Origin of the sequence: Conexibacter stalactiti (assembly GCF_033542075.1) — a bacterium.
Taxonomy (GTDB): Bacteria; Actinomycetota; Thermoleophilia; order Solirubrobacterales; family Solirubrobacteraceae; genus Conexibacter; species Conexibacter stalactiti.
On the sequence record NZ_JAWSTH010000021.1, the window covers coordinates 1 to 57238 of the forward strand.

Consider the following 57238-nt stretch of genomic DNA (forward strand, 5'->3'; position numbering starts at 1 on the left):
CGCCGTCGGCGCCCGCGCGCGCGACGACGAGCGGCGCGCTGCCGGCGGCCGCCAGCACGACGGCCGCGACGACCCCGCCGGCGCCGAGGCCGGCGATCGCGACCCAGGCGCCGTTGCGACGCACGTGCCACTCCGCCGTCACGAGCGCGAGCGCGACGACGCCGACCAGCACCCAGTAGCCGGCACCGCCGTCGGCCAGCAGCGTCGGCCCGGCCTGGTCGCCGCCGCGCGCGACCGAGCCCTGCAGCGCGCAGACGCCGACGAGCACGACGAAGGCGCCGAAGCCGATCAGCCACAGCGCCGCCTCGACACGCCGGGAGGGCGCGGCCGTAATTTCCTGGTCATTCCGATCGATCCGATGAGGATACGGCGGTGGCGCGGGGCCTCGCGGCGCCTGTTGGCCCGTCGTGACGCAATGCCGCCGACGCGCCAGTTCCGCGCAATGCATCACACACCGATCCTGACTGATGGAAGGATGGCGGCCGATGCGCCGTCGCTCGCCCACGTCGCCGTTCGCCGTACTCGCGGTCGCGGCTGTGCTGGCGGCGATGCTGATCGCGCTGACCGACGGCGCCGACGCGGCGACGCCGAGCACCGCGCGCGTCAGCCTCAGCTCGACCGGCGCCCAGCCGTCCGAGAACAGCGAGTTCCCGGCCATCAGCGCCAACGGCCGCTGGGTCGCCTTCCAGTCGGTCTCGGCGAGACTCGTGACGGGCGACAGAAACAACGCCTACGACATCTTCCTGCGCGATCGCAGAACGGGCCAGACGCGCCGCATCAGCGTCGCCGCCGACGGCAGCGAGGGCGACGCGGCATCGGTCGCTCCGTCGATCAGCGCCGACGGCCGCTGGATCGCTTTCTACAGCGACGCGACCAATCTCGTCCCGGGCGCGACAGGCTTCTGGGGCCAGGTGCTGCTCTATGACCGCGTCGCCGGCACGCTGAGGCGGATCAGCAACAGAGCCGGCAGCGATGACGGCGGCAACGGCACGTCGTATGAGCCGCGGGTCAGCTCCGATGGCTCGGTCGTCGCCTTCACGAGCGCCGCGAACGACCTCGTTCCCGGCGACAGCGGCAGAGCGGACGTCTTCACCTACCGGATCGCGACCGGCGCGCTGACGCGCGTGAGCGTCAGAACGGGTGGTGGGACGGCTAACGGCAGCTCGTACGCGGGCGCCGCCGGCGCCGGCGGCCGCTTCGTCGCCTTCTCCAGCGACGCGAGTGATCTCGTCACCGGTGACGGCGCCAACTTCACCGACGTCTTCGTGCGCGACACGACGAACGGGACGACCACGCGCGTCAGCGTCACCTCCAACGGCGGCGAGGCCAACAACCACTCCTACTACCCGACGATCAGCGCCGACGGCTGCCAGATCGCCTTCCAGTCGACCGCCTCCAACCTCGTCGCCTCCGACGACAGAAGAGGCGGCGTCAAGGCGTTCGTGCGCGACCGCTGCAGCGGTGCGACCGAGCTCGTCAGCATCTCCAACGCGCTCGTGGCGGGCACGGTCCTTTTCGACGACACCACGCACACCGCGCCGTCGATCTCCGACGACGGCTGCCGCGTCGCCTTCGTCATATCCGGCGACAACAGAGTGATCCCAGCCGGCATATGGCGCGGTGTCGCGATGCGCGACCGCTGCCAGGGCTTCACCGAGCGCATCGACGTCGCGACCAGCGGCGAGAGCGGCAACGGGCACACCAACGGCGCGCTGATCAGCGGCGGCACCGGCCGCTACGTCGTCTTCCACTCCGGTGCGACCAACCTCGCCGGCAGCGACGCCAACGGCGCCGTCAGCGACGCCTACGTGCGCGACCGCGCGACCACGACCCCGCCGCTGGCGGCGTTGAGAGTGACCGTCGACGGTCGCACCGTCAGCGCCGACGCCTCCGGCTCCAGCGACCCGGACGGCGAGCTGGTCGGCGCGCTGATCGACTTCGGCGACGGCAGCCCTGTGGCGAGCGGCTTCACGGCCAGCCGCACCTACGCCGCCGCCGGCAGCTATGACGTGCGGACGACCGTGACCGACGCCGACGGGCTGACCGCGACAGCCGTCCAGCGCGTCACGGTCGCCGATCCGCCGCCGGGCGGCGGGCCGCCGACGCCGCCGCCCGTGATCCAGCCGCCACCCACGCCACTGACGCCCCCGAGGATCTCCGGCGCCTCGCTCTCGCGCAGCCGCTTCGCCGTCGTCAGACGGGGCGTGCGCAACGGCGGCGCGACGCTGTCGCTCACCGCGAACGTCAACGCAAGACTGACGCTGAGATTCGAGCGCGCGATCAGAGGCCGGCGCGTCAGAGGTCGCTGCAGAGCCGGTGCTCGCAGAGGCAGCGCCTGCACGCTCTACAGAGCGGCTGGGAGCACCACGACGACGGTCAGAGCCGGCGCCAACCGGATCGTGCTCGACGGCCGCGTCGGCGGCAGGGCGCTGGCGCGCGGCAGCTACCGGCTGACGCTGACCGCGACGGCGGCCAGCAGAACGTCGGCGCCGCTGCGCGTGACCTTCGCGATCGTCGCACCGGCGAGAAGAGCGCGACGATGAGGCGCGCGCTGCTGCTCGCCCTCGCCGCGCTCGCGCTCACCGCGGCCCCCGCGACCGCCGCCGACACCGTCATCACGTTCAACGAGCTGCCGGAGAGCACCAACATCGTCGACCAGTACGAGGGCCAGGGAGTCCAGTTCGGCCATCCCCACCGCTTCGGGATAGCCGACGACTTCGTCAACGCGTCGTGCACCGGCGGCCCCGGCAGCACCGGCAACCTGTACAGCGTGGTGAACGGGTTCAACGGCCCCTCGGCGGCGATCGGCTGCGGCAGCGCCGAGTTCTCCAACGGCTTCGACATCGCGATGGCGTTCGCCTACTGGCGGCGCGGCGTCAGCTTCAGCGTCCGCGCGCGGGCGTGGAGCGGCCCGTTCGGCGTCTCCGAGCCGGTGACGGTGCGGCTGCTCGACAAGAACGGCGCCGTGCTCGAACGCCACGACTACGACCTGCCGGTCAACCAGGTCGTGCCGCTCTCCTACAGACGCGGCCAGTCGGACATCGCCTACGTCGAGATACAGGGCAACGCGCGGCTGATGATCGACGACATCGTGGCGCCGATCGACGCCGTCCCGCCCGACCCCGAGTACCGGCTCGCGCTGACGACGCCGCTGCTGGAGCTGGTCGAGGGCGCGACCGCCTCGGTGCCGGTGCGGGTGATCCGCTTCAACGGCTCGACCGGTCCGGTCGGCGTCGACGTCGCCGCGCTGCCGGCCGGCATCAGCGCCGCCGCCGTCGAGCCCAACCCGCTCGGCGGCACGGCCGCAGGCGCGCTCAGACTGACCGCCGCCTCGCCCGCGACCGGCGACCGCCAGGTGAGCATCTCGGCCGCGCCCGGGGCGCCGCCCTCAGCCGGCAGAGCGACGACGACGCAGCCGGTCAACGTGACCGTGCGGCTGGCGCCGGCGCTGACGATGGAGCGCGCGACCGTCTCCGCGGTGCCGCGCTGCGGCGCGACCTCGACCGGCTTCTTCTTCGGCGTGCGGGGCGGCTACAGCGGCAACGTCGGCGTCGCGCTCAACCGCGTCAGCGGACCGGCCAGCGCCTTCGCGGGCAGCGCCAGCGCCGCCGGCGACGGCAGCGTGCGCGTACCGCTCTCGGTCTCGACCGAGAGCGCGACGCCGAGCCCGACGATCTTCGAGGTGACGCTGACACCGGCCGGGGCGACGCCGGTCAGAGGGGCGCTCGCCGTCTACGCCGACCCGGTCCGCGTCGACGGGCTCGACTACTCGCTGGTCGTCCCCAACCCGCTGACGCCCAACCACCAGCAGATCATCCGCGGCTCCTTCCCGGCCGGCTGCGCGCTCAGATTCGTCGACGACGGCGGCACCGAGCTGCCGCGGCAAGGGCTCGTCGGCGGCGGCCCCGGCGTCAGCGAGGGAGTGCGGCTCGGCCTCGGCGCCGACCCGGTCACGACCGCCGTCCACGTCGTGCGCGCCGACACCGGCGCCGAGCTGGCGGCGTCGGCGCGCTTCACGGTGCGGGACTTCCGCAACGGCCCGGCGCTCTCCGGCGTCAACGGCGGCGCCGGGGCGCAGATGGCGAGCTACTCGTGGGACGACTTCGTCGCGACCTTCGGGCGCGACGAGGCCGACTCGTGCTTCCTCGGCTACTGCTGGCGCGACGGCGTCGCGGACGCCTACTACAGACGCTTCCGCGACCGCGTGCAGGGCGGCGGCGGGCTCTGCTGGGGCTGGTCGAACGTCGCGGTCGGCTTCGCCAGCGGCGACGACCTGCCGCGCGTCTACACCCCCGGCGTGACGCGCGGCTGGGACATCACCCCGCTGACCGACGGGACCGCGATCAAGCGCCAGATCGGCATGTGGCAGGTGCGCTGGAACGACCGCGGCAACATCCTCGAGTACAACCGCCAGCGCAACAGCCCGCTGAACGCGGCCGGCATGCGCGCGCGGATCGAGCAGCTGCTGAACCGCGGGATCGAGCCGGTCGTGACGATCTGGAACACGGCCGGCAACGGCCACGCCGTCGTCGCCTACGACGTGCGCCCGACGCCGGCCGACGGCGGCTACGACATCGTCACGTACAACCCCAACACGCCGTACACGACCGCGGAGGAGACGAGCGCCGCGACGCGCACGGCGGCGCTGACCGCGAGTCGCATCCACGTCACGCCCGGCGGCACCTGGAGCGGCGGGATCACCGGCTGGACGAACGACATGGCCGACATCCAGGTCTACGAGCACCGCCCCGCGGTCGACGCGACGCTGCCGACTGACGTGACGATGGCGACACCGGGGGCCGGCGACCCCGTCGCGCTCCAACAGATCCTCGCCGACGGCAGAGCGGCGCTCGACGGCGACGGCTCGGTCCGTCCCGGCCGCGGCGTCAGCGACCTCTCGACGCCGACCGGCGGCGGCCCGCAGCCGGCCTACGGCCTCGCCGCCGGGCGCGGCTACGAGCTGGAGCTGCGCGGGACCAGAGGCGGCAGCTACGAGCAGGCGCTGCTCGGCGACGGCGTCATCGCGAGCATCGGCGGCGTCGCGACCAGACGCGGCCAACGCGACGCGCTTGCCTTCACGCCCGGCAGAGCGGCGCTCGGCTTCGAGGGCGGCGGCGCGCCGTCGACGGCGACGCTGGAGCTGATCGACCGCATCGGCGGCGGTTCGCGCGCCCGTCGCGCGGCAGCGAGAGCCGGTGGAGCAGAGCCGCAGCACAGCGCCCGCGTCGCGTTGACCGTCGGCGACGGGCGCGTCGACAGGATCTCGTTCGGCAGCGGCGCGCGCACGCTGGAGCTGCGTCACGGCGGCCCGGCGACGCGCGCCGCGATCACGCTCGGCAGCGCCGGCCAGGGCCCGCCGACGAGCGTCGAGCTGGCGCCGCTGCGGGTCGGCGACGGCCAGCGCCTGCAGCTGCGGCCGAGCTCGTGGGCCGACCCCGGCGCCGGCGTTGCGTGGACGCTGCGCAACGCCAGAGGCGCGCTCGTGCGCAGCGGCAGAGCGCGCATCAAGCCGAGCTCGCGCGTGCGGATCGCGCGCCGCCTGACCGTTGCCGCCAGACCTGCGAGACGGGGCGGCGGCGGGCGCGTCACGGTCGCCGGCAGCATCAGCCGCCCCGGCGGCGCGCCGCTGCTGGTCGCGAGCGTGAGAGTGGTCCGCGGCGGCCGCACGATCGCGACCGCCGCGGCCGCCAGACGCGGCCGCCGCCAGGTCCGCAACGGCCGCTTCTCGCTGCCGCTGACGGTCAGAAGACTTCCGCGCGGCGCGACCGTCGAGGTCGTCGCGACGCTCAGCGACGAGGCGGCCGGCTTCGCGACCGCGCGCGCCGCCGGGCGCACGCGGGTGCGCTGAGCTACAGCCCCGCCAGCTCCTTCACCTGCGTCAGGCGGAAGTTGTTGCCGGAGGGGTCGCGGAAGCCGCAGTCGATCCCGTACGGCCGCTCCTCAGGCTCCTCGTTGAACTCGACGCCGCGCGACTTCAGCTGCTCGTAGGAGGCGTAGAAGTCGTCGGTCGTGAGGAAGATGCCGCTGGAGACGCCCTTCGCCATCAGCGCCTCGATCTGGCCGCGCGTCTCGGCTGTGAACATCGGCTCGCCCGGGATCGCCATCAGCACGATCGAGATCTCGTCGGGCCCGGGCGGCGCGACCGCCAGCCAGCGGAAGTCGCCCATCTCCGGCATCGTGACGTCGGCACGCACCTCGAAGCCGAGCTTCTCGGTGTAGAAGGCGAGCGCCTCCTCCTGGTCGTGCACCCACACCTGCGTGTTCGTGATTCTGATCATCTCCGGCTCCTTGGGGCGTCGCTGAACGGGACGCCCGGGACGCTAGTCCGCCGCTGCCGCGCTGTCTTCTCGAAACGTGCGGTGTGCGGGGATGGCGTAGACGCGCATCATGCAGGTCGGCACCCGCGCCAGCCGCGCGGCCGGGGGAAACGACGCGCGGTAGACCGTCGGCGATCTGCCGAACATGCGCGTGAAGCTGGTCGTGAACGAGCCGACGCTGACGAGCCCGACCGACAGGCAGATGTCGGCGACGGAACGATCGGTCGTGCGCAGCAGCGCGGCCGCCCGCTCCAACCGGCGCGTCAGCAGGTATGCGTGCGGCGAGATGCCGAAGGTGCGGCGGAACTCGCGGCTGAAGTGGGCCTTCGAGAGCCCGGCGGCGCGCGCCAGCTGGTCGACGTCGAGCGGTTCGGCGTAGCGCGCGTCGGCGAGGTCCTTGGCGCGCAGCAGGTGACGGGCGGGTGGGACGAAGGCCACGTCCGGCACCGTACCGCGCCGGGCCGCCGCTGTCGCCGGGAGCCGGGAGGGAGGCGGGAGATCCACCCCATGTCGATCGGCCGCCCGCCGCCGACGATGGTGCGATGCACTCCTTTGCCCGCCGCGCGGGCCTTCCGCTGCTCGCGCTCGGCGCCGCCGCACTCCCCGCCGCCGCGCCCGCCTTCGCGACCGCCGCCACGACCGCGCCCGCCGCATCCACCGCCGCCACCACCGCGCCGTACGAGCTGTCGGTCGAGCTGGCCAGAGCCGACGCGCGCATGCGCGAGCTGCGCCTGACCGCGCGCTGCCCCTCCGGCTGCACGCTGAGGCTCAGAACGCTGTCGCTCTCGCCGTACAAGACCAGAGGCGGCGTCGAGCAGCTGCAGAGCCCGCTGCCGCAGACGCTCAGCGGCGGCAGAAGAGCGGCGCCGGGCAAGACGGTCGTGCTGCGCGTGCCGGTCTCGCCTTCGCTCAGCGGCGCGGCGAGCGGCGCGCTGCAAGCCGGGCAGGCGGTCGTCGCCGGCGTCGTCGTCGAGGTCGGGACCGCCGACGGCAACACCTACACCGTCGCGCCGCAGGCGGTCGTCCGCACCGCCTCGACGCCCGCGCCCTTCCCGGAAACCAGAACGACGAGATCGACCGTCGTGAGACTGCCGAAGGTCAAGCCCGGCGACCTGATCCCGTACTGGGTCACGATCAGAGGCACGCAGAGATCGAGCTGGAGATACGACCGCGGCGAGCAGCGCGGCTCGTGCACGGTGATCGCCAACGGCAGCGGCACGCAGCAGCTGAAGTTCAGAACGGTCAGACCATTCTCGATCGTGCAGGGGCAGTGGGAGGTCGGCCGCACCGACGATCCGTCGATCAGCGCCGGCAAGGAGCACGGCTACGGCGGCGCCTACATCCCGGTGAAGGTCGACGCCGTGCGCGACAGCGGCGCCAACACCGGCGTCAGCGGCGACTGCGACGGCACCTCAGGCGGCGAGGGCAGACCGGCGCCGGCCTGCGAGAGAAGCGGCTCGAAGATCTTCCACTTCCACCCGTTCATGGTCGACAGAGGCACGCTCTACGTCTCGACGACGTTTGGCGGCGCCGACGACGACGTGCCCGGCCAGAAGCCCGACTGCCCGGTCGAGCACTCCGACCAGGTCGCCCACCCGCTGCAGGTGCTCCCGCTGGAGCACGAGGGCGACGGCCACCCGAACTCGGACCTGACGAAGGGGATGAAGCCCGGCTCCGGCGACGCGCCCGGGCTCGTGATCGAGCGCTTCAAGAAGACGCGCAGCGAGAGAATCGACGGCGGCACGCTGACGACGACGACCCGCTTCGAGCTGACGTTCAGACGCAAGCGCTGAGCGCTTCGAGCTGCTGCCGCTGCTGGGCGGGCGCGAGCCCGTCGACCGTCGCCGAGGGCTCCCCGAGCACGCCGTCCACAGCGCCGGCGCCGACGGCGGCGGTCAGGACCGCGTCGTGGGCGGCGGGGGAGAGGACGGCGGCGACGGAAGCGGCAGCTCCCCGCAGCAGCCCGACCGCGAGCGCGAGCGCGAGCGCGCCCCAGTTCGAGATCCCGGCGACGATCAGGTGGTCGCACGCGACGGCGCAGCGGATCCGCTCGCCGTGCGCGACCGTCGCGGCGACCAGCCGCGGCGCCAGCGCGCCCATCCCGACCTCGTTGCCGCCGTCGCCGATCCCCGTCGTCACCCACGGGCCGGCGGCGGCGAGCGCGTGCAGCGGCGGCGTCACGGCGGTGACGTCGTCGCCGTGCATGTTGCGCACGACGCCGTCGGCGCCTGGCCCGAGCCGTTCGACGAAGACGACGTGGGTGACGCCGGCCGCGCTCAGCTCACGCGCCAGCGTGCCGGGCTCGTCGCCGACGTGGACGGGCGGCGCCGCCCCCGCGAAAGCCGCCGCCGCACCCGCTTCCTCCGCCGCCGCACCCGCTTCCTCCGCCGCCGCCCGCACCACCGCCGCGCAGCGCGAATCGGTCACCAGCCGCGCCGGCACGCCCGCGAGGCCAAGCGAGGCGGCCGCGAGCGCGGCGCCGACCGGGCCGTCGGTCTCGCAGGCCGGCGGCGTGGCGCGGGGGACGAAGCAGCCGGTCACGAACGCGACGTGGGATGCGGGATCTCCCGCGATCGCGGCAGCGGCGGCGAGCAGGCCGCCCCGCGCCGCCGCGGCGAGCGGCCCGATCGAACGCCCGGCCTCCCGCTGGACGACCAGCTCCAGCCGTGAGATCTGCTCCGCGACAGCGGGGGAGGACGGCACGTGGACGAGAATACGACGACGCGTCGATGGCGACCTGCTGCCAGCATCTCTGGGATGGCCCCGAAACGACAGGCGCGCGTCGTGGCGACCGGGATCGTCTTCGAGCAGCCCGCCGACCCTGCTGGCGCCTTCCTCGACGCGCTCGGCGTGTTGACGGAGGAGGCGCGCGCGGCGCTTGCGCAGGCGAGCCAGGGCCACGTCGTGCTGCTGATATCGGCCGCCTTCGCGGACGTCGATCCGGCGGATGGGACGGGCGTCAGACGCTGGCGTCTGGCGCCGCAGGGCCCGCACCAGATCTCGACCGCCGGGTCCGCGACGGCGGCGCTGCTGGGTCTCGTCGAGCACGACAGCGAGGATCTGCTGGCGGCGCTGCGGCTGCAGGGGATGTCGGTCTCGCGCTTCGACTTCTACGCCGCTCCGCACCGCTTCGAGGTCGACGAGCGCGTGCGCCGTCTGCTGACGCTCGACTGAACGCCGACGCGCCAGCGGTGTCCGCGCCGGCTTGCAATTGCGCGTGCAGCTTTGGGTACGCGATCGGTATCGATCGGCACATTGCCTCACAATGCCGGGATGCGGCTCGTCTCCTCCCGTCAGCTCACCCCCGGCACCGTCGTCGCGCGCGAGGTCCGCAACGGGCCTCCAGGAACGGCGCCGCTGGTGCTCGCGGGGACCCGGCTGACGGACTCGATGTGCCGCCGGCTGGCGACGCGCGGCGTCCAGGCCGTCTGGGTCGACGACGAGCTGGGCGAGGGGATCGAGCCGCTGGAGGCGCTCAGCCCGGACACGCGCGACGCCGCTGAGCGCGAGGTCACCGCGACGCTGGCGCAGGCGCGCGAGAGACTGGCGTCCGGCCAGCAGCTGCAGGCGCAGGACGTCGAGCGGCTGCGCGGGGTCGCGGCGTCGATCGCGACCGAGGTCGCCGCGCTGCCGGAGGCCGTCTACGCGCTGTCGGAGATGCGCACCGCCGACCACTACACGCACGAGCACTCGGTGCGGGTGACGACGCTCGGCCTGCTGATAGCGGCGCGCCACTGGCGCGACCACGGCTGGACCGACCACCGCGGCAGACAGCGTTTCGACCGCGTCCCGCAGCGGATGACGCAGCTCGGCTTCGGGCTGCTGGTGCACGACATCGGCAAGCTCGCGATCCCCCGCGACGTGCTCGACAAGCCCGGCAGACTGGACGCGCGCGAATGGGAGCTGATCCGCCGTCATCCCGACTACGGCGCGATGATGCTCAACCACACGACGACGTCGATGCTGGCGATCTCGGTCGTGCGCTTCCATCACGAGCGCTGGGACGGCGCCGGCTACCCGCGCGGCCTCGCCGGCCGCAGAATCTCCGAGCTGGCGCGGATCGCCGCGGTCGCCGACGTCTACGACGCGGTCCGCTCGGAGCGTCCGTACAAGCCGGCGAAGCCGCCGCACGTCGGCGTCGAAGTCGTCGAGGAGGGCTCCGGCACCGCCTTCGACCCGGCGATAGTGGCGACCTTCCGCCAGCTCGTGATGCCGTATCCGGAGGGTCATCAGCTCGTGCTGGAGGACGGCCGCGACGCCGTCGTCGTCAGCGTCGACCCGGAGCGGCCCTACCGCCCGCGGGTGCGCACGCAGGACGACGACGGGACCGTCAGAGAGTTCGACGCCGACTTCACGCGCACGCCGGTTCAGGCGTAGGCAGCAGCGCTCACAGCAGCTCCGTCAGCCACCCGCGCACGGCGGCGACGACGGCCGCTCTGTCGCCGCGCAGCGCGTGGTCTCCTCTGACCTCGACGACCGTGCGGCCGGGCGCCGCCGGCGGCATCCCGAAGCGATCTCTGGCGCCCTGGACGACCAGCACCGGCACGGTCACGGCCTCCAGCTCCGGCAAACGGCTCGGCGGCGGCTCGTCCTTGCCGGCGCGGGAGCCCGGCTGGAGCGGGAAGGCGAGGCAGAGGACGCCGGCCGCGTCGGTCGCGGCCGCGGTGCGGCAGGCGACGCGCGCGCCGGAGGAGCGTCCGCCCGCGATCAGCGGGAGGCCGGCGAAGGGAGCGTCGCCGCCGCCCGCGTCCGCGCGGCCGAAGAGCGCCCCCACGACCGCGATCCAGGCCGCGTCGAGCTGTCTCGCCGGCGCCGCCGAGCGCCGCCCGGCGACCCGATACGGCTGCTCCACCAGCGCCACCGAGATGCCGTCCTCGACCGCCGCGGCGGTGACGGCGACGAGGTCGGGCGCGGCGACGCCGCCGCCGGCGCCGTGACCGAGCACGAGCGCGGCACGCGGCCGCTCGGCGGAATGACGGTGGGCGCGCGCCGGCCCGTGCGGCGTCTCGATCAGCATCGCCCGATCGTCGCACGCGGCGAGAGCTCCGGTCGTTTGCTGTCGTCCATCGACAGCAGACGACCGGAGCTCGATGAGTTCCGCCCACCCGCGCCGTCTTCATCCGCATGACCTCCTATCGTGCGCGCGTGCCCCAAGACGTGGAGAAGCAGGCGCGGGAGCTCGCCGCGCAGATCGAACGCCATCGCGCGCTGTACGCGCGCGGCGTGCCGGAGCTGGTCGACGCCGACTACGACGCGCTGGAGGAGCGGCTGCGCGCCCTGCTGGCCGACAACCCCGAGCTGGCGCTCCCCGACAACCCGCTCGAGAGACCATGGTCGCCGGAGCTGGTCCCCGGCCAGACGATCCGCCACAGCCGCCCGATGCTCTCGTTGGAGAAGGCGACGACGGACGAGCAGCTCGACGCCTTCTGCGAGCGCTTCCCCGGCCAGCCGTTCCGCGTCACGCCGAAGCTCGACGGGATCAGCCTCGCGATCGCCTACCAGGACGGCGAGCTGGAGTACGTCGCGACGCGCGGCGACGGCCGCGACGGCGAACGCGTGACCGAGAAGGTCCGCCACGTCGTGCTCGGGCTGCCGCTGAGCATCGACGCGCCCGGGCGCGTCGAGGTGCGCGGCGAGGCGGTGATGCTGCGCTCGGTCTTCGACGCCTACAACGACACGCATCCGGACAGACCGCTCGTCAACCCGCGCAACGCGGCGGCGGGTACGCTCGTCCACAAATCGCCCGAAGGGTGCGTGAGAGAGGGCCGCACGCTCCGCTTTCGCGCCTTCGACCTGTTCGAGGACGCCGCCGCCGAGGCGGCCGACCCCGACGCCGCCGACGTCTTCGCGCGGATGGGCGCGCTCGGCTTCGAGCTGCCCGACGTGCTGGAGGCCGCCGACGGCGCCGGCGTGCGCGGCGCGATCGGCGTGATCGCCGGCCGCCGCGGCAAGTACGACTTCGACATCGACGGCGCCGTCGTGCGGCTCGCCTCGCGGCGCGCCTTCGAGGCAGCCGGAGCGACCGGCGCCGCGCCGCGCGGCGCGCTCGCGTGGAAGTACCCGGCGGAGGAGCGCGAGACGGTCCTGCGCGCCGTCACCTGGCCGGTCGGAAAGATCGGCCGCGTCGTCCCGCGCGCCGAGGTCGATCCCGTCTTCGTCGGCGGCACGACCGTCACGTTCGCCTCGCTGCACAACCCGCGGCTCGTCAGAGAGCGCGACATCCGCGTCGGCGACACCGTCCGCATCATGCGCCGCGGCGACGTGATCCCGTTCATCGCCGGCTCGGTGGCGGAGAAGCGGACCGGCGCCGAGCAGCCGGTCGAGTACCCGACCCACTGCCCCTCGTGCGGCACCGAGCTGGTCGTGAAGGGGACCGGCGAGGAGCTGTGGTGCGAGAACCTCCAGTGCCCGGCGCAGTCGGTGCGGCGGCTGATCCACTGGTCCTCGCGCCACGCCGCCGACATGGAGGGCGTCGGCACGACGTGGATCGAGAAGCTGGCCGAGGACGGCGTGCTGAGACGGCCGTCGGACTTCTACGCGCTCACGACCGAGACGCTGATCGCCTACGAGCGGATGGGCGAGACGAGCGCCGGCGCGATGGTCGCCTCGATCGAGCGCTCGCGCGCGGTCGGCCTGCGCCGCGCGCTGATCGGGCTGGCGATCCCGATGGCCTCCGAGGGCGTCGCCAAGCGGCTCTGCCTGGCCGGCTTCGAGCGGATCGAGCAGCTGGCCGAGGCGACCGTCGAGCAGCTGGAGGGGATCCGCGACATCGGCCCGAAGGTCGCCGCCTCGCTCGTCGCCTACTTCGCGCGGCCGGAGGTGCGCGAGGAGCTGGTCGCGCTGCGCGCCGCCGGGGTCGACCTCGACGTGCGCGAGGAGGACAGACCGCTCGACGTCGCCGAGGCGGCCGAGACGCCGTTGAAGGGCGCGACGGTCGTCGTCAGCGGCGGCTTCTCCGACCCCGACAGCGGCCAGAAGGTCCCGCGGCCAGCGGTCGTGCGGCTGCTGGAGTTGGCCGGCGCGACCTCGGCGACCTCGGTCAGCAGAGCGACGACCTACCTGATCACCGGCGCCGACGTCGGCGCGGCGAAGACCGACAAGGCGGCGAGACTGGGCGTCGCGGTCGTCGACCAGGCGCAGGCGTGGCAGTGGCTCGCCGAGGCCGGCGTGCGCTGAGCGCCTACTCGAGCAGGCTGCTCGCGTCCGACGGCACGTCGACGGCATGCTCGCGCAGGGCGATCAGCGGGACGATCTCCAGCGCCCGCTCGTGCGTCGAGGCGAGCACGACGTAGGCGGCGGCGCCGTCGGCGTGGGCGCGCAGCCAGTTGGCGGCGGTCACGCACCAGCGGTCGCCCGGTCTGAGGCCGGGGAAGCGGAAGGCGGGGACCGGCGTCATCAGGTCATTGCCGATCGCGAGCTGGTGGTCGAGGAAGGCGGCCGTCACGACGGCGCAGATCGTGTGGCTGCCGAGATCCTCCGGGCCGGTGCTGCAGCAGCCGTCACGGTAGAAGCCGGTGACGGGGTCGCTGCCGCACGGCTCGAGGTCGCCGCCGAGGACGTTGCGCTCGCTCACGTCGGGGAGTATCCCCGCACGGGCGGCGGCAGCGACATGCGCGGCGCGCCAAGACGCGTGCGCCGCTCACGCGAGGCGGTGGAGTGGCGCGCGGCCGCGTTTGCCGGCCGGCTCGATCAGCTCCATCAGCCGCAGGCAGTAGACGGCGCGCTGGGCGAGCACGGTCGGGCAGCTCAGCAGCGCGCCCAGCTCGCGCGTCGTGAACGGCTCGTCGGGCAGCGGCGGCAGCGCGCCGAGCAGATCGGCGGGCGTGCGCAGCTCGACGCGGTCGATCACCTCGACCAGGCGCCGTTCGCCGGGATCGCGCGTGCGGCGGCGGACGCGCACCGGCTCGCTGCCGCGGATGTGGTCCTCGCGCCCGAGCAGCACCTCCAGCGTCAGGTTCGGATGCGCCAGCAGCGACGGGAACGTGACGAGCTTGTCGAACAGCTCGACGATCGTCGCCCGCCGCGGCGAGCGGCGCGCCGACAGCACCTCGCCGCCATCGCCGACGCGCACGATCCGGCGCTCGGCGGCGACCGGATGGACGATCCGCACGCGGTGGTCGTCGAGCAGCGCGTCGAGCTTGGGGCCGAGCGGGCCGAAGCCGCCGGTCTGCACCTCGACCAGCTCGCCGTCGGCGCGCACGAGGTCGATCACGAAGCGGTCGACCTTGACCTCCAGGCGGTCGCCCGGCTGCGCCAGCGCCAGCTTCACCGCCGCATGCAGCGGTCCCTCGCGCAGCACTCCGATCCCACTCATGCGTGGCGCAGCGTAGCCGACGCGCCGGCTGGCCCCGGCTTCGTGAGGGGGTATAACTCCCGGATGACCCTCACCCGTCGTGAGCGCGTGCGCCAGCAGACGCTCGCGGAGATCAAGCAGCACGCGATCGAGCAGGTCGCCGGCGGCGGCGCCGCTGGTCTCTCGCTCAACGCGATCGCGAGAGCGATGGGGATGTCCGGCCCCGCGATCTACCGCTACTACGCCTCGCGCGACGAGCTGCTCGCCGAGCTGGTGACCGACGCCTACGCCGAGCTGACGGCGACGCTCGAGCGGGTCGCGGCCGAGACGGCGCGCCGTGCCCCGGCGAGACGGCTGGCAGTCGTCGCCGAGGCCTACCGCGCCTGGGCGCTGGAGCAGCCGCGCCGCTACGGGATGCTGTTCGGCGAGCGGCCGGAGCAGTTCGCCGACCCGCAGGAGGGGATCGCGGCGATCCACGGCGCGATGCTCGTGCTGCTCGGATTGCTGAGCGAGCTGGCGGGCTCCGCGGGCGACAACGCCCGTGCGACCAGACTCGACACCCAGCTGACGAGATGGGCGCAGCGCCGCGGCGGCGAGGCGAGCCCGCGGGTGCTGCGGCTCGGCGTGCTGACGTGGACGCGCCTGCACGGGATCGTCAGCCTCGAGCTGGCCGGCGTGTTCGACGCGATGGGACTTGACGCCGGGCTGCTGCTCGACGCCGAGCTGGCGCAGGTCGTCACGGCGGCGACGGCATGAGCGTCGCGGTCGTGAACATCGGTCGTTCGCACAGTGGCGACCTGGTGGGCACGCCGTTGCCGGGTGATGCGCTGATCTGTGAGGGTGGCGTGATCGCGTGGATCGGCTCGTCGGCGGACGTCGCGCGTGGCGAGCACGAGACGGTGCTCGACGCCAATGGTGCCGGTGTGATCCCCGGCCTGATCGACTCGCACGTGCACGTCACGTTCGGTGATTACACGCCGCGGCAGCAGACGGTGGGGTATCTGGAGTCGTATCTGCATGGTGGGATGACGCGTGCGATCACCGCGAGCGAGGTTCACACGCCGGGTCGTCCGTCGGATCCGGCGGGTGTGAAGGCGTTGGCGGTCGCGGCGCAGCGCTGTTTCGCTGACTTCCGTCCGGGTGGTGTGACGGTGCATGCCGGTTCGGTGATCTTGGAGCCGGGCTTGACGCGTGTGGATTTCGAGGAGTTGTGGGAGCAGGGTGTGTGGTTGGCGAAGGCGGGGTTCGGGGCCTTCGACGGTCCGCTGGACTATGTGCCGGTGGCGCTGGCGGCGCGGGCTGCTGGGCTGTTGGTGACCTGTCATACCGGTGGCGGTTCGATTCCGGGCTCGTTGGATCGGATCGATGCGGGTGCGGTGATCGCGATGGGCGCGCATGTCTCGTTTCATGTCAACGGCGGCCCGACGGCGATGACACCGGAGGACAACGAGAAGATCGTGGTGGAGGGCGGGGAGGTCGCGCTGCAGTTGGCGATGGCGGGCAATCTCCGTTCGGCGCTGGACATCTGCCGTCTCGCTCGCGAGCACCAGAGAACCGATCGGCTGCTGATCTCGACCGACACGCCGACGGGGACGGGCGTCGTGCCGCTTGGGATGTTTCACCTGATCGCCGAGCTGGTGTCGTTGGAGGGGCTGCCGGTCGAGCTGGCGATCGCCGCGGCGACCGGTTCCGTCGGGCGTGTCTACGGCCTCGACGCGGGGATCCTCGCTCCGGGCCGCCCGGCCGATCTGCTGATCCTCGACGCCCCGCTCGGCTCCGCCGGCGAGGACTGGGCCGGTGCGCTGCAGGCCGGTGACCTCCCCGGCATCGCCGCGGCGCTCACCGCCGGGATCGTCCGCTACACGAAGTCCCGCAACACACCCGCGCCGAAACGGCCGGCACGAATCGCTTGACTTCAAGCGCACTTGAAGGTTGATGATGGTTCGACCAACGAGTGCTGAGGAGCGACCGATGACGAGCACGACGACAGCGAGCGCGAGAGCGCAGATCACCGACGAGGTCACGACCTGGCCGGGCGTGACGACGGCCGGGCCGGGCGAGCGGGGCGAGTTCTCGTACATGCTCGGCCGTCGAGAGATCGGCCACCTGCACGGCAGCCGCGTCGCGCACTTCTCCTTCCAGCGCCAGCTCGGCGCGGAGCTGCGCGCGGCGGGGCGCGTGGTCCCGCATCCGATCACCGACTCGCCGAGCCTCGGCGCCAAGCCGATCGAGGGCCCCGACGACGTCGCCGAGGTGATCGCGCTGCTGCGGATCAACTACGAGCGGCTGCTCGCCCGCTACGGATTGCCGCCGGAGGCGTCCGAGTCACCCGGCGCATCCGACCGGCCCGGCGCGACCAGACCGGTCTCGTAGGCGAAGATCACCGCCTGCACGCGGCTGTTGAGGTCGAGCTTCGCGAGCATCCGGCCGACGTGGCTCTTGACCGTGCTCTCCTCGAGCTGCAGGTTGGCGGCGATCTCGGCGTTGCTGCGGCCGGCGGCGATCCCCAGCAGCACGTCGCGCTCGCGCGGGGTCAGCGCGGCGAGCGCGGGGTCGCCGGCGCGCGCCGGGGCGGAGGAGGCGAACTGGTCGAGCAGGCGGCGCGTCACCTCCGGGGAGATCAGCGCATCGCCGCGCGCGACCGAGCGGACGGCGTCGATGATCCGCTCCGGCGCCGAGTCCTTCACGAGGAAGCCGACGGCGCCGGCGCGCAGCGCCTCGAAGACGTACTCGTCGAGGTCGAAGGTCGTCACGACGACGACCGCGACGCCCTCGACGCCGCGCAGCCGCCGCGTCGCCTCCAGCCCGTCCATCCGCGGCATGCGGATGTCCATCAGCACGACGTCGGGAGCGCGCCGCTCGACCTGGCCGAGCGCGTCGAGCCCGTCGACCGCCTCGCCGACGACCTCGATGTCGTGCTCGCTCTCGAGGATCATGCGCAGTCCCTGACGGGAGATCGCCTGGTCGTCGGCGACGATCACGCGGATGCTCATGTCGCGGCCTCCAGCGGCAGCGTCGCGCGCACCGACCAGCCGCGGCGGCCGACCGGGCCGGCCTCGAAGCTGCCGTGCACGAGCGCGACCCGCTCGCGCATCCCGTCGAGCCCGCCGCCGTGGCGGCGCGGCGGCCCGCCGACGCCGTCGTCGTCGACGGCGACGAACAGCTCCCGCTCGCCGTACTCGACGCGCACGAGCACCTCGCCGGCGTTGGCATGGCGCACGACGTTCGTCAGCGACTCCTGCACGACGCGGTAGGCGCAGACCTCGATCTCGTCCGGCAACGGCCGCTGGCGCCCCTTCAGCTTCAGCTCGACGGCGAGCCCGGCGTCGCGCGCCGGCGCCAGCAGCGCGTCGAGCTGCCCCAGCCGCGGCGACGGCGCCAGCGCCGCCGGCGCGCTGCCGCGCAGCACGCCGAGCGCTCGTCTCGTCTGCCCGAGCGCCTCGGTCGTGAGGCCGTGGATCCGCTCCAGCGCCGCCTTCGCGACCGGGTCGGGCGTCACGCGGCCGGCGCCGGCCGCCTGCAGTGAGATCGCGCTGAGGTGGTGGCCGGTGATGTCGTGCACGTCGCGCGCGATCCGCAGCCGCTCCTCGGCGACGGCGCGTTGCACGTCGCGGTCGCGCAGCTCCTCGATCCGCCGCGCCAGCTCGCGCGCCTCGCGCGTCTGCGCCCGCTCGCTGCGGATCGCGTCGCCGATCAGGACCGGCAGCAGCCCGAGCGCGAAGGCGCCGAGCGCGCGCCCGACGACCGCTTCGTCGGAGCCGTAGGTGGCGGCGATCGCGACGACCGTGCCGGAGAACCAGCCGAGCAGGATCGTCATTCCGCGCGGGCTGTGGAGCGCCGCGTAGCCGGCGAGCAGCAGCGCCACAATCAGCGGCAGCGTCATCGAATAGCCGGCGATCGAGCCGACGCCGGAGGCGAGCAGCGCGACGAGCGCCGCCGGGACCGGCGCCGGCCGCCGCAGCGCAACCGCGGCGCAGGCGACGACGGCCAGCGCGACGCCGAAGCCGTCGGGGTCGTGGTGGACGGTGCGCGTCGCTCTGTCGAGGTCGATGAGCACGAACGCGGTCGAGGCGCCGGCAAGCACCACGGCCGCGAAGGCGTCGCTCCAGCGCGCCGGGTCGCGCGGCAGCGGCGCCTCGTAGCCGCGGCGGATCCACCAGCGCACGAAGCGCGAACGGGGGACGGAGCGCGGCGCGGGCGGCGCCGTCGGCGCGGTCGCGCTCACCGCGCCGGGCGCGCCGTTCACTGTCGGTGCGTCGGCCACGCTCACAGCCTAGTGCCGTTCACGCCGCCGCCCCCGTCGCGGGCGCGGCGGCGGCGGGAGCGGCGGCCCGCTCGGCGCCGGCGAGCGCGCCGCCGTCGAGCACGACGTCGGTGCCGGTCACATACGAGGCGGCCGGCGAGGCGAGCCAGTCGACGGCGGCGGCGATCTCGCGCGGCGTGCCGAGCCGCTTCAGCGCCGAGCCGGTGACGATCTCGCGCACCTGCGGCTCGGCCGACAGCTCGGCGCGGCCCATCGGCGTGTCGATCAGCCCGGGGGAGACCGACAGCAGCCGCGCGCCGGCCGCGCCCCAGGTCGCGGCCTCGCGGCGGCAGAGGCGGATCACGGCCAGCTTCGACAGCGCGTAGGCGACCTGCGGATGGACGATCGCGCCGTTGGTCGCCGCCAGCAGCGCGTCGAAGAGGGCGGGGCGGTCGGGGTCGTCGAGCAGCCTCAGCACCCGCGTCGTCGGCTCCGGCACGGCGTGGCCGGCGGTCGAGGCGACGCAGATCGCGACCGAGCCGCCGACGGCGTGGGGGAGGAAGGCGCGCAGCAGCGCGTCGGTCGCGACGAGGTTGACGTCGAAGACGGTGCGGCCGTCGGCGAGCGAGGGCGAGAGGCCGGCGGCGTGGACGAGCGCGCCGAGCGGGCGGTCGTCGAGCGCGGCGGCGAGCGCCAGCGCCTCGCCGGGGTCGGCGAGGTCGCCGACGACGGTCGCCTCGATCAGGTAGCCGTCGGCGGCCAGCTTCGCGGCGATCGCGTCGAGCGGCTCGCGTTCGCGGTCGGCCAGCACGAGCGCTCCGCGGTGACCGAGCCGGCGCGCACATTCGAAGCCGATGCCGCCGGCGGCTCCGGTCACGACGTGGATGGGTTCGCTGGAGGTCATCGCGCTGCTCCTGACGATTCGAGGGGTGCATTCACCGTCGCGCGCCGCGGCGGTGAGCGCCTCCTCCGAAAGGAGCAACCGACCGCGCACGTTGGGCGGCAGCAGGTCGGTGCGTTCGGCGGTCGCCGCGCGAGCGCTCGACCCGCACAGTGGGATGACCACCTCTCTCCGCTCCAAGACCCCGACGCGAAGGAACCCCTCCCAATGGCAACCACCCTCTACCGCCTCGGTCGCGCGGCCTTCCGCCGCCGGCGGATGGTGCTCGCGATCTGGCTCGTGCTGTTCGGCCTGCTGGCCGTCGGCGCCGGCACGCTCAGCGGCGAGACGAACGACAGATTCTCGATCCCCGGCACCGAGTCGCAGCAGGCGATCGACCTGCTCTCCGAGCGGCTGCCGGCCGCCAACGGCGCGTCGGGGCGGATCGTCTTCGCCGCTCCCGCGGGGGAGAGATTGACCGACGCGGAGGGCAGAGCTGCGATCACGAGCGCGCTGGAGGCGGTCGGCAGAGCGCCCCACGTGATCGCGGCCAGCGATCCCTTCACGACCAGTCTCGTCTCCAGAGACGGCCGCGTCGCGCTCGCGCAGGTGACGTGGGACGAGATGCCGGACACGCTGGAGGACAGCTCGCGCGAGGCGGTCCAGGAGGCGGCCAGAGGCGCGACGAGCGCCGGCCTCCAGGTCGAGTTCGGCGGTGACGCGGTCGTGCCGCACGGCGGTGCCGGCGGCGTCGGCGAGATCCTCGGCTTCGCGGTCGCGGCGCTCGTGCTCGCGATCACCTTCGGTTCGCTGGTCGCGGCCGGCCTGCCGCTGCTGACGGCGGTGATCGGCGTCGGCATCGGCATGACGGGCATCACGCTGACGACCGGCTTCATCGACCTCTCCTCGACCGTCCCGACGCTCGCGCTGATGATCGGCCTCGCGGTCGGGATCGACTACGCGCTCTTCATCATCTCCCGTCATCGAACGCAGCTGTTCGAGGGGATGGATCCGGAGGAGTCGGCCGGGCGCGCCGTCGGGACCGCCGGCAGCGCCGTCGTCTTCGCCGGCGCGACCGTCGTGATCGCGCTCGCCGCGCTGATCGTCGTCGGGATCCCGTTCCTGACCGCGATGGGCCTCGCGGCCGCCGCGACCGTCGTGATCGCCGTCCTGATCGCGATCACGCTCGTGCCCGCGATGCTCGGCTTCGCCGGTAACAAGCTGATGAAGGGGAAGAACTTCGAGACCGGGCCGCGCGCCGCGAAGCCGACGATGGGCGCGCGCTGGGCCGGCCTCGTCACGCGCAACCGCGTCGTCGCGATGCTGCTGCCGATCGTCGTGCTCGGCGCGCTCGCGATCCCGGTGCTCGACATGCGCCTCGGCCTGCCGGACGACTCGACCGCCGCGCCGGAGGAGACCAACCGCAAGGCGTACGACCTGCTCAGCGACGGCTTCGGGCCCGGCTTCAACGGCCCGCTGACGATCGTCGTCGACGCCGAGGGCGGCGCGAACGTGACGAGAGCGGCTGAGGTCGTCGCGACTGAGTTCAGCGACCATCCCGACGTCGCGAGCGTCGGCAGAGCGACGGTCAACAGAGAGGGCAACACCGCGGTCATCTCGGTGACGCCGAGCAGCGGCCCCTCGACCGAGGCGACGAAGGACCTCGTCGCCGACATCCGCGATCGTGCCGACACGCTCGGCGGCGAGATCGGGGCCGAGGTGCTCGTGACGGGCGCGACCGCCTCCGCGATCGACGTCTCCGACCAGATGGGCAAAGCGCTGATCCCGTACCTCGGCGTGATCGTCCTGCTCGCCTTCCTGCTGCTGACGATCGCCTTCCGCTCGCTGCTGGTGCCGCTGACCGCCGTCGCCGGCTTCCTGCTGACGATCGGGGCGGCCTTCGGCGCCACGGTCGCGGTCTTCCAGCAGGGCTTCGCAGCCGAGCTGCTGGGGGTCTCGCAGACGGCGCCGATCATCTCGCTGCTGCCGATCCTGATCATCGGGATCCTGTTCGGGCTGGCGATGGACTACCAGGTCTTCCTCGTCTCGCGGATGCGCGAGGAGCACGTCCACGGGGCGGGGCCGACGGAGTCGGTGACCGAGGGCTTCCGCCACAGCGGCCGGGTGGTGACGGCGGCGGCGCTGATCATGGGCGCGGTCTTCTCCGGCTTCATCCTGGAGGACGACGCGATCATCAAGTCGATCGGCTTCGCGCTCGCGTTCGGCATCCTGATCGACGCCTTCGTCGTGCGAATGACGCTGATCCCCGCGCTGATGGCGCTGCTGGGCGAGCGGGCCTGGTGGCTGCCGCGCTGGCTCGACCGGATCCTGCCGCGCGTCGACGTCGAAGGCGCGGCCCTGGAGCGCCACGATCCGGTGCCGGCGGCGCGGGCGGAGGAGCGCATCCCCGTCTGATTCCGCGGGAGTGCGGGTTTGGGTCCCTCCGCGGGACCCGAACCCGCACTGCTCCCGGTTTTCGCTAGGTTCCCGCGCATGGCCGAACCGCTCTTCCACATGGTCTGCGTCCCCGCGGCGCTCGCCGACGCCGAGGCGTGGGCCTCCGAGCTGCTGCAGGACGGCGACCTCGCGCTGCTGCCCGACGCCAGCGGACTCGATGGGATCGACGCGATCGCCCACGCGCTCGGGCAGCGCACGATCGCGGTCGTGCGCACCGAGCCCGACGACGAGCGCCAGGACGAGACGGTGATCACCCACGCCGGAGCGCTGCCGCTCGTCTGGCTCGGCCCGGACTTCAGCCCGCGCGTGCGCGCCTGGGCGCGCGACCGCGGCCCGATGACGCTGCTGGTCGAGGTCGACGGCGCGCTGCCCGACGCCGAGCGCCGCCGCATCGACCGCTTCGTCGGCCTGCTCGGCCGCCAAGCGGAGTAGCCGGCCCGCGGGTCAGCGGCCGGCGCGCCGCCCCCGCGCGAGTCCGCCCAAAAGTTGGCCCCGCGGACGAAGTGACGCGTCCCGGGGCCCGGCGCCGCAGGTAGAGGCCAAACGGCGCGCCTTCATTGTCGCGCACTGCGCGGCGAGGTGCGTTGCGGCTGACGGACACCAACCGATCCGTCGGTCTGGAAAGTGCTGCATCGCTGGGTTGACGCGGTTAGAGTGGCGCGCGTGAAGACCACGGACGCGTTGTCATCGCGGGACGGTTGGCGTCCCGCCCGCCTCCTCCCGACAGTGGGGATCAGAGGCCAGGAGGAGCAGGAGCGCCGAGCGACCTCCGCCTTGCTCGCGGTCATGCGCGCGGTGCCAGAGTTCGGGCACGCGCTGCTGAAGGAGCTGGGCGCGCCGAAGTCGCTGATCCAGACGTTCGCCGAGGTGCGGTTCAGAACCGCCGACGGCAAGACGGTGATCCCGGACGGGGCGATCGTCTGCGAGCGTGGCAAGAGATCGTGGACCTGCCTGGTCGAGGTCAAGACCGGATCGGCGCAGCTGCGTGACGATCAGGTCTCCAGCTACCTCGACGTCGCGCGCGACAACGGCTTCGACGCGGTCCTCACGATCTCCAACCAGATCACGTCCAGCTCGGCGGAGTCGCCCGTGAGCGTCGACGGCCGCAAGCTGAAGAAGGTCGCCCTGTGGCACTTCTCGTGGTGGCGCGTGATCACCGATGCGATCGTGCAGAGCCGCTATCGGGGTGTCTCTGACCCTGACCAGGCGTGGATCCTCGACGAGCTGATCGCTTACCTCGATCACGAAGCTTCGGGTGCCGGCGGCTTCACCGACATGGGGGAGAACTGGGTGGCCGTCCGCAAGGCGGCGCACGACGGCACGTTGCGGCCGTCGCCCGAGGCGCGGGATGTCGCCGAGCGCTGGGAGCAGTTCACCAACTACCTCTGCCTCGGCCTCTCCCAGGATCTTGGAGAGAACGTGACCGTCCTTCGACCGCGCAGACAGACGACGAGTATGCGCTTGGACGAGATCGTCCGCATGCTCACCGGAGAAGGGCGCCTTGAAGCGACGCTTCGGGTCCCCGGCGCGATCGGGGACATCGATCTGCGCGCCGATCTCCGAACCCGCCAGACGCTGACGCGCGTCAGCTTCGCCGCTCCCGGCGAGATGCGCGCGACGCCGCGCATCAACTGGCTGCTGCGGCAGCTGAAGGAGGCGCCGGGCGATCTGCGCGTCGACGTCGCGTACCCCAACGCGCGTCAGACGACGGCGGGACTCCTGTTGGTCGTCGCGGAGGAGCCGGAGCGGCTGCTCTACGAGCCGGACATCAGACGCGAGCCGCGTTCCTTCTCGCTCACCCTCCTGCGCAAGATGGGACAGAAGCGCGGGAAGGAAGAGGGCTCCTTCGTGCGCGAGACGCGCAACCAGATCGTCGACTTCTACGGCGATCTGGTGCAGAATCTCAAGCCGTGGCAGGCGAGAGCGCCGCGTCTGCGCGAGGTCGACTTGGACGAGCCTGCCGAGGTGGCTCAGCCGGACCCACCGGCATTCAGTCAGGATGAGACGCGTGATGCCGGCGATGCGCTGGAACCTGCTGTGAGCTGAGGCGTACCGCGCCCACATCTGTGCGAGGGATCTCACATAAGGCACCTTAATCTCCTGCGAAATTGAGGTCGAACCTGTTCGATCTCAACCCGTCGCTGAGGAGACGCACATGGGTGACAAGGCCCTCAACCCATCCCGCCGCCACCGCGTCGTCATCGTCGGCGGCGGCTTCGGCGGCGTGCGCGCCGCGAAGGCGCTGAAGCGCCTGCCGGTCGACGTCACGCTGATCGACCGCAACAACCACCACCTCTTCCAGCCGCTGCTCTACCAGGTCGCGACCGGCGTCCTGTCGCCGGGTCAGATCGCGCCGGCGCTGCGGACGCTCTTCCGCGGCCAGGACAACGTCCGCGTGCTGATGGGTGAAGTGGAGCGCTTCGACCTCGAGCGAAGAGTCGTGCACGCCGTCGCGCAGCACGAGATGGAGATCGAGTACGACACGCTGATCGTCGCCGCCGGCGCCACGCACTCGTACTTCGGCAACGACGACTGGGCGCCCGACGCGCCCGGGATGAAGACGCTCGACGACGCCAACCGCGTCCGCAGCCGCATCCTCTGGGCCTTCGAGCTGGCCGAGCAGGCGCAGACGCAGGAGGAGCGCGACGCGCTGCTGACCTTCGTCGTCGTCGGCGCCGGCCCGACCGGCGTCGAGCTGGCCGGCCAGATCGCGATCCTCGCGCGCCGTGTGCTCAAGAAGGAGCACCGCGCGATCGACACGCGCGCCGCCAGAGTCGTCCTGCTCGACGCCGCGCCGAGCGTCCTGCCGCCGTTCCCCGAGAAGCTGCGCGACCACGCCGAGCACGACCTGCGCAAGCTCGGCGTCGACGTCGAGCTGGGCGCGATGGCCGTCGACATCGACGAGGACGGGATCGACGTGCGCCCGACCGAGGGCGGCGAGACGCGCCGGATCCCCGCGCGCACCGTCCTGTGGGCCGCCGGCGTGCAGGCCTCGCCGCTGGCGACGATGCTGGCCGAGGAGTCGGGCACGACGACCGACCGCGCCGGTCGCCTGCTGGTCCGTCACGACCTGACGCTGCCGGTCCACCCCGAGGTCTTCGCGATCGGCGACATGGTCTCGCGCCCCGGCGTCCCCGGCGTCGCGCAGGCCGCGATCCAGGAGGGCAAGTACGTCGCGAAGGTGATCTCGGCGCGCATCAACCAGTACCCGGAGCCGCCGACGTTCGCCTACAAGGACAAGGGCACGATGGCGACGATCGGGCGCACGCGCGCGGTCGCGAAGGTCAGAGGCGTCAAGCTGACCGGCCAGCTCGCGTACTACATCTGGGCCTTCGTCCACGTCGCGTACCTGGTCGGCTGGGGCAACCGCTTCGAGGCCGTCGCGCGCTGGATGTGGACGATCGTCGCCCGCAACCGCCGCGAGCGGCTGATCAGCCCGACCTCGCTGTTGACCGAGCAGCAGGTGGCGGAGGAGATCGAAGCCTCTCGCGAACGCTCGCGGGTCACCGTCTGACGGACGCGAGCGCGATCTCGGCGAGCGCCTCCGCCGCCGGCGACCGCGGACCGTCGTCGGGGAGTGCCAGCGAGGTCGTGAACTGCGGTGCGCCGCGGGCGATCGGGACGAACGCGACCCCCGGCGCGCGGCGCGCCAGCGACGGCGGCAGCAGCGCGACCGCCAGCGCGTGGCGCGTGAAGTCGATGATGCTCTCCGAGTCGTTCAGCTCGTAGACGATCCGCCGCTCGACGCCGGCAGCGGCGGCCGCGCGATCGGCCGCCATCCGCGTGCCCCAGCCGGGCAGCAGGTCGACGAACGGCTCATCGGCGAGCTGCGCCCACGTGACGCGCGCACACCCGGCGAACGGATGGTCCGACGCACAGGCGAGCTGCATCTCCTCGCTGTCGAGCTGGTGCAGCACGACGCCCGCGGGCGGGCGGCCGGTGAAGGCGGCGAAGGCCAGCTCCAGCCGGCCCTCGGCGACCATCCGCACGCTGTCGGCGGAGGCGCCGGTGTGGCGGACGCGCACCTCGACGGCGGGGTGGTCGCGGCGGAACCGCGCGACGATCGCCGCGACGCTGACCGCGCGCATCGCCTGCGCCTGCATCGTGCCGACCTCGACGCGCCCGCGCAGGCCGCCGCGGACCTGCTCGACGGCTTGTCGCCCGCCGTCGAGCGCGGCCAGCGCGCGGCGCGCCTCCGGCAGCAGCGCGCGGCCGGCGTCGGTCAGGTCGACGCGCTGCGTCGTGCGCGTGAAGACCGCGATCCCCAGCTCCTGCTCCAGCCCGCGCACCGAGGCCGAGACGGCGCTCTGAACCACCTGCAGCTCCGCGGCCGCGCGCGTGAAGCTGCGCTGGTCGGCGACGGCGACGAACGCACGCAGGTGGCGCAGCTCCATCGCCCCACTGTACCGCGCTTGATCGATTGAGGTGATGAATCCAGCTCGCATCTGCGTTGTGAGCGATCAAGCGCGGTGGAACCCTGAACACACCTCTTCCTGCACCACCGAGAGATCGACTCCCATGACACCGACCCTCCTCGCACCCGCTCCCGCCCGCGCCGCCCGGCCGGCTGCCCCGGCCGCACCCGCACCCGACAGCGCGCGCGCCCGCCGCCACGGCTTCGGCTTCTGGGCGGTCGCCTACGCCTTCCTCGTCGTGATGGCCTTCTGCGCCGTGCCGACGCCGCTGTATGCGATCTACCAGGCGCGCGACGGCTTCTCCTCGTTCGTCGTCACGATCGTCTTCGCCGCCTACGCCGCCGGCGTCGTCGTCAGCCTCTTCACCGTCGGTCATCTGTCCGACTGGCACGGCCGTCGCCGCGTGCTGATCCCCGCGCTGCTGCTGAGCATCGTCAGCGCCGTCGTCTTCCTGCTGTGGCACGGCCTCGCCGCGCTGCTCGTCGCGCGCGTGCTGAGCGGCCTCGCCGTCGGCGCCGTGACGGCGACCGCGACCGCCTGGATCGCGGAGCTGCACAGCGCGCGCCGGCCGGGCGCCTCGCCGAAGCGGGCGCAGCTGGTCGGCACCGCGGCCAACCTCGGCGGGATCGGCCTCGGCCCGCTCGTCGCGGGGATGCTGGCGCAGTGGGTCGGCGATCCGCTCGTCATCCCGTACGCGGTCTCTATCGCGGCGCTGCTGATCGCGCTCGTCGTCGTCGCGCTGAGTCCGGACGAGCGCGCGCTGCCGTCGCCGCGGCCGCGCTACCGGCCGCAGCGGGTCTCGGTTCCGGCCGCCGCGCGCGGACGCTACTTCGCCGCCGGCGCGGCCGCCGCGATCGCGTTCGCGACCTTCGGCCTCTTCACTTCGCTGGCGCCGAGCTTCATCGCCGGCACGCTCGGCCACACCTCGCACGCGCTGGCCGGCGCGGCCGCCTTCGTCGTCTTCGCCGGCGGCGTCGTCGCGCAGGCAGCGATCGCGGCGCGCAGCGCCCGTCAGGCGGTCGCGGCCGGGATCGCGACGCTGCTGGCCGGGCTCGTCGTGGTCGTCGCGGCCGTCTGGTTGCCGCAGCCGAGCCTCGCGCTGTTCCTCGGCGGCGGCGTCGTCGCGGGCGCGGGGGCGGGGATGCTGTTCAAGGGCGCGATCGCGACGGTCGCCGCGTTGGCCGCGCCCGAGCGCCGCGCGGAGGCGCTGGCGGGGATCTTCCTCGCCGGCTACATCGGCATCTCGCTGCCGGTGATCGGCCTCGGCGTGCTGCTGCAGGAGGTCGCCCCGCGGGTCGGCCTGCTGAGCTTCGCCGTGCTGCTGGCGCTCGTGATCGCGGCGGCCGCGCCGAAGCTGCTCGGGCGCAGTTGATTGCGCACACAACTACCTGCTAGGCTGATCAGCATGGAACTTGGACTCGCCACCTTCGCCGATCTGGGCGCCGGCATCAGCCCGCAGGAGCGCATGCGCGATCTGCTGGAGGAGGCGCGGCTGGCCGACCAGGCCGGTCTCGACCTCTTCGCGATCGGCGAGCACCACCGCCCCGACTACCTCGTCTCCTCGCCGTCGGTCGCGCTTGCCGCGGTCGCCGCGCAGACCGAGCGGATCCGCCTCTCCAGCGCCGTCACGGTGCTCAGCTCCGACGATCCCGTGCGCGTCTTCCAGCAGTTCGCCGAGGTCGACCTGATCTCCGGCGGCCGCGCCGAGATCATGGCCGGACGCGGCTCCTTCATCGAGTCGTTCCCGCTCTTCGGCTACGACCTCGACGACTACGACGAGCTGTACGACGAGAAGCTGCGGCTGCTGCTCGCGCTCACGCGCGACCCGTCGAACGTGACCTGGTCGGGCCGCCACCGCGCGCCGCTGAACGGCGTCGCGGTCTGGCCGCGCCCCGTGCAGGACCCGCTGCCGGTGTGGGTCGCCGTCGGCGGCTCGCCGGAGTCGGTCGTGCGCGCCGGCACGCTCGGGCTGCCGCTGACGATCGCGATCATCGGCGGCATGCCGGCCCGCTTCAGACCGCTCGTCGACCTCTACCGCGAGGCGTGGGCGGCCGCCGGCCACGCGCCGGGCGAGGAGCGGCTGGCGATCAACACGCACGCCTTCGTCGGCGAGACGCTGGCGCAGGCCGACTCCGCCTTCGCCCACTCCTACCTCGAGGTGATGAACCGCGTCGGGCGCGAGCGCGGCTGGCCGCCCTCCGGCCGGCGCGAGTACGAGGCGCTGCGCGGGTCGCAGGCGGCGCTCGCCGTCGGCACGCCGGAGCAGGTCGCGGAGAAGATCCTCTACGAGCACGAGCTGTTCGGGATGGATCGCTACGTCGGCCAGATGAGCCTCGGCGCCGTCGACCACAGGGACGTGCTGCGCTCGATCGAGCTGTTCGCGACCGAGGTCGCGCCGCTGGTGCGCGAGGAGCTGGCGCGCCGCGAGACGCCGGCCGCCGCCTGAGTCGCGCGGCACCCGCCACACCCACCGCGACGCCGCGCCCGACCGGCGCGGCGCGCGGTGGGCGGCGTCATGATCGCGCGATGTCCTCGGATCTGGAGCATCTGACGCTGGAGCGCTGCCTCCCGCACGTCGGCGAGCCGTTCGTCGTCCCGGCGACGACGCCCGCCGGCGAGACGGTCGCGCTCTCCTTCCGCCTCGACGCCGCGACGGCGCTCGGTGACGGCGCCCCTGCCGCCGACGGGCGCGCGCCGTTCGCGCTCCACTTCGTCGGTCCGGCCGACGCGCCGCTGGCGCAGGGGATCGTCCCGCTCGAGCACGACGCGCTCGGGCGGCTGGAGATCTTCCTCGTCCCGGTCGCGCGCGAGGGCGACACGCTGCGCTACGAGGCGGTCTTCACGTAGCGCCGGGCGGGCCGCCCGCTCGGCGCCCGCTCCCACAGCTGTCGGATCCCCTGCTCCTCGGCGGCGACGGGCGCGAAGCCGAGCCGCTGGTAGAGCCGCTGCGCGGGGTTGAAGCGCTCGACGTGGAGCGAGACCTTCGCGCCGCGCCCGTCGGCCTCCGCCAGCACGGGCGCGAGCAGGCGGGTGCCGATCCCCGCGCCGCGGAAGCGCGGCAGCAACGCGACGTCGACGATCCGCAGCTCCTGTGGCCAGCGGGCGACGATCAGCCGCCCGGCCGGCGCGCCGCCGACCTCGACGACGTCATACGAGGTGTCGCTGTAGTGGCGCTCGTAGTGAGCGCTCTGCGCCGTGAACTGCTGCTCGAGGAACGCGGCCTTCTGCTCCGGCGTGAAGGGCGTCCGCGCCAGCTCTTGCTCGCGCGTGCTGGCGTAGATGCGCAGCAGCAGCGGTCGGTCGGCCGGCGTCGCGGGCCGCAATGCGATCGCGGAGGTTCCGGAAAGCGGCGCATCGGTCACGGTCCGGCAGCGTACAGATCGTGCTCGGCGGCGGGCGCAGGCGCGCCCGGCGCCACCGCCCGCTCGCCGCGCAGCAGCGCCACCGCCAGCGCCGCGGCCGCCAGCGCCAGCCCGGCGGCGACCGCGAAGGCGAGCCGGTAACCGCCGGCGAGCGCCACGACCGCACCCTCGCCGCCGGCCCGCAGCGTCTCGCTGCGCGACGCCGCCAGCGTCGCCAGCAGCGACAGCCCGATCGCCGCGCCGATCTGCTGCGTCGTGTTCAGCAGCCCGGAGGCGAGGCCGGCGTCGGCGGGCGTCGAGCGTGCCATCGCGAGCGTCGGCAGCGCCGGCATCGCGAGGCCGGCGCCGGCGCCCATCACCAGCAGCGCCGGCAGCACGTCGCGCCAGTAGAGGCCGTCGACCGGCGCCCGCTGGATCGCCATCAACCCAGCGGCGATCAGCAGCAGGCCGCCGACGAGCACCCCCTTCGCGCCGGCGCGCGCGATCGCGCGGGTGGAGAGGCCGAGCGAGAAGAGCCCGATCGCGAGCGCGATCGGCAGCATCCCGAGGCCGACCTCGGTCGCGTCGAAGCCGAGCACGAGCTGGAGGTAGAGCGCGACGAAGAACTGCTGGCCGAACATGCCGGCGATCATCACCGTCTGCACGAGGTTGGCGGCGGCGACGTTGGGGACGGTGAAGAGGCGCAGCGGCGTCAGCGGCTGCGCGGCGCTGCGCTCGCGCGCGGCGAAGGCGGCCAGCAGCGCCAGTGCGACGGCGCCGAGGCCGAGCGTCTGCGCCGAGCCCCAGCCGGCGCCGCCGGCCTCGACGAGCGTGTAGACCCCGAGCATCAGCGCCGCGACGATCAGCAGCGCGCCGGGCACGTCGGCGCCGCCGCGCAGCCCGAGGCCGGGCTCGTCGGCGAGCACGCGGCGGGCGGCGAGCAGCGTCGCGAGGCCGATCGGGACGTTGACGAAGAAGATCCAGTGCCAGCTGAGCGCGTCGGTCAGGAGGCCGCCGAGCACCAGGCCGAGCGAGGCGCCGGCCGAGCCGACGAAGGCGTAGACGGCGATCGCGCGGGTCCGCTCGCCGGGCTCGTCGTACATCGCGACGATCATCCCGAGCACGACCGCGGAGGTCAGCGCGCCGCCTGCGCCCTGCAGGAACCGCGCGGCGATCAGCAGCTCCTGGCTGGTCGCCAGGCCGCACAGCAGCGACGCGAGCGTGAAGAGCGCGAGGCCGGCTTGAAAGACGCGCGCGCGGCCGAGCAGGTCGCCGAGCCGGCCAGCCAGCAGCAGCAGGCCGCCGAACGCGATCAGGTAGGCGTTCACGACCCACGCGAGGCCGGCGGCGGAGAAGCCGAGATCGGCCTGGATCGACGGCTGCGCGACGGAGACGATCGTCGTGTCGAGGATGATCATCAGCATCCCGGCGCAGAGGGTGAGGAGCGCGAGCTGGCGGTTGAGCATTGCCCGACCGTACCAGATCGTCTGCTACAAAACTATTTTCTCCGGAACTATCTCTGTGCCGGTGGGTATGCGTCAGGCGGGTGCGCGCGGCACCCGGCGGCGGACCGGCTGCGCGGTCGCGACCGGCTCGGCGAGACGGCCGCTGACGAGCGTGATCAGCGAGCGCATGAAGGCCTCGCGATCGTCGGCGGGGAGGACCGCGAGCACGTCCTCGTGGACGGCGTGGATGATCGCGTCCGCTTCCTTGAGCTTGCGTCTGCCGGCCTGCGTGACCGCGACGACGCGCGCGCGGCGATCGCTTCTCGACGGCACGCGCTCGGCGAGGCCGGCGGCCTCCAGCTCGTCGACCGTGACGACCATCGTCGTCTTGTCGAGCCCGACCGTTCTCAGCAGCTCGGTCTGCGTGTGCTCGCCGGTGTCGGCCGCGATCAGCACCTGGTGCGTGCGAGGGGAGAGACCCAGTCTCGCCAGCTCGGCCGTCAGCTCGGTCGTCAGCGTGTAGGCGCCGCGCGCCAGCAGCCAGCAGAGGTTCTCGTTGAAGACCTGGTCGTCGTTCATCACGTTCGAGCGTAGCCGATCATCGGCGCGTCGCCGTGACCCCGGGGAGTAGCGTGATGGTCATGAACGTGACGCTGCATGGGGCGCCGGCGCGGTTCGAGGGCGGGTTGCGCGAGGTCGGCAGAGGGGTCTTCGTCTGGCTGCAGCCCGACGGCGGCTGGGGCGAGGTCAACGCCGGGCTGGTCGTCGGCGAGGGCGCCTCGACGTTGATCGACACGTTGTGGGACCAGCCGCGCGCCCGCGAGATGCTCTCCGCGATGGCGCCGCACACCGTCGTCGCGCCGATCGAGCTGGTGATCAACACCCACTCCGACGGCGACCACTGGTGGGGCAACGCCGAGGTCCCGGACGATGCCGCGATCCTCACCTCGGCCGCGAGCCTTGAGACGATGCACGAGGAGGCGCCGCCGGCCGGGCTCGCGCGGCTGCGCAAGCTCGCCGGCACGGTCAGACACGCGCCCGGGGCGGCCGGCGCGATGGGCCGTTACGTCAGCGACATGCTCGCGCCGTTCGACTTCGACGGCGTGCGCCTGCGCCACCCCGACCGCACCTTCAAGGGCGAGCGCACCGAGCAGGTCGGCGGCCGCGAGCTGCGGCTGACCGAGGTCGGCCCCGCGCACACGGCCGGCGACCTCGTCATCCACGTCCCCGACGCCGGCGTCGTCTTCGGCGCCGACATCCTCTTCTTCGGCGTCACGCCCGCGATGTGGGCCGGGCCGCTGGCGAACTGGCTGCGCGCGCTCGACCTGCTGCTCAGCCTCGACGCCGACGTCTACGTGCCCGGCCACGGCGACGTCGGCGGCCGCGCCGAGGTCGAGGCGCTGCGCGACTACTGGCGCTGGCTCGACGCTGGCGTGCGCACCCACCACGCCGCCGGCCGCAGCGCGATGGAGACCGCGCGGACGCTGATCCGCGAGCCGCAGTTCGCGCGGTACCGCGACTGGATCTGCCCGGAGCGGATCGTGATGAGCGTGACCGCCGTTCACCGCGAGCTGTCGGGCAAGGGCCCGATCCCGTCGTCGCCGCCGGCGCGGGCGCGCCTGTTCGCGCAGATCGCGGCGATCAAGAGAGAGATCGAGCGGTGAGCGCGCCCCGGGACGCAGCGCCGCGCGGGCGGGACATGCGATGAGGCTGCGGCGCGTCGCGCTGACCGGCGGCGGGCGCTCGGTCGCCGTCTGGGACGAGCCGCACGAGCGCTGGCTGCCGCTCGTGCCGGCGGTGGCGCTCGCGCCGGAGTTCGCCGCGCTCGGCGCCGTCGCCGAGGACGTCGTCAGCTTCCTCGCGGGCGGCGAGAGCATCCGCGCCCAGGTCCGCGCCCTCGCCACGCGGCTCACCGCCACCGACCTCTCCGCGACCTTCGCGCTCGAACCGGCGCTGCTGCCGTTCGCGCCGCGCTCGCTGCGCGGCTTCGCGACCTCGCAGAGACATTGGGAGCAGTCGGCGCGCGGGCTCGTGCGCCGCTACCTGCCGCGCGCGCGGCCGGCGGTCGCCGCCTTCGAGCGCGTGACGGGGCGGACCTTCCCGCCGCTGCGGCCGGGGCGGCTCTTCTTCGAGCAGCCGTCGTTCTACTTCGGCAACCACCTCACCTGCTACCCGGACGGCGCGACGCTGCCGTGGCCGGCCTTCTGCCGCGACCTCGACTTCGAGCTGGAGCTGGGCGCGGTGCTGGCGCACCCGCTGCGCGACGCCGCGAACGAGGCGGAGGCGGAGGCCGCGATCGGCGGCTTCGTCGTGCTCGACGACCTCAGCGCCCGCGACGTCCAATGGCGCGAGCACCGCGACGGCGTGCTCGGTCCGCTCGGCAAGACGAAGACGTTCGCGACCGCCCTCGCCGCCGAGGTCGTGACCGCCGACGAGATCCTGCCGCGCGTGCGCTCGCTGACCGGCAGTGTGCGCGTCAACGGCGAGCTGTGGTCGCGCACCTCGACCGCCGAGCAGCTGCACTCCTTCGGCGCGATGGTCGCCCACGCGAGCGCCGGCGAGCAGCTCTTCGGAGGCGAGCTGCTGTCGGCCGGCACGCTGCCGGGCGGCTGCGGCCTGGAGCTGAACCGCTGGCTGTCGCCCGGCGACGCGCTGGAGCTGGAGATCGACGGCGTCGGCCTGCTGCGCAACACGATCGGCGCGCGCGGCGACTCCGGTCCGCCGCCGCCGGGCGAGTGACCTACTTCGTCGGCTGCAGGTTGCGCTCCAGCCAGTCGTAGACGCGCTCGTTGCGCAGCTGCGGCGCCATCGGCTCGCAGTGGAACTGCGCGCCCTCGGCGGCGGTGAATCTGATCAGCGCCTTTCGCTTCACCGTCAGCCGCTTGTACGCCTCCTCCGGCTGGCCGGGGAAGAACTGCTCCTGCGCGGGCGAGAGGATCGCGGTCGGCGACGTGATGCGGCGCGACTCGGCCGGCGTCAGTCTGAATTGGCTCGCCAGCTTCATGCGGTCGTAGAAGGAGCCGGAGCCGTAGATCTCCGAGCGCTTGGCGAGCTGGAATCTCATCTGCGGCGAGAACTCCTTCTGCGCCTCGGCCCAGTAGCCGTCGAACTCGGCCTTTCTGCCGGCGGCGAGCAGCTCCAGCATCGCTCTCGGCAGCGAGCTGCTCCAGCTGACGAAGCAGTCGATCGCGCCGGGGTCGGCGACGACGCCGGCGAGGCGGTGCTCGTAGGCGGCGGCGCGCTGCACGAGGTAGCCGCCGAAGCTCTGGCCGGCGAGCGCGATGCGGCGGCGGTCGACCTCGGGGCGGGCGCGCAGGAAGTCGACGACCGGCGTGATCACCTGCTCCCAGTCGGGCCGGAAGACGATGTTGCGCAGGAACAGGTTGGCGCCCTGCCCGGGGCCTTCGAAGATCAGCGCGTTCCAGCCGCGCTCCAGCGCCGCGGCCCCGCCGTAGACCCACATGTCGATGTTCTGCGCGTCGGAGCCGTTGTTGAGGATGATCGTCGGGCGGCGCGATCTGCGGCCGGCGCCGTCGGCGGTCAGCAGCCAGCCGGGCAGCGTCGTGCTGCCGTACGGGATCTTCACCTGCTTCCAGCTGGGCCCCGCCTGCGACGCCGCCAGCGCCCACGAGCGCTCCATCTCGCGGTAGAGCGCGCCCTCGTGGGCGCGCGTCGGTCTGCTCGTCGCGAGCGCGTAGAAGAGCGGCTGGTCGAGGTACATCGCCGAGCGCAGGTAGGCGCTCTTGGCGCTGGCCCGCTGCCCGCGGGCGCGCCAGCGATCGCCCAGCTCGCGCAGCCGCCGTCCCTCGCGCAGGAACTCCTCGTAGAAGGCGACGTAGCTGTCGCCGCGCTCGTGCACGCGGTCGAACGTGGTCAGCACCTCGCCGGCCTCGGCCGCCCCGTAGCCGGACGCCCCGACCATGAACAGCGCCTGGAAGTTGAGGTCGGGGTCGCTGAAGAAGGTGAAGGCGTTCGGCGTCGCGGGCGTCGGTCTCGGCGGATCGGCCGCGCCGGCGATGGCGGGCGCGACGAGCGGCGCGGCGGCAGCGGCGGCGCCGCCCGCGAGCAAACCGGTGAGGAGGCCGCGGCGGCTGACGCCGGAGGTGGGACGATCGGTCATGAGCGGGAAAATCGACCCGCCTGCCGGCGCGCTTGAGCCGTGGCGCCCGGCTGGCGCGCGTCCGTGGTTCCCCGCGTCGTTCCGTGGTCTGCACGGTTGCGCCCCCGGTGGCGGCACGTGAGAGTGGAGGCGATGGTCGACCTCTGGTGGCTTCCGCTCGGCGCCGGCGGGCGGTTCGTGCGCTTCAACGGCCGCGCCTACGAGGCGCTCGTCGCGCGGATGCAGCGGCGCCCGCCGCGCGACCTCTACCACGCCGCGCTGGAGCTGCGCGCGGACGGGCAGCGGTGGGTGATCGAGATGGCGCCGGCGTGGGATGGCGCCGGTGGCGGGTCCGGCGGACGCGGCGTCGTCGCCGAGGGACCGGTCGGCACGCGCCGCGCCGGTCGGCTGCGGCTCTTCCGCTACGAGATCCGCCGCTGGCGCGGCGGCGAGATCCCGGATCTCGCCGAGGCGGTCGGCAGCCCGCGCCGGATCAGCGGCGATGAGGACGCCGCTCGTCGCCTGCTCGCGCTCGTGCCGCAGGTCCCGACCCATGTCTGGGGTCGTGACGAGCTGGGCGCCGGCGACATGTGGAACTCCAACTCGGTCGTCGCGTGGCTGCTCGTGCGCGGCGGGCTCGACGCCGCCGCGGTGCGACCCCCGGTTGGCGGCCGCGCGCCCGGCTGGCGCGCGGGGCTCGTCGCCGCCGCGGGCGGCGCTACGCGGCCCGCACGTCGAACTCGATCAGCGTGACCGGGCCGAACGAGGTCATCAGCGCGACGTCGACGGCGTCACGGCCACGCCCGACGACGACCCGCCCGACGCGGCGGCGGTTGTTGCGCGCGTCGAAGGTGTGCCAGGCGCCGTCGAGCCAGACCTCGAACCAGGCGGCGAAGTCCATCGGCTCGGCCGGCAGTGGCACGTCGATCTCCGGGATGTAGCCGAAGACGTACCGCGCTGGGATGTTGAGCGCGCGGCAGAACGTGATCGCGAGGTGGGCGAAGTCGCGACAGACGCCCTGCCCGGCGCGGTGCGCGTCGGCGGCGGTCGTCCACGGGTTCGACGCACCGGCGACCCACTCGAGGTCGTGATGGACGAAGTCGACGATCGCCTGCACCCGCTCCCAGCCGGGTGCGAGATGACCGAACCGCTGCCATGCCTCGTGGCCCAGTTCGTCGGGCAGGCAGAAGCGGCTCGGCATCAGGAAGGCGATCTGCTCGTCCGGGAGCGTCATGATCGGCGTCTCCGGCGTGCGGGGGAGGATCCGGTCCTGCGGCGACTCCAGCGCGACGTCGGCCTCGTAGACGATCCGCGAGGCGCCGGCGGGGATCGTGAAGCGCTCGCAGCGGTTGCCGTAGAGGTCGACGTAGCCGTGGTGGTCGGCGTCCGTCTGCCAGCGTTCGGCGCGCACTTCGGTGCCGGTCTGGAGCAACGGCGCGACCTGCAGCACGGCGGAGACCGCCTGCGGCGTCTCGATGCCGAAGGTGCAGCCGACGGTGAGGGCCAGCGGCGGCGGCCTGGTGACGTCGTGAGGAACGCCCGCCAGGCTACCGCGCGCCGTCGCGCCACGCGAGCGATCTCTCAGCGCACCACGCGATAGCGGACGTGGGTGGTGGCGGGGGAGTGGATCGTCTCGATCACTTCCAGTCTCGGGTCGGCGACGTCCTCGAACAGCCGCGTGCCGCCGCCGAGGAAGATCGGGGTGGTGTGGAGGAACAGCTCGTCGAGCTGGCCGGCGCGCAGCGCCTGCTGGACCGCCGAGGCGCCGCCGCAGACGTGGACGTCGCGGTCGCCGGCCGCCGCGCGCGCCTGCGCGAGCGCCGCGTCGAAGCCCTCGGTGACGAAGTGGAAGGTCGTCCCGCCCTGCATCGGCAGCGACTCGCGCGGGTGGTGCGTGAGGACGAAGACGGGCACGTGGTAGGGCGGGTCCTCGCCCCACCAGCCGTGCCACGACTCGTCCAGCGGGCCCTCGCCGCCGTCGAACATCTTGCGGCCCATCACGTAGGCGCCGACGCCGGCGCTGATCTCCGCGCGCAGCCGCTGGTCCTCGGCGCGCCCCTCTCTCGCGGCCTCGAACATCCAGGTGTGCAGATCCTCGCCGCGGATGCCGAGCGGGTCCTCGAGGCTCGGGTCCGGCCCGGCGACGTAGCCGTCGAGCGACATCGATATCTGGCTGGTGACTTTGCTCATGTCAGCTTCGACGGCGGCGCCTTCGGGAAATCATCGGCCGCCGATGATTCTCGTGCGCGCGCCCCGTCCAAGCTTCCGAGACCACGATTCGAGGAGGACCCGCGATGCAGCAGCTCGACCCGACCCCGGAGTTCGACGGCCGCTTCAGCGACCCCGCGGCCGGCCCGACGCCGTGGGCCGAGACCGCCCGCGCGCTCGAGCAGGCCGAGCTGTACTGGCTCTCGACGGTGCGCGCTGACGGCCGCCCGCACGTGACGCCGCTGATCGGCGTCGTCGCCGACGGCGCGCCGCACTTCTGCACGGGGCTCGAGGAGCAGAAGGCGCGCAACCTGGAGCGGCAGGCGCAGGTCGCGCTGACGACCGGCGCGAACAGCTGGGCCGCCGGCCTCGACGTCGTCGTGGAGGGGCGAGCGGTGCGCGTGGAGGACACGACGACGCTCCAGCGCCTCGCCGCCATGTACCTGGAGAAGTACGGCGACGACTGGCGCTTTGGCGTCGGCGACGGCGGCTTCGAGACCGACGGCCACTTCGCCGCCGTCTTCCGGATCGAGCCGGCGAAGGTGCTCGCCTTCGCCAAGCAGCCGCACGGGCAGACGAGATACCGGCTGGGGTGAGTCCGGGGCGCCGCGGCGTGCTGCGCCGCGCGCCGTGTCGCGCCGGAGGCAGCCGCTCAGCGGCGCTGCGTCAGTCTCGCTCTCGTCGTTCTCGCCTCGGGTCCGCTGCGTACGGTGATCTGCGGCGTGCGGGTGATTCTTCTCGCTCTTCTGAGCGCGCTCGCGAGCGCTCGTCTCAGCGCCGCCGGCGCCGCGAGCGAGACGGTGACCGAGCCGCCCGCCGGGACGGTGCGCGTCACGGTTCTGTAGAGGTGCGCGCCTCTGCCGCCGAACCGCTCGCGCGCGCTCAGCTCGACCCGCTGCGCGATTCTCGCGGGGTTGCTCAGCACGACCGCCAGGCCGCCGCGGGTTGGGGTGACGCGACCGGGGGCGACGGCGGCGGCCACGATCACTCTCTCCGGCCCCGGCTCCGCGACCGGCGGCCCGGGCACCGGCGGGCCGGGGACGGGCACCGTCACGGTCTCGCCGGGGATCGTCACCGGCGGCGCGAGGTCGGGCTGCCACACGCGCGGAGCACGCGCGGGCGGCGCCGGCAGCGCGCTCGTCTCGCAGGTGCCGATGTCCATCGCGTAGTCGGGCAGGCAGGCGTCGATGCCTTCGCCACCGGAGAGCCAGTCGTTGCCGAGACCGCCGTCGAGCCCGTCGTCACCAGGGCCACCGTGCAGTATGTCGTCGCCGTCACCGCCGAGCAGCAGGTCACCGCCCGCGCCGCCGTCGATCGTGTCGGCGTCGGCGCCGCCATCGATCGTGTCGTCGCCGTCGCCGCCGGTCGCGGTGTCGACACCAGCGCCGAGGTCGGCGACCAGCACGAGCGCGTCGCCAATGCCGGCCCCGCTCACGGTGAGCACGTCACCGCCGCCGCGACTCTCCAGCACGACGCGCTCGATGCTGCCGAGATCCTGCGTGACGTTGCCGACGTTGCGGAACAGCAGCGCGCGCGACCCGTTCTTCGACAGCGTCAACTGCTCGCTCGCGTCGTTGGCGTCGAAGTCGAGCTCGTCGAGCCCGGTGCCGCCGTCGAGCAGGTCGCTGCCCTCGCCAGGTCTCCAGGTGAAGAGGTCAGTGCCCGGTCCGCCGTCGACACGGTCGCTGTTCTGCTTGGGCTCGATCACGTCGTCACCCGGCCCGCCGGAGATCTCGTCGGCGGCCGTGCCGCCGCTCAGCAGGTCGTTCCCCGCGCCGCCGTCGATCGTGACCGGCTCGCCGCCGGCACCGCCGAGGCTGATCGCGATGCGGTCGCGCCCGTCGCCGCCGCGCGCCTCGATCCGCAGCACCGTCGAGCGCAGGAAGTCCTGCTCGATCGTGCCGTCGGCGCCGAGGTCGACCTGCACACGGGTCAGGTCGCCCGCCGGCCGGATCGCGACGACGTCGTCGGCAGCGTCGCCGGTCAGCGCGAGGGTGCCGCCGGAGAGGGCCACGTTCACGGCGGCGGAAGCGGGCGCGGCGCCCAGCAGAACGACCAGCGCCGGCAGGGTGAGGAGAGGCGGGAGCGAACGCACCGCGCGAGCGTAGACCAACGCACCACGGAATGGAACGGCTGCGCGCCAGTCCCGCGGTGGTGGGCCCGCGCCTACGCCCCCGCGCCGCTCGGCCGGCCCAGCTCGCGCGTGAGCTGGGCGGCCAGCTCGTAGGCGCCGGTCAGCATGTTGCGCAGGAGCGCGGCATGGAGCGCGGGGTTGCCGTCGGCGAGCGCGTGGAAGTCGTCGGCGGCGAGCAGGAGCAGGTCGCCGTCGGTGTCGGCGCGGGTGTCGGCGGTGCGGGCGCCCTCGCCGAGCACGGCCATCTCGCCGACCGTCCAGCCGGGGGTCACGGTCGACAGGCGCCGCCGGCCGCCGTCCGGCAGCGGCACTGACGTGCTCAGCTCGCCGCGCATCAGCAGGAAGACCTCGGTGGCCTGCTCGCCGACGCCGGCGATCAGCTCCCCGGCCGCGAACGGCCGCGGTTGCAGCAGCGCCGCCAGCTGAGCGAGCTGCTCGCCGGAGAGCTCGCGCATCAGGCGGTGCTCGTCGAGCGAGCAGGCGGCACGGCCCAGTCCGCCGCCGCCGTGCCGCGCCAGCAGCCGATCCTCGATCCACTCGCTCGCCGAGTCGCGGTCGGGGAAGACGAGCGGCTCTGAAGCATCAGCCACCCCCAGCGCATCCCGCCCCGCCCGCTCGACGAAGGCCAGCTCGCGGCCCTGCTCGCGCAGGCGCGCTGCCGTCGCGTGCAGCAAGCGCACCGACGGCGGGTCGACGTACTCGGCGTCGCGCAGGTCGATCGCCGCGACGTCGACCGGCTCGGAGGAGACCGCGCGGATGATCCGCTCGGCGCTGGCGACGAGCACGTCACCCTGCAGCTCGAAGACGATCCCGCGCCGTCCGACGCGCTCCAGCAGCTCGCGCTCCGCCGCCGGCCGGCGGCGCCGCGACGGCTCGCGGTCGACCGGGTGCCGCGCTGCGATCGCGACGTGGGCGGGGCGCGAGGCGCGCAGGAAGTGGAGATCGAGGTCGCGCGACAGCTCGCCGCAGGCGAACACGCCGCGCACGCTGTTGCCCCACGCGTCGAGCCGCGGGGAGAAGACCGCCAGGCCGAGCTGGCCGGGCAGCAGCGCGAGGATCCCGCCGCCGACGCCGCTCTTGGCGGGCAGCCCGACGCGCACCATCCAGTTGCCGGCGGCGTCGTACATGCCGCACGTCGTCATCACGCTCAGCACCTGCTGCACGTGCTCGCGCGCGAGCGCCCGCTCGCCCGTCAGCGGGTGCACGCCGCCGTTGGCGAGCGTCGCCGCCATCAGGCTCAGGTCGCGGCAGTCGACGCCGACCGCGCACTGGCGGAAGTAGACCTCCAGCGTCGCGTCGGGGTCGCCGTCGAGGATCCCGCGCGAGCGCAGCATCCAGCCGATCGCGCGGTTGCGATGGCCGGTCGCCGACTCCGACGCCGCCACGTCCTCGTCGACCGCCAGCGGACGCCCGGCGAAGCGCGACAGCCCCGCGACGATCCGGCCGAGGCGCTCCTCACCGGAGACGCCCGCGCCGGCCCCGCCGCTCACCAGCGACGTCGACGTGATCGCCCCCGCGTTGATCATCGGGTTGAGCGGCCGCCCGCTCGCCGGGTCGAGGCTGATCGAGTTGAAGGCGTCGCCGGAGGGCTCGACGTCGATCCTCGCCTCGACCGCCGCCACGCCCGCGTCCTCCAGCGCCATCGCGTACGCGAACGGCTTCGAGATCGACTGGATCGTGAACGGCACGTGCGTGTCGCCGGCCTCGTAGACGTGGCCGTCGATCGTCGCCAGGCAGATCCCCGTCAGCTCCGGATCGACCCGCGCCAGCTCCGGGATGTAGTCGGCGACGGCGCCGCCGTCCTGCGCGCGGCAGCGCTCCAGCAGGCCGTGGAGGTAGTCGTCGATCGGCGAGCGCATCAGCGCCACGCTACCGAAGTCGCCGCAAATCCCCCCGAAAGGGTGGAGAACTGCCCATTCATGTCGAAGAACCCGTGCAGTCGGGCGATCGATTCACCGTGCGATAGCAACATCGGGCTCCTGCCGCGTAGGGTGGGGGCGAGACTGCGGCAAGACGTGGCCGGCTGCGACCGGCAGGAAAGGAGTGCGAGCGAATGCAGCTCGGCATGATCGGACTGGGCCGGATGGGCGCGAACATGGTGCGCCGCCTCCTCAGAGACGGGCACACCGCGGTCGCGTACGACCGCAACCAGGATGCGGTCCAGCAGCTCGCGGGCGAGGGCGCGGCCGGCGCCGCGAGCCTCGAGGAGTTCGTCTCGAAGCTGGAGAAGCCGCGCGCGGTCTGGCTGATGGTGCCCGCGGCCGTCGTCGACTCGACGCTCGCCGACCTGCTGCCGCTGCTCGACGCTGACGACATCGTGATCGACGGCGGCAACTCGTACTACCGCGACGACATCCGCCGCGCCAAGGACGTGACGGCGAACGGTCAGCACTACGTCGACGTCGGCACCTCCGGCGGCGTCTTCGGGCTCGAGCGCGGCTACTCGCTGATGATCGGCGGGGACGACCGCGCGATCGCGCGGCTGACGCCGATCTTCAAGACGCTCGCCCCAGGCGTCGAGGCGGCGCCGCGCACCCCCGGCAAGACCGGCGAGCTGCAGGCGGGCGAGGAGGGCTGGCTGCACTGCGGCCCCGTCGGCGCCGGCCACTTCGTGAAGATGGTCCACAACGGCATCGAGTACGGCATGATGGCCGCCTACGCCGAGGGCCTGAACATCATCAAGAACGCCGACGTCGGCAGACGCGAGCACGCGGCCGACGCCGAGACGGCGCCGCTGACCGACCCCGAGGCGTACCAGTACGACATCGACCTGACGGCCGTCACCGAGGTCTGGCGCCGCGGCTCGGTGATCGCCTCGTGGCTGCTCGACCTGACCGCGATCGCGCTCAGCGAGTCGCCCGACCTGGCCGAGTTCTCCGGCCGCGTCTCGGACTCCGGCGAGGGCCGCTGGACGGCGCTCGCCGCGGTCGAGGAAGGCGTCCCGGCGCCGGTCCTCACGAGCGCGCTCTACAGCCGCTTCGCCTCGCGCGGCCTCGACCTGTACGCCAACAGAGTCCAGTCGGCGATGCGCAGCCAGTTCGGCGGCCACGACGAGAAGAAGGACTGACGGTGAGCGGCGGAGCGGAGGCCGCCGACGCGCTCGTCTTCTTCGGCGCGACCGGCGACCTCGCCTACAAGCAGATCTTCCCGGCGCTGCAGTCGATGATCCGGCACGGCCGCCTCGACGTGCCGATCGTCGGCGTGGCGAAGGCCGGCTGGACGCTGGAGGACCTGCGCAGACGGGCGCACGACTCGCTCAGCGAGCACGGCGGCGTCGACGACGCCGCCTTCGCGAAGCTGGTCGAGCGGCTGCGCTACATCGACGGCGACTACGCCGACCCGGCGACCTTCGCGCAGCTGCGCGAGACGCTCGGCGACGCCTGCCGCCCGCTGCACTACCTCGCGATCCCGCCGGTCCTGTTCGGCACGGTCGTCGAGGCGCTCGGCAGATCGGGCTGCGCGGAGGACGGCGCGCGCGTCGTCGTCGAGAAGCCGTTCGGGCGCGACCTCGCGAGCGCGCTGGAGCTGAACGCGACGCTCGCGAGCGTCTTCCCGGAGCGCAGCACCTTCCGCATCGACCACTACCTCGGCAAGGAGCCGGTCGAGAACCTCCTCTACTTCCGCTTCGCGAACTCGTTCCTGGAGCCGATCTGGAACCGCGAGCACGTCAAGAGCGTGCAGATCACGATGGCGGAGAGCTTCGGCGTCGCCGGCCGCGGCTCGTTCTACGAGTCGGCCGGCGCGATCCGCGACGTCGTCCAGAACCACATGCTGCAGGTGCTGGCGCTGCTCGCGCTCGACGCTCCCAGCCCCAACTCGCACGACGGCCTGCGCAGCGAGAAGTCGCGGCTGATGGACTCGATCCGCCCGCTGACGCCCGACGACGTCGTGCGCGGGCAGTTCGACGGCTACCACGACGAGCCGGGCGTCGCGCCCGACTCGACGGTCGAGACGTTCGCGGCCGTGCGCGTCCACGTCGACAACTGGCGCTGGGCCGGCGTGCCGTTCTACATCCGCGCCGGCAAGCGGCTGCCGGTGACGGCGACCGAGGTGCTGGTGACGCTCAGACACCCGCCCGAGACGATCTTCGACCCCGAGGACGACAGGCGCCGCAACACCTTCCGCTTCACGCTCTCGCCGAACGTCGAGATCGCGCTGCAGGCGCGCGCGAAGGTGCCGGGCGAGCGGATGAGCGGGGAGGACGTGCAGCTGGTCGCCCAGCACCACGCCGCCGACGAGATGCCCCCGTACGAGCGTCTGCTCGGCGACGCGATGCGCGGCGACGCGACGTTGTTCGCACGTGAGGACACCGTCGAGGCCGCATGGCGGGTCGTCGGTGCCATCCTGGATGACACGACTCCCTTGCACAGATACGAGCCGGGTACCTGGGGCCCGGCGGAGGCCGAGCGCCTCTTGACCGACGACGACTGCTGGCACGACCCGAGAGGACCCACCTCATGAGCGCTACGAGAGACCTTCACGACCTTGGCCAGAGCCTCTGGCTCGACAACATCACGCGCGACATGCTCGGCGACGGAACGCTGGCCGCGCACATCTCCGACCGCGACGTGACCGGTCTGACCTCCAACCCGACGATCTTCGAGCACGCCGTCGCCGCCGGCGACGCCTACGACGGCTCGATCCGCGCCTCCGTCGAGGCCGGCAAGGACGGCGAGGGCGCCTTCTTCGACCTGGCGCTGGAGGACATCACGCGCGCGGCCGACCTCTTCCGTCCGATCCACGACAAGACCGACGGGGTCGACGGCTTCGTCTCGCTCGAGGTCTCGCCGCAGCTGGTGCGCGACACGGCGGCGACGCTCGCGCAGGCGAAGGAGCTGCACGCGCGCGGCGACCGTCCGAACCTCTTCATCAAGATCCCCGGCACGCCCGAGGGCCTGCCCGCGATCGAGGAGGCGATCTTCGCCGGCATCCCCGTCAACGTCACGCTGCTGTTCGACGCGAAGCAGTACCTCGCCGCCGCCGACGCCTACCTGAGAGGGATCGAGCGGCGCGTCGAGGCCGGCCTCAACCCGCAGGTCGCCTCGGTCGCGTCGATCTTCATCAGTCGCTGGGACGTCGCCGTCAAGGACTCCGCGCCGGAGGGCTACAAGAACCGCCTCGGCATCGCGGTCGTCCAGCAGGCGTACGTCGCCTACCTGGAGCTGGTCGCCTCCGCGCGCGTGCAGCGGCTGCTGAACGAGGGCGCGCGGCCGCAGCGGGCGCTGTGGGCGTCGACCGGGACGAAGGACCCGGAGGCGTCGGACACGCTCTACATCGAGGCGTTCGCCTCGCCGCTGACGGTCAACACGATGCCGGAGAAGACGCTCATCGCCTTCGCCGACCACGGCAAGGTGGGGGAGCCGCTGGCGCGCGACGGCGGCGACTCCGAGCAGGTGCTGGCAGCCTTCGAGGCGGCCGGGATCGGCGTCGACGCGCTCGCCGAGCGGCTGCAGCAGGAGGGCGCGGACGCCTTCCAGAAGTCGTGGGACAGCCTGCTGGAGCAGATCGCGACCAAGAGCCAGGCGCTCACCGCCTAGCGGCGCGCCGACGGACGACAGGAGACCGACGACCGTGAGCAGCACGAGCAGCGTGAGCGACACCGCGGCGGCGACCGCGCCGATCTGGGCCGAGCTTCAGCGTCATCGCGACGAGCAGGGACAGCTCGACCTGCGGCGCCTGTTCGCCGAGGACCCCGGCCGCGGCGAGCGGCTCGCGGCCGAGGGCGCGGGCCTCTACCTCGACTACTCCAAGCAGCTCGTCACCGACGAGACGCTGTCGCTGCTGCTCTCGCTCGCCGAGGCCGCGGGGGTCGAGGAGCGCCGCGACGCGATGTTCGCGGGCGAGAAGATCAACGTCAGCGAGGGGCGCGCGGTGCTGCACACCGCCCTGCGCGCGCCGCGCGACGCGGTGATCGAGGTCGACGGCGAGAACGTCGTGCCGCAGGTGCACGCGGTGCTCGACAAGATGGGCGCGTTCTCCGAGCGCGTCCGCTCCGGCGACTGGAAGGGGCACACCGGCAAGCCGATCAGAGCGGTCGTCAACATCGGCATCGGCGGCTCCGACCTCGGCCCCGCGATGGCGACGCTCGCGCTCGCCCACTACGCGCAGCGCGACATCGTCTCGCGCTTCGTCTCCAACGTCGACGGCAACGACTTCGCCGAGGCGACGCGCGACCTCGACCCGGAGGAGACGCTCTTCATCGTCGCGTCGAAGACGTTCACGACGCTGGAGACGCTCACCAACGCGCACACCGCGCGCGACTGGCTGCTGTCGAGCCCCGCCTTCGGCGGCGACGAGAGCGCCGTCGCCAAGCACTTCGTCGCGGTCTCGACGAACGCGGCGGAGGTGTCGAGATTCGGGATCGACACCGACAACATGTTCGAGTTCTGGGACTGGGTCGGCGGCCGCTACTCGTATCCGTCGGCGATCGGCCTGTCGCTGATGATCGCGATCGGGCCGCAGCAGTTCCGCGAGATGCTGGCCGGCTTCCACGCGCTCGACGAGCACTTCCGCAGCGCGCCGCTGGCCGAGAACCTGCCGGTGCTGATGGGCCTGGTGGGGATCTGGAACAGCGACCTGCTCGGCCACGAGACGGTCGCCGTGCTGCCCTACGACCAGTACCTGAAGCGCTTCACCGCCTACCTCCAGCAGCTCGAGATGGAGTCCAACGGCAAGCACGTGCGGCTCGACGGCAGTCCCGTCGAGCACGGCACCGGCACGATCGTCTGGGGCGAGCCGGGCACCAACGGCCAGCACGCCTTCTACCAGCTGATGCACCAGGGCACGAAGGTCGTGCCGGGCGACTTCATCGGCTTCAACCAGACGCTCAACGAGCTGGGCCGCCACCACGACCTGCTGATGGCGAACCTGTTCGCGCAGACGGAGGCGCTCGCCTTCGGCCGCACGCCGGAGGAGATCGAGGCAGAGGGCGGCGACCCGGCGCAGGTGCCGCACCGCGTCACGAAGGGCAACCGCCCGACGAGCACGATCCTCGCCGACAGACTGACCCCGCACACGCTCGGCGCGCTCGTCGCGCTGTATGAGCACAAGGTCTTCGTGCAGGGGACGATCTGGCAGATCGACTCGTTCGACCAGTGGGGCGTCGAGCTGGGCAAGAAGCTCGCGAACGCGATCATCCCCGAGCTGGAGTCCGCGGACGATCCGCACCTCGCGCACGACAGCTCGACGAACGCGCTGATCCGCCGCTACCGCGCGCGCCGCTCCGGCTGAGCGGCGCCGCGCGCGGGTCACGCCGGCCCGCGTAGACCTGGGTCCATTGCCCCGCTCCACACCGTCCGCGACGGTATGGAGCGGGCACGCCCGGATGGCGCTGCCCGGTCGCCTGTTCGAGCCGTGGGAGCCTGATGCAACGCAGTCGCCGTGCCGTCCTCGCCCTGCTGACACTGCTGGTCGCGTGGGGGGTGGGAGCGACATCCGCGCACGCCGACGGCTGGCTGCCGGGGCCGACGCTCTCCGAGCGACTGGGGCAGTTTCCGCACGTCGCGATGGGCGCCGACGGTGCCGCAACCGTCCTGTGGGCCGACGGCGAGTCCGGCTCGCCCAGCGCCGACGTGCTCGTGCGGCGGATCGCGCGGGATGGGACGGGCGTGCCGCGGAGCCTCGGCAGCGGCATCGCGCTCGACGCCGTCGCGACCGCCGACGGCGGCTCGCTCGTCAGCTGGGCCGTCCCGGCGGACGACGCGACGTCGTTCGACGTGAAGGTCGCGGCGCTCGACGCGGCTGGCAGCACTGGCGCGGTGCGCTCGGCCACCACCGAGACCGGGCCGATCCTCTCAGCACCGTTCGGGGCGATCGCGCCGAACGGCGTCGTCGTCGTCGCGTGGACGGAGAGAGCGCTCGGCGACCAGGTGGCGCTGCGCGCGCGATGGATCGCCGCCGACGGGACGCCGGCGCCGATCGTCGACCTCGGCCTCGCGACTGACCTCAGCGCCGTCCCGCTCGCGATCGGCGCTGACGGCGTCGCGCGCGTCGTGTGGCGGCGGCCCGACGTCGTCGGCGGTGGGTACCTGGTGGCGCGGATCGACGCCGCCGGCGCGGACACCACCCTGCTGACGAACGCCGAGATCGCGGGCACGCCACAGTTGGCCGTCGGCGGCGGACGGGCGATCGTCGGCTGGATCGAGCCGTCGGCCGACGATCCCGACCTGCGGTCGGTGCGGGCGGCGCGGCTGCCGTCGAGCGGTGCCGTCGTCGATCCGACGGTGACGATCGTCCCGTCGCTGGTGGCGCCGTTCCCGAGCGTCGTCGTCGCGCTCGCTCCCGACGGGACGGCGACCTTCGCCTGGGGAGAAGCGAGAGTGGAGGCGCTCAGCGTCGTGATGATGACGCGCCAGCTCGCGGCTCACGGCGCGCTCGGCGCTGTGCGCCAGGTTTCGTCCCCGCCGTCGTCGCTGTTCGACATCGGTGCGGCGGCCGCAAGCGGCCGCGACGGCGCGACGATGGTCGTCTGGGTTCGCCTCGACCTCGCCGGCAGCAGCACCTCGCTCGTCAGCCGCACCGTCGGCGCCGATGGCGCCTCCGTCGGCGGCGAGCTGCCGGTGGCGCTCTCCGCGGGAGCGAGACCGACCCCCGCGATGGCGCTTGCGGCTGGACCGTCCGGCGAGGCGATCGTGGCCGCGGCGGCGGGCACGCCCGGGAGTGGCGAGGTGCGCCTGCTGACGTCGCGCTTCACGCTCACCGAGCCGGTCGGCCCCGGGCCCGGCCCCGACCCCGGGCCGGGACCGGGTCCGGGGCCTGGCCCCAGCCCGGCACCCGGCCCTGGCCCGGGTCCGGGCCAGCCGACGGCGAGAAGAGCACCGGCGCGGCTGAAGCTGACGAAGGCATCGCGCGCCGGTGCGCGCGTCACCGTCGCCGGCACGCTCGACCGCCGCGCGAGCGGGCGCGTCACGGTGACGTGGGCGCAGCGAGTCGGGCGCAGAACGGTGAGACGGACGGCGACGGCGCGGATCGCGAGAGGCCGCTTCAGCGCGACCCTGAGACTGCCGCGGGCGCTCGCCCGCGCCCGCACCGTCGGTCGCCTGACGGTCACGTACCGCGGTGACGCCTCCATCGCGCGCGCGACCGCGACGCGCAGCGTGAGAGCGGCGGCGAGAAGAGCGGCGCGCCCGCGCCGCTGACGCCGCTCGACCGACCCCGGATCCCCTAGGAGAGCAATGACACGCAGTCGCCGTGCCGTCCTGTTCGTGCTGACGCTCGCCGCGCTCGCGGCGAGCGCGGCGACCGTCCACGCCGCCGCCTGGCTGCCGGAGCCGACGCTCGGCCAGACGATCGTCAACTACGGCGCGGTGACGGTCGACGATGTCGGCGTCGCGACCGCCGTCTGGCCCGAGGACGGCTCCGGAACGGAGAGAGTGACCGCGCGGCGGATCGACGCCGCCGGCGCCGTCGGAGGACCGCTCGACCTCGGCCCCGGCCTCAGCGCCGCCGTCGGCGCGACCGCCGCCGGCGGCGCCGTCGCGACGTGGTGGCGGGAGGGCGCGACGGCCGACGACGCCGAGGTCGTCGTCCGCTCGATCGCCGCCGGCGGTACGCTCGGGCCGGTCCGCGTCGTCGCCGCGATGGCGACGGACAGCCTGCAGAGCGATCCGATCGCCGCCGTCGCCCCCGACGGCGCGACCGTCGCCGTGTGGATGATCGAGGATCCTGACGAGGAGGCGCTGCAGTTGCAGGCGCGACGGGTCGCCGCGGACGGGACGCTCGGGCCGCTGGTCGAGCTCGGCGACGCGCTGTACGACAGCGCGCGCGTGGCGACCACCCCCGACGGCGTCACGCACCTGCTGTGGGATCGCGAGCAGATGCCGGGCAGCCAGGTGGAGGAGCTGCGGGTGGCGCGGCTGGACGCCGCCGGCGCGCTCGCCGGCAGCGAGACCCTCTCCGACGATCCGCTGATCGGCTGGGCCGAGCTGGCGGCCGGAGAGGGCGGCGCGGTCGCGAGCTGGTTCGAGGGCGACGAGGAGGCGGCGACGCAGAGCCTCCGCGCTGCGCGGCTCCCGTCGAGCGACGCGGTCGCCGGCGAGCCGGTCACGGTCGACGCCGCGCTGACCGCGACCGACCAGTCGCAGGTGACGGCGGCCGTCGCGCCCGGCGGCGCGGCGACGATCGCCTGGGACGCGCGCGGCGGCGCGGAGGCACCGATCGCGCTGCGGCAGCTCGCGCCCGACGGCTCGCTCGGGCCGCGGCGGACGCTCGCGGTGCCGCCCGCGGGCACCCGCGACCTCTACCCGCGGTTGCAGGCGCTCGGCGACGGTTCGCTCGTCGCCATCTGGCTGCGGGTCGACGCCGGCGAGAGAACCAGCTACTTGAGCCGCACACTGGCGACCGACGGCACGACCGCGGGCGCGGAGCTGGCGGTGCCGCTCTCGGCGCAGGTCGACGGCTTCGCCCCGCGCTTCCTGCAGGTGAGCATCGGGCGCAATGGCGACGGGATCGTCGCGGCGTCGTCGTTGTTCGACGACCCGCACGGCTTCCTGACGGCCCGCTACGACGGCTCCCCGCCGCAGCTCGGCGCGACGGTGCCGGCGACCGTCGTGCGCGGTGCCGAAGCGTCCTTCGGCGCGACCGCGACCGACCCCTCGGGGATCGTGAGCTACGCCTGGCAGTTCGGCGACGGCAGCGGCGCGAGCGGCGCGACCGTCGCCCATGCGTACGCCGCCGCCGGGAGCTACGCCGTCACGGTGACGGCGACCGACAGCTCCGGCAACAGCGCGTCGGTGACGAAGGCGATCACGGTGACGGAGCCCGAGCCGGGTCCCGGCCCGGGGCCTGGTCCCGGTCCTGGTCCCGGTCCTGGTCCCGGTCCGGTCCCGCTCCCGCCCGGCCCGGGCGGCGATCCGCTCCCGCCCGGTCCCGGCCCGTCGCACCCGACTGCCAGGAGAGCGCCGGCGCGGCTGAAGCTGACGAAGGCCGTGCGCAGAGGAGCGCGCGTGACCGTCGCCGGCAGGCTCGACCGCCGCGCGAGCGGACGCGTGACGATCACGTGGAAGCAGAAGGCCGGGCGCAGAACGGTCAGACGCACGGCGCGGGCGCGGATCGTCAGAGGCCGCTTCGCGACGACGCTGAGGCTGCCGCGCGCCCTCGCCCGCAGCAGAGCCGCCGGCCGCCTGACCGTCAGCTACCGAGGCGATACCGACACCGCGAGCGCTAACGTGACACGTTCTGTGAAGGTCGCCAAGCGCAGAACGTCCCGACCGCGCCGCTGAGCGCGTCCGCCGCGCCGAGAGCCCCGAGGAGCCCGATGGATCGCATCCGCAGCGCCGTCCTGGTCGTGCTGACGCTCGTCGCGCTGGCGGCAGGCGCGGCGACCGGCCACGCTGCCGCGTGGCTCCCCGGCCCGACGGTCTCGGAGGCCGTGACGAACTCGTTCCCGATCTCTGGGATCGACGCCGGCGGCCGCACGACCGTCGTCTGGGAGGAGGCCGGCAGACAGCTGACGGCGCAGCAGATCGCCCCCGGCGGCCTGCCCGGCACGGCGCAGAGACTGGGCTCCGGCGCCGCGCAGTCGATCGGCGCGACCGCCGACGGCGGCACGGGCGTGGCCTGGCTCGACGACGACGAGATCAAGCTGCTCGCGTTCGATGCGGCCGGCGCCGCCGGTCCCGTCCGCACGGTCGGCACCATCCCCAGCGACACGATCGCGGCCACGCCGGCGACGGCGGTCGCGCCCGACGGCGCCGTGCTCGTGGCGTGGGCGACGCCGGTCGTCGACGAGGATCCGCAGCTGCACCTCATGCGGATCGCCGCCGACGGCACCCCCGGCGCGGTCAGACCGCTCGGCGAGATCTTCAACCTCGCCCAGGCCGCGATCGCGATCGGTGCCGACGGCGTCGCGCGGGTGCAGTGGGCGCGGCGGCAGGACGGCGGCGGCGAGCTGGTGGTCGCGCGGCTGGACGCCGCCGGCACGCTCACCGGGCCGGTCGTGCTGAGCACCACTGCCTTCGGCGCCGCGCCGCGCCTGGTCGCCGGCGGCGACCAGGCGATCGCCGCATGGCTGGAGCTGGGCGAGGAGCCCGGCGAGCTCGACGTGCAGACGGCGCGGCTGCCGTCGGCCGGCGCCGTCGCCGACGGGCCGGTGACGGTCGCCACGCCGAGGATGGCGTTCCCGTCGCTCGACGCCGCGCTCGCGCCCGACGGGACGGCGACGGTCGCCTGGGCCGCTGCCAACGCCGACATGACGAGAATGTGGATCGAGGCGCGCCGGCTCGCTCCCGGCGGGGCGCTCGGCGAGACGGAGACGCTCTCGACGGCGGAGGCGGGCTGGGGCGCCGCGCTCCCGCGGCTGGCGAGCGGCCGCGACGGCACGGTCGTCGCGACCTGGCTGCGCGTGCCGGCGGCCGCCGGCGCCATCTCGCTCGCCAGCCGTCTGATCGGCGCCGACGGCGAGCCGGCCGGCACCGAGCTGCCGGTGCCGCTCCCGGGGCTGTCACCGATGGGGGTCGACGACCGCCTGATGACGCTGGCCGCCTCGCCCTCCGGCGACGCGATCGCGACGCTCGTCATCCCGGGGGCGAGCGGAACCGGCGTGCTGGAGGCGGCGCTGCTCGACGGCGCGCCGCCGCGGCTCGACGCGACCGTGCCGGCGACGGCCGAGCGCGGCGCCACTGTCGCCCTCTCCGCGACCGCGAGCGACCCGTCCGGGATCGCGAGCTACGCGTGGGCGTTCGGCGACGGCGCCGGAGCGAGCGGTGCGGACGCCACGCACACCTACGCGAGCGCCGGCACCTACACCGTCACCGTGACGGCGACCGACAACCGCGGCAACAGCGCCTCGGTGACGAGAACGATCACGGTCACGGAACCGGTCGATCCCGGCCCCGGCCCCGGTCCTGGTCCGGGGCCAGGGCCCGGTCCCGCCCCCGGTGCCGGGCCCGCACCCGGCCCTGGCATTGGCACGGGCAGAGGCACCGGCTCTGGCAGAGGCACCGGCTCTGGCAGAGGCACCGGCTCTGGCAGAGGCACCGGCTCTGGCAGAGGCACCGGCTCTGGCAGAGGCACCGGCTCTGGCAGAGGCACCGGCTCTGGCAGAGGCACCGGCTCCGGCAGAGGCACCGGCTCCGGCAGAGGCACCGGCTCCGGCAGAGGGCAGAACGGCACCGGCTCCGGCTCCGGCAAGCCCGGCGGCGGCAGATCGGCCGCGCGGCTGAAGCTGACGCGCGCCGCGCGCAGCGGCTCGACCGTGCGCGTCGCCGGCACCCTCGCCCGCGGTGCCTCCGGTCGCGTCAGACTCGTCTGGTCGCAGAAGTTCGGGCGCAGCACGATCACGCAGAGCGTCACGGCGCGGATCGTGAAAGGCCGCTTCAGCGCGACGATCAGACTGCCGCGGGCGCTCGCGAGCAGCAGAGCCGCCGGCCGCATCACGGTCAGCTACGGCGGCGACGCCGACACCGCGGCCGCGCGCGCGACGCGGACCGTCAGAGCGGCGGCGAGAGGAGCAGGCGGCCGGCGCTGACCTGTGGCAGATCCCCACTCCCCCGGTGGTCTGGTTAAGCTCGCCCGCATGGCACGGACGCTGGTCGCGCGAGACGCTGAGATCGGAGCACTGGACGCGGCGCTGGCGGGAGCCGGCGCCGGCAGCGGCTCGCTGACGCTGATCGAGGGGCCGGCGGGGATCGGCAAGTCCGCGCTGCTGGAGCACGCGCGCGCCGCCGGGCTGGAGCAGGGAGCGCGCGTGCTGCACGCGCGCGCCAGCGAGCTCGACCGCGGCTTCGGCTTCGGCGTCGTGCTGCAGCTGTTCGACGCGCTGCTCGCCGGCGCCGACGGAGAACGGCGCGAGCAGCTGCTGGCCGGCGCCGCGGCGCACGCCGAGCTGGTGCTGGCGCCGCGCGGCGGCGAGCGCGCCGACGAGGCCGGCTACGCGGTCCTGCACGGGCTCTACTGGCTTGTCGTCAACCTCGCGGAGACGCAGCCGGTCGTGCTGCTCGTCGACGACGTGCAGTGGGCCGACGTCTCCTCGCTGCGCTTCCTCGAATACCTCGGCCGGCGGCTCGACGGGGTCGCCGTCGCGGTCGTCGCGGCGCAGCGCACGAACGAGCCCGGCTCGCCGGAGGAGCTGCTGCGCCAGCTCGCCGCGGGGCCGCACGCGAGCACGCTGCGGCCGCGGCCGTTCACACCCGACGACGTCGCGGACCTGCTGCACGGCGCGCTCGGCGGTCAGCCCGACCCCGACTTCCGCGATGCCGCGATGACGGCGACCGGCGGCAACCCGCTGCTGTTGACGGTGCTCGCGCGCGAGGCCGAGGAGCTCGGCCTCGCCGGCAGCGCCGCCGACAGCGCGCGCGTCGCGGAGCTGGGCGCGGCCGGCGTCGCGCCGGCCGTCCAGCGACGGCTGCGGACGCTCGGTCCGGAGGCGATCGCGGTCGTGCAGGCGGCGGCGGTCGTCGGTGAGCGCGGCCTGCTGGAGGATGTCGCGGCGCTCGCCGAGATCGATCCGGGGCGGGCGCGCGCGACGCTCGACCGGCTCGCCGCCGTCGGTGTCCTGAGCGGCGACAGCTGGGGTTTCGTTCATCCGCTCGTGAAGGCGGCGGTGCTGGAGGCGACCGCGCCGATCGACCTGATGCGCATGCACCGGCTCGCGGCGACGCGGCTGCGCGAGCGCGGCACGCGCCCGGCGGAGACCGCGCTGCACTGGCTCGCCGCTGAGCCGACCGGCGACCCGCAGGCGGTCGCCGACCTGCGCGCCGCTGCCGGCGCCGCGACCGCCGAGGGCGCGCCGGAGACGGCCGTCGACCTGCTCGCGCGCGCGCTCGACGAGCCGCCGCCGCGCGAGCAGCGGGCGCAGGTGCTGCTGGAGCTGGGCGAGCTGATGGCGAGAGCGCATCGGGCCGAGGGCGCCGAACGGCTGCGCGAGGCGGTCGCGCTCGGTCTCTCCGGCGATCAGCTCGCGCGGGCTCGCGCCGGCCTCGGCACGGTCCTCGTGCACACCGACCCGGCGTCGGCGCTCGACGAGGTCGCGCGTGGGATGGAGGAGGCCGAGGACCCGGCGCTGAAGCTGCGCCTGGAGGCGTTCATGATCGAGGCGCTGATCTTCGTCGACGCCTTCGCGGAACGGCGCGACGCGGCCTTCGCGGGCGGCCGCGCCGATGCGGACGCCTCGCCGGTGATGCTGGCGCACCTCGCGCTCGACGACGCCTGCGCCGGGAGACCGCGCGCACAGGTGCTTGAGCTGGCCGATCAGGCGCTGGCCGGCGGGGTGCTGGTCGACCAGGTCGGCCCGACCAGCTCGACGTGGAACCTGCTGACCCACGCGATCCGCTTCGCCGAGGGGCCGGAGCGCTGCGCGGAGGTGCTGCGCGAGGGCGAGCGCTGGGTCCGTCGCCACGGCTTCTCCGGTCCCGACCCGTTCATCGGGCAGTCGTGGGGCTACTGGCATCGCGACTTCGGCTCGGTCGCGGCGGGCGCCGCCCACTCGGAGCTGGCGCTGGAGACGATCACGGCGCTCGGCGTGCCGTTGACGATCACGGCGATCGCCGCGATCGCCGCCGAGAACCTCGTCCAGATCGAGCAGCTCGATCGCGCCGCCGAGCTGATCGACGTCGACTTCGGGCCGGCCAGAGACACGTTCATCGAGCCGTTCGCGCTGACGATCCGCGGCTACGTCCGCTACCTGCTGCGCCGCTTCGACGAGGCGGAGGCCGACCTGCGGCGGACGGTCGCGTTGTGCGACGCGCGCGGCTGGCAGTCGCCGCACACCGCGCTGCAACGGCTGCGGCTGGCCGAGGTGCTGATCGCGCGCGGCGAGCGCGACGAGGCGCTCGAGCTGATGGAGCACGACGTGCGCGTCGCGACCGCCGCCGGCCTCGACGGCGCGCTCGGCAGCGCGCTGCTGATCAGAGCAAACGCGCTCGAGGACGGCGACGAGGCGATCGACCTGCTGCGCGAGGCGGTCACGGTGCTCGAACGGACGCCGTACAAGCTGGAACTGGGCTGGGCGCTGCACGACCTCGGCGCGAGACTGCGCGTGCGCGGCGGCCGCAGGGATGCGCGCGAGGTGCTGGCGCGCGCGCTCGACCTGGCGGCGCGGACCGAGTCGACGCGCCTGGCCAGAGATGCCCGCGCCGAGCTGGAGGCGAGCGGAGCGCGGCCGCGGCGCGAGCTGCTGTCAGGTGTCGAGGCGCTGACGCCGGCCGAGCGGCGAGTTGCGGAGATGGCCGCGGAAGGCCTGACCAACCGCGAGATCGCGGAGTCGCTGTGGGTGACGCAGAAGACGGTCGAGATGCACCTCGGCCGCTCGTACGGAAAGCTCGGGATCCGCTCCCGCCGCCAGCTCGCCGACGTGCTGGGCGTGCCGGCGGCGGCGTAACGGGGCGAGGCGCGCCCGGCGTCCGGCGCCCGGCGCGCCTGCGCTCGCCCGCCTCGCGCCGCCCGCCGAACCTGCGTGACAGATCGCTCGCGAGTGTAACATCGGCCGTATGGCCGACGACTTCGCCCTTCCAGCCGATCCGGCGTCCGCGTGGGCGGCAGCGCCCGCGACGCCGTTGGTGAGCGAGCAGATGCGCGCGCTCGTCACGCAGATCTTCGAGCCGACCGCGACCGCCACGCACCCGCGCTCTGAAGACCGTCACTCTGGGCTCGCTCAGCAAGCCCAGATTGACGCTCCTCCACCCGCCAGCGCGCTCTGCTCCGCCGCGCACGCCGCCTTCGCGGCGGCGCTCGGGCCCGAGCACGTGCGGACCGACGCCAGCACCCGCGCCGCGCACGCGAACGGGATGTCGTACCTCGACCTGCTGCGCCACCGTCTGCCCGCGGCGCGCGCGCTGCCCGACGCGGTGCTGGAGCCGGCTGACGAGGGGCAGATCGCCGCCCTGCTCGCCGTCGCCGCCGAGCACGCCGTCGCGGTCGTCCCCTTCGGCGGCGGGACGAGCGTCGTCGGCGGCGTCACGCCGGCGAAGGGCGAGCTGCGCGCCGTCGTCGCGCTCGACCTCGCGCGCCTGGACCGGCTCGTCGAGCTGGACGAGGTCTCGCGCACCGCGACGCTGCAGGCCGGCCTCACCGGCCCGGCCGCCGATGCGCTGCTGGCCGCGCACGGCTTCACGCTCGGCCACGTGCCGCAGAGCTTCGAGCGCGCGACGATCGGCGGCTATGCCGCGACCCGCTCGGCCGGCCAGCTGTCGACCGGCTGGGGCCGCTTCGACGCGCTGGTGGAGCGGCTGCGCGCGGTCACGCCGGCCGGCACGCTGGTGCTCGGCCGCGCGCCCGGCACGGCCGCCGGTCCAGACCTCAAGCAACTGCTGCTGGGATCCGAGGGCGCCTTCGGCGTGATCACCGAGGTGACCGTGCGCGTGCGGCCGCTGCCGCAGGCGCGTCGTCACGAGGGCTGGCGCGTGGAGAGCTTCGCCGCAGGGGCGGCGCTGCTGCGGCGGCTGGCGCAGGACGGCCCGCGTCCGGACCTCG

General features: G+C 73.7%; 47 protein-coding genes and 1 pseudogene (1 of these 48 cut by a window edge). 29 read left to right on the plus strand and 19 right to left on the minus strand.

Annotated elements, in window-relative coordinates:
• Positions 1 to 268, minus strand: a pseudogene (locus tag R7226_RS10195) (hypothetical protein); the annotation flags it as partial.
• Between the two features lie 217 nt (positions 269 to 485).
• Between R7226_RS10195 and R7226_RS10200 the strand changes: the two are divergent.
• The gene (locus R7226_RS10200; RefSeq protein WP_318597008.1) at positions 486 to 2543 is read left to right on the plus strand and encodes a PKD domain-containing protein; all 2058 of its coding nucleotides are present in this window, start codon (positions 486 to 488) and stop codon (positions 2541 to 2543) included.
• A complete protein-coding gene (locus R7226_RS10205; protein WP_318597009.1) occupies positions 2540 to 5848 on the plus strand; it encodes a hypothetical protein in 3309 nt (1102 codons plus the stop codon). The genes R7226_RS10200 and R7226_RS10205 overlap by 4 nt, the downstream gene beginning before the upstream one ends.
• Before the next feature lies 1 nt (position 5849).
• Here the strand turns inward: R7226_RS10205 and R7226_RS10210 are convergent, their stop codons facing one another.
• Positions 5850 to 6278 (minus strand): VOC family protein, encoded by a 429-nt coding sequence (locus R7226_RS10210; RefSeq protein ID WP_318597010.1) that lies wholly within the window; start codon positions 6276 to 6278, stop codon positions 5850 to 5852.
• A gap of 42 nt (positions 6279 to 6320) precedes the next feature.
• Entirely contained in the window at positions 6321 to 6755 is a 435-nt protein-coding gene (locus R7226_RS10215; RefSeq protein ID WP_318597011.1) for a helix-turn-helix transcriptional regulator, read from the minus strand.
• A 104-nt stretch (positions 6756 to 6859) separates the two neighbouring features.
• Between R7226_RS10215 and R7226_RS10220 the strand changes: the two genes are divergently transcribed.
• A complete protein-coding gene (locus R7226_RS10220) occupies positions 6860 to 8110 on the plus strand; it encodes a hypothetical protein (RefSeq protein WP_318597012.1) in 1251 nt (416 codons plus the stop codon).
• Here R7226_RS10220 and R7226_RS10225 read toward each other — a convergent pair.
• Positions 8094 to 9020: a glutamate cyclase domain-containing protein gene (locus tag R7226_RS10225; RefSeq protein ID WP_318597013.1), complete on the minus strand. Its 927-nt coding sequence runs from the start codon at positions 9018 to 9020 to the stop codon at positions 8094 to 8096. The genes R7226_RS10220 and R7226_RS10225 overlap by 17 nt on opposite strands.
• A gap of 54 nt (positions 9021 to 9074) precedes the next feature.
• Between R7226_RS10225 and R7226_RS10230 the strand changes: the two genes are divergently transcribed.
• Both R7226_RS10230 and R7226_RS10235 read left to right on the plus strand, forming a co-directional pair.
• Positions 9075 to 9491, plus strand: a complete 417-nt coding sequence (locus R7226_RS10230) for a hypothetical protein (RefSeq protein WP_318597014.1) — start codon at positions 9075 to 9077, stop codon at positions 9489 to 9491.
• Between the two features lie 99 nt (positions 9492 to 9590).
• Complete coding sequence (locus R7226_RS10235; RefSeq protein ID WP_318597015.1) at positions 9591 to 10694, plus strand: HD-GYP domain-containing protein; 1104 nt, start codon at positions 9591 to 9593, stop codon at positions 10692 to 10694.
• 10 nt (positions 10695 to 10704) lie between these two features.
• On the opposite strand, the gene R7226_RS10240 is transcribed toward R7226_RS10235, so the two are convergent.
• Entirely contained in the window at positions 10705 to 11334 is a 630-nt protein-coding gene (locus R7226_RS10240; RefSeq protein WP_318597016.1) for an alpha/beta hydrolase family protein, read from the minus strand.
• Positions 11335 to 11462: 128 nt separating this feature from the next.
• On the opposite strand from R7226_RS10240, the gene ligA reads away from it, so the two are divergent.
• Complete coding sequence (gene ligA, locus R7226_RS10245) at positions 11463 to 13493, plus strand: NAD-dependent DNA ligase LigA (protein ID WP_318597017.1); 2031 nt, start codon at positions 11463 to 11465, stop codon at positions 13491 to 13493.
• A gap of 4 nt (positions 13494 to 13497) precedes the next feature.
• Here ligA and R7226_RS10250 read toward each other — a convergent pair whose 3' ends face one another.
• Positions 13498 to 13890, minus strand: coding sequence for a DUF2237 family protein (locus R7226_RS10250; RefSeq protein ID WP_318597018.1), 393 nt, complete (start codon positions 13888 to 13890; stop codon positions 13498 to 13500).
• A 66-nt stretch (positions 13891 to 13956) separates the two neighbouring features.
• Positions 13957 to 14631: a hypothetical protein gene (locus R7226_RS10255; RefSeq protein ID WP_318597019.1), complete on the minus strand. Its 675-nt coding sequence runs from the start codon at positions 14629 to 14631 to the stop codon at positions 13957 to 13959.
• A 63-nt stretch (positions 14632 to 14694) separates the two neighbouring features.
• Between R7226_RS10255 and R7226_RS10260 the strand changes: the two genes are divergently transcribed.
• The 3 genes from R7226_RS10260 to R7226_RS10270 are packed head-to-tail and all read left to right on the plus strand — an operon-like array spanning position 14695 to position 16983.
• Entirely contained in the window at positions 14695 to 15366 is a 672-nt protein-coding gene (locus R7226_RS10260; protein WP_318597020.1) for a TetR/AcrR family transcriptional regulator, read from the plus strand.
• A complete protein-coding gene (locus R7226_RS10265; RefSeq protein WP_318597022.1) occupies positions 15363 to 16523 on the plus strand; it encodes an amidohydrolase family protein in 1161 nt (386 codons plus the stop codon). Before R7226_RS10260 ends, R7226_RS10265 begins: the two co-directional genes overlap by 4 nt.
• A 58-nt stretch (positions 16524 to 16581) precedes the next feature.
• Complete coding sequence (locus tag R7226_RS10270; protein WP_318597023.1) at positions 16582 to 16983, plus strand: luciferase domain-containing protein; 402 nt, start codon at positions 16582 to 16584, stop codon at positions 16981 to 16983.
• Here R7226_RS10270 and R7226_RS10275 read toward each other — a convergent pair.
• The 3 genes from R7226_RS10275 to R7226_RS10285 are packed head-to-tail and all read right to left on the minus strand — an operon-like array spanning position 16908 to position 19757.
• Positions 16908 to 17603 (minus strand): response regulator transcription factor, encoded by a 696-nt coding sequence (locus R7226_RS10275; protein ID WP_318597024.1) that lies wholly within the window; start codon positions 17601 to 17603, stop codon positions 16908 to 16910. The genes R7226_RS10270 and R7226_RS10275 overlap by 76 nt on opposite strands.
• Positions 17600 to 18874, minus strand: a complete 1275-nt coding sequence (locus R7226_RS10280; protein WP_318597025.1) for a sensor histidine kinase — start codon at positions 18872 to 18874, stop codon at positions 17600 to 17602. The genes R7226_RS10275 and R7226_RS10280 overlap by 4 nt, the downstream gene beginning before the upstream one ends.
• A gap of 19 nt (positions 18875 to 18893) precedes the next feature.
• Positions 18894 to 19757, minus strand: coding sequence for an SDR family oxidoreductase (locus tag R7226_RS10285; protein WP_318597027.1), 864 nt, complete (start codon positions 19755 to 19757; stop codon positions 18894 to 18896).
• A 204-nt stretch (positions 19758 to 19961) separates the two neighbouring features.
• Between R7226_RS10285 and R7226_RS10290 the strand changes: the two genes are divergently transcribed.
• The 4 genes from R7226_RS10290 to R7226_RS10305 all read left to right on the plus strand — a co-directional run bounded on the left by R7226_RS10290 (position 19962) and on the right by R7226_RS10305 (position 25704).
• Complete coding sequence (locus tag R7226_RS10290; RefSeq protein WP_318597028.1) at positions 19962 to 22148, plus strand: MMPL family transporter; 2187 nt, start codon at positions 19962 to 19964, stop codon at positions 22146 to 22148.
• Between the two features lie 78 nt (positions 22149 to 22226).
• Positions 22227 to 22622 carry a hypothetical protein gene (locus tag R7226_RS10295; RefSeq protein WP_318597030.1) on the plus strand — a complete coding sequence of 132 codons (396 nt, stop codon included), beginning with the start codon at positions 22227 to 22229 and terminating at the stop codon, positions 22620 to 22622.
• A gap of 231 nt (positions 22623 to 22853) precedes the next feature.
• Positions 22854 to 24236, plus strand: coding sequence for a hypothetical protein (locus R7226_RS10300; protein ID WP_318597031.1), 1383 nt, complete (start codon positions 22854 to 22856; stop codon positions 24234 to 24236).
• A gap of 109 nt (positions 24237 to 24345) precedes the next feature.
• Positions 24346 to 25704 carry an NAD(P)/FAD-dependent oxidoreductase gene (locus tag R7226_RS10305; protein WP_318597032.1) on the plus strand — a complete coding sequence of 453 codons (1359 nt, stop codon included), beginning with the start codon at positions 24346 to 24348 and terminating at the stop codon, positions 25702 to 25704.
• Here the strand turns inward: R7226_RS10305 and R7226_RS10310 are convergent.
• A complete protein-coding gene (locus R7226_RS10310) occupies positions 25694 to 26584 on the minus strand; it encodes a LysR family transcriptional regulator (RefSeq protein WP_318597033.1) in 891 nt (296 codons plus the stop codon). The two genes, R7226_RS10305 and R7226_RS10310, sit on opposite strands and share 11 nt — an antisense overlap.
• Positions 26585 to 26708: 124 nt before the next feature.
• Between R7226_RS10310 and R7226_RS10315 the strand changes: the two genes are divergently transcribed.
• The 3 genes from R7226_RS10315 (at position 26709) to R7226_RS10325 (ending at position 29452) form a co-directional block, all read left to right on the plus strand.
• Positions 26709 to 27977, plus strand: a complete 1269-nt coding sequence (locus tag R7226_RS10315) for an MFS transporter (protein WP_318597034.1) — start codon at positions 26709 to 26711, stop codon at positions 27975 to 27977.
• Positions 27978 to 28010: 33 nt separating this feature from the next.
• Positions 28011 to 29051: an Atu2307/SP_0267 family LLM class monooxygenase gene (locus R7226_RS10320; RefSeq protein ID WP_318597035.1), complete on the plus strand. Its 1041-nt coding sequence runs from the start codon at positions 28011 to 28013 to the stop codon at positions 29049 to 29051.
• Positions 29052 to 29131: 80 nt separating this feature from the next.
• Positions 29132 to 29452, plus strand: a complete 321-nt coding sequence (locus R7226_RS10325; protein WP_318597036.1) for a DUF6916 family protein — start codon at positions 29132 to 29134, stop codon at positions 29450 to 29452.
• Here the strand turns inward: R7226_RS10325 and R7226_RS10330 are convergent.
• The 3 genes from R7226_RS10330 to R7226_RS10340 all read right to left on the minus strand — a co-directional run bounded on the left by R7226_RS10330 (position 29431) and on the right by R7226_RS10340 (position 31970).
• Entirely contained in the window at positions 29431 to 29967 is a 537-nt protein-coding gene (locus tag R7226_RS10330) for a GNAT family N-acetyltransferase (RefSeq protein WP_318597038.1), read from the minus strand. The genes R7226_RS10325 and R7226_RS10330 overlap by 22 nt on opposite strands.
• Positions 29964 to 31412 (minus strand): DHA2 family efflux MFS transporter permease subunit, encoded by a 1449-nt coding sequence (locus tag R7226_RS10335; protein ID WP_318597039.1) that lies wholly within the window; start codon positions 31410 to 31412, stop codon positions 29964 to 29966. The genes R7226_RS10330 and R7226_RS10335 overlap by 4 nt, the downstream gene beginning before the upstream one ends.
• Positions 31413 to 31484: 72 nt before the next feature.
• Positions 31485 to 31970, minus strand: coding sequence for a MarR family winged helix-turn-helix transcriptional regulator (locus R7226_RS10340; protein ID WP_318597040.1), 486 nt, complete (start codon positions 31968 to 31970; stop codon positions 31485 to 31487).
• Positions 31971 to 32032: 62 nt separating this feature from the next.
• Between R7226_RS10340 and R7226_RS10345 the strand changes: the two genes are divergently transcribed.
• Positions 32033 to 33055, plus strand: a complete 1023-nt coding sequence (locus R7226_RS10345) for an MBL fold metallo-hydrolase (protein WP_318597041.1) — start codon at positions 32033 to 32035, stop codon at positions 33053 to 33055.
• Positions 33056 to 33095: 40 nt separating this feature from the next.
• Positions 33096 to 34130, plus strand: a complete 1035-nt coding sequence (locus tag R7226_RS10350; protein WP_318597042.1) for a fumarylacetoacetate hydrolase family protein — start codon at positions 33096 to 33098, stop codon at positions 34128 to 34130.
• Between the two features lies 1 nt (position 34131).
• On the opposite strand, the gene R7226_RS10355 is transcribed toward R7226_RS10350, so the two are convergent.
• Entirely contained in the window at positions 34132 to 35511 is a 1380-nt protein-coding gene (locus R7226_RS10355; protein WP_318597043.1) for an alpha/beta hydrolase family protein, read from the minus strand.
• Positions 35512 to 35643: 132 nt separating this feature from the next.
• Here R7226_RS10355 and R7226_RS10360 point away from each other — a divergent pair, with 132 nt between their 5' ends.
• Positions 35644 to 36243, plus strand: a complete 600-nt coding sequence (locus R7226_RS10360) for a hypothetical protein (RefSeq protein WP_318597044.1) — start codon at positions 35644 to 35646, stop codon at positions 36241 to 36243.
• Here R7226_RS10360 and R7226_RS10365 read toward each other — a convergent pair.
• Entirely contained in the window at positions 36209 to 36940 is a 732-nt protein-coding gene (locus R7226_RS10365) for a transglutaminase-like domain-containing protein (protein WP_318597045.1), read from the minus strand. The two genes, R7226_RS10360 and R7226_RS10365, sit on opposite strands and share 35 nt — an antisense overlap.
• Positions 36941 to 37071: 131 nt before the next feature.
• The gene (locus R7226_RS10370) at positions 37072 to 37680 is read right to left on the minus strand and encodes a dihydrofolate reductase family protein (RefSeq protein ID WP_318597046.1); all 609 of its coding nucleotides are present in this window, start codon (positions 37678 to 37680) and stop codon (positions 37072 to 37074) included.
• Between the two features lie 104 nt (positions 37681 to 37784).
• Between R7226_RS10370 and R7226_RS10375 the strand changes: the two genes are divergently transcribed.
• Positions 37785 to 38294 (plus strand): pyridoxamine 5'-phosphate oxidase family protein, encoded by a 510-nt coding sequence (locus R7226_RS10375; RefSeq protein WP_318597047.1) that lies wholly within the window; start codon positions 37785 to 37787, stop codon positions 38292 to 38294.
• A gap of 56 nt (positions 38295 to 38350) precedes the next feature.
• Here R7226_RS10375 and R7226_RS10380 read toward each other — a convergent pair whose 3' ends face one another.
• Both R7226_RS10380 and glsA read right to left on the minus strand, forming a co-directional pair.
• The gene (locus tag R7226_RS10380; protein ID WP_318597048.1) at positions 38351 to 39793 is read right to left on the minus strand and encodes a calcium-binding protein; all 1443 of its coding nucleotides are present in this window, start codon (positions 39791 to 39793) and stop codon (positions 38351 to 38353) included.
• 71 nt (positions 39794 to 39864) lie between these two features.
• Complete coding sequence (glsA, locus tag R7226_RS10385) at positions 39865 to 41691, minus strand: glutaminase A (RefSeq protein WP_318597049.1); 1827 nt, start codon at positions 41689 to 41691, stop codon at positions 39865 to 39867.
• 194 nt (positions 41692 to 41885) lie between these two features.
• On the opposite strand from glsA, the gene gnd reads away from it, so the two are divergent.
• The 9 genes from gnd to R7226_RS10430 form a co-directional block, all read left to right on the plus strand.
• Positions 41886 to 42899 (plus strand): phosphogluconate dehydrogenase (NAD(+)-dependent, decarboxylating), encoded by a 1014-nt coding sequence (gene gnd / locus R7226_RS10390; protein ID WP_318597050.1) that lies wholly within the window; start codon positions 41886 to 41888, stop codon positions 42897 to 42899.
• Between the two features lie 2 nt (positions 42900 to 42901).
• Positions 42902 to 44293, plus strand: a complete 1392-nt coding sequence (zwf, locus tag R7226_RS10395; RefSeq protein ID WP_318597051.1) for a glucose-6-phosphate dehydrogenase — start codon at positions 42902 to 42904, stop codon at positions 44291 to 44293.
• Positions 44290 to 45369: a transaldolase gene (tal, locus tag R7226_RS10400; protein WP_318597052.1), complete on the plus strand. Its 1080-nt coding sequence runs from the start codon at positions 44290 to 44292 to the stop codon at positions 45367 to 45369. Before zwf ends, tal begins: the two co-directional genes overlap by 4 nt.
• Positions 45370 to 45403: 34 nt before the next feature.
• Complete coding sequence (gene pgi / locus R7226_RS10405; RefSeq protein ID WP_318597053.1) at positions 45404 to 47062, plus strand: glucose-6-phosphate isomerase; 1659 nt, start codon at positions 45404 to 45406, stop codon at positions 47060 to 47062.
• A gap of 134 nt (positions 47063 to 47196) precedes the next feature.
• The gene (locus R7226_RS10410) at positions 47197 to 48969 is read left to right on the plus strand and encodes a hypothetical protein (protein WP_318597054.1); all 1773 of its coding nucleotides are present in this window, start codon (positions 47197 to 47199) and stop codon (positions 48967 to 48969) included.
• Positions 48970 to 49005: 36 nt separating this feature from the next.
• Positions 49006 to 51051 carry a PKD domain-containing protein gene (locus tag R7226_RS10415; protein ID WP_318597055.1) on the plus strand — a complete coding sequence of 682 codons (2046 nt, stop codon included), beginning with the start codon at positions 49006 to 49008 and terminating at the stop codon, positions 51049 to 51051.
• 35 nt (positions 51052 to 51086) lie between these two features.
• Positions 51087 to 53297 (plus strand): PKD domain-containing protein, encoded by a 2211-nt coding sequence (locus tag R7226_RS10420; RefSeq protein WP_318597057.1) that lies wholly within the window; start codon positions 51087 to 51089, stop codon positions 53295 to 53297.
• Positions 53298 to 53345: 48 nt separating this feature from the next.
• The gene (locus tag R7226_RS10425; RefSeq protein ID WP_318597058.1) at positions 53346 to 56147 is read left to right on the plus strand and encodes a helix-turn-helix transcriptional regulator; all 2802 of its coding nucleotides are present in this window, start codon (positions 53346 to 53348) and stop codon (positions 56145 to 56147) included.
• A 109-nt stretch (positions 56148 to 56256) separates the two neighbouring features.
• Positions 56257 to 57238, plus strand: the 5' portion of a protein-coding gene (locus tag R7226_RS10430) for an FAD-binding oxidoreductase (protein WP_318597059.1). The gene runs 647 nt beyond the window's last position; 982 of the gene's 1629 nt are visible here — the first part of the coding sequence; the start codon lies at positions 56257 to 56259; the stop codon falls past the right edge of the window.

What these genes read in the sequence shown, in the direction of transcription:
- R7226_RS10410 (WP_318597054.1), top strand. Translation starts at nt 47,197, where the DNA reads ATGCAACGCAGTCGCCGTGCCGTCCTCGCCCTGCTGACACTGCTGGTC.
- R7226_RS10415 (WP_318597055.1), top strand. Translation starts at nt 49,006, where the DNA reads ATGACACGCAGTCGCCGTGCCGTCCTGTTCGTGCTGACGCTCGCCGCG.
- R7226_RS10345 (WP_318597041.1), top strand. Translation starts at nt 32,033, where the DNA reads ATGAACGTGACGCTGCATGGGGCGCCGGCGCGGTTCGAGGGCGGGTTG.
- glsA (WP_318597049.1), bottom strand. Translation starts at nt 41,691, where the DNA reads ATGCGCTCGCCGATCGACGACTACCTCCACGGCCTGCTGGAGCGCTGC.
- R7226_RS10265 (WP_318597022.1), top strand. Translation starts at nt 15,363, where the DNA reads ATGAGCGTCGCGGTCGTGAACATCGGTCGTTCGCACAGTGGCGACCTG.
- R7226_RS10255 (WP_318597019.1), bottom strand. Translation starts at nt 14,631, where the DNA reads ATGAGTGGGATCGGAGTGCTGCGCGAGGGACCGCTGCATGCGGCGGTG.
- R7226_RS10285 (WP_318597027.1), bottom strand. Translation starts at nt 19,757, where the DNA reads ATGACCTCCAGCGAACCCATCCACGTCGTGACCGGAGCCGCCGGCGGC.
- R7226_RS10350 (WP_318597042.1), top strand. Translation starts at nt 33,096, where the DNA reads ATGAGGCTGCGGCGCGTCGCGCTGACCGGCGGCGGGCGCTCGGTCGCC.
- R7226_RS10425 (WP_318597058.1), top strand. Translation starts at nt 53,346, where the DNA reads ATGGCACGGACGCTGGTCGCGCGAGACGCTGAGATCGGAGCACTGGAC.
- R7226_RS10360 (WP_318597044.1), top strand. Translation starts at nt 35,644, where the DNA reads ATGGTCGACCTCTGGTGGCTTCCGCTCGGCGCCGGCGGGCGGTTCGTG.
- R7226_RS10200 (WP_318597008.1), top strand. Translation starts at nt 486, where the DNA reads ATGCGCCGTCGCTCGCCCACGTCGCCGTTCGCCGTACTCGCGGTCGCG.
- R7226_RS10320 (WP_318597035.1), top strand. Translation starts at nt 28,011, where the DNA reads ATGGAACTTGGACTCGCCACCTTCGCCGATCTGGGCGCCGGCATCAGC.
- R7226_RS10310 (WP_318597033.1), bottom strand. Translation starts at nt 26,584, where the DNA reads ATGGAGCTGCGCCACCTGCGTGCGTTCGTCGCCGTCGCCGACCAGCGC.
- R7226_RS10420 (WP_318597057.1), top strand. Translation starts at nt 51,087, where the DNA reads ATGGATCGCATCCGCAGCGCCGTCCTGGTCGTGCTGACGCTCGTCGCG.
- R7226_RS10340 (WP_318597040.1), bottom strand. Translation starts at nt 31,970, where the DNA reads ATGAACGACGACCAGGTCTTCAACGAGAACCTCTGCTGGCTGCTGGCG.
- R7226_RS10315 (WP_318597034.1), top strand. Translation starts at nt 26,709, where the DNA reads ATGACACCGACCCTCCTCGCACCCGCTCCCGCCCGCGCCGCCCGGCCG.
- tal (WP_318597052.1), top strand. Translation starts at nt 44,290, where the DNA reads ATGAGCGCTACGAGAGACCTTCACGACCTTGGCCAGAGCCTCTGGCTC.
- R7226_RS10260 (WP_318597020.1), top strand. Translation starts at nt 14,695, where the DNA reads ATGACCCTCACCCGTCGTGAGCGCGTGCGCCAGCAGACGCTCGCGGAG.
- R7226_RS10270 (WP_318597023.1), top strand. Translation starts at nt 16,582, where the DNA reads ATGACGAGCACGACGACAGCGAGCGCGAGAGCGCAGATCACCGACGAG.
- R7226_RS10235 (WP_318597015.1), top strand. Translation starts at nt 9,591, where the DNA reads ATGCGGCTCGTCTCCTCCCGTCAGCTCACCCCCGGCACCGTCGTCGCG.
- R7226_RS10240 (WP_318597016.1), bottom strand. Translation starts at nt 11,334, where the DNA reads ATGCTGATCGAGACGCCGCACGGGCCGGCGCGCGCCCACCGTCATTCC.
- R7226_RS10325 (WP_318597036.1), top strand. Translation starts at nt 29,132, where the DNA reads ATGTCCTCGGATCTGGAGCATCTGACGCTGGAGCGCTGCCTCCCGCAC.
- R7226_RS10370 (WP_318597046.1), bottom strand. Translation starts at nt 37,680, where the DNA reads ATGAGCAAAGTCACCAGCCAGATATCGATGTCGCTCGACGGCTACGTC.
- R7226_RS10210 (WP_318597010.1), bottom strand. Translation starts at nt 6,278, where the DNA reads ATGATCAGAATCACGAACACGCAGGTGTGGGTGCACGACCAGGAGGAG.
- R7226_RS10290 (WP_318597028.1), top strand. Translation starts at nt 19,962, where the DNA reads ATGGCAACCACCCTCTACCGCCTCGGTCGCGCGGCCTTCCGCCGCCGG.
- R7226_RS10375 (WP_318597047.1), top strand. Translation starts at nt 37,785, where the DNA reads ATGCAGCAGCTCGACCCGACCCCGGAGTTCGACGGCCGCTTCAGCGAC.
- R7226_RS10305 (WP_318597032.1), top strand. Translation starts at nt 24,346, where the DNA reads ATGGGTGACAAGGCCCTCAACCCATCCCGCCGCCACCGCGTCGTCATC.
- R7226_RS10230 (WP_318597014.1), top strand. Translation starts at nt 9,075, where the DNA reads ATGGCCCCGAAACGACAGGCGCGCGTCGTGGCGACCGGGATCGTCTTC.
- R7226_RS10295 (WP_318597030.1), top strand. Translation starts at nt 22,227, where the DNA reads ATGGCCGAACCGCTCTTCCACATGGTCTGCGTCCCCGCGGCGCTCGCC.
- R7226_RS10220 (WP_318597012.1), top strand. Translation starts at nt 6,860, where the DNA reads ATGCACTCCTTTGCCCGCCGCGCGGGCCTTCCGCTGCTCGCGCTCGGC.
- R7226_RS10275 (WP_318597024.1), bottom strand. Translation starts at nt 17,603, where the DNA reads ATGAGCATCCGCGTGATCGTCGCCGACGACCAGGCGATCTCCCGTCAG.
- R7226_RS10205 (WP_318597009.1), top strand. Translation starts at nt 2,540, where the DNA reads ATGAGGCGCGCGCTGCTGCTCGCCCTCGCCGCGCTCGCGCTCACCGCG.
- gnd (WP_318597050.1), top strand. Translation starts at nt 41,886, where the DNA reads ATGCAGCTCGGCATGATCGGACTGGGCCGGATGGGCGCGAACATGGTG.
- R7226_RS10335 (WP_318597039.1), bottom strand. Translation starts at nt 31,412, where the DNA reads ATGCTCAACCGCCAGCTCGCGCTCCTCACCCTCTGCGCCGGGATGCTG.
- R7226_RS10355 (WP_318597043.1), bottom strand. Translation starts at nt 35,511, where the DNA reads ATGACCGATCGTCCCACCTCCGGCGTCAGCCGCCGCGGCCTCCTCACC.